Annotated in this window: 47 protein-coding genes, 1 tRNA gene and 2 pseudogenes (1 of these 50 only partly in view); 12 read left to right on the top strand and 38 right to left on the bottom strand. The window is 70.1% G+C overall.

The window, feature by feature from the left end; translation table 11 throughout:
• Together ACZ7M3_RS32420 and ACZ7M3_RS32415 are read right to left on the bottom strand one after the other, a co-directional pair.
• A protein-coding gene (locus tag ACZ7M3_RS32420) for a helix-turn-helix transcriptional regulator (RefSeq protein WP_472067857.1) crosses the window boundary here: on the bottom strand, positions 1-838 show its 5' portion. It extends 20 nt beyond the left edge of the window; 838 of the gene's 858 nt are visible here — the first part of the coding sequence; its start codon is at positions 836-838; its stop codon lies off the left edge, out of view.
• Positions 839-958: 120 nt separating this feature from the next.
• Positions 959-1,834, bottom strand: a pseudogene (locus ACZ7M3_RS32415) (helix-turn-helix transcriptional regulator).
• 298 nt (positions 1,835-2,132) lie between these two features.
• On the opposite strand from ACZ7M3_RS32415, the gene ACZ7M3_RS32410 reads away from it, so the two are divergent.
• Together ACZ7M3_RS32410 and ACZ7M3_RS32405 are read left to right on the top strand one after the other, a co-directional pair.
• Positions 2,133-2,369 carry a hypothetical protein gene (locus tag ACZ7M3_RS32410; protein ID WP_472067855.1) on the top strand — a complete coding sequence of 79 codons (237 nt, stop codon included), beginning with the start codon at positions 2,133-2,135 and terminating at the stop codon, positions 2,367-2,369.
• Between the two features lie 131 nt (positions 2,370-2,500).
• Complete coding sequence (locus tag ACZ7M3_RS32405; protein ID WP_472067854.1) at positions 2,501-2,782, top strand: hypothetical protein; 282 nt, start codon at positions 2,501-2,503, stop codon at positions 2,780-2,782.
• 227 nt (positions 2,783-3,009) lie between these two features.
• Here ACZ7M3_RS32405 and ACZ7M3_RS32400 read toward each other — a convergent pair whose 3' ends face one another.
• Positions 3,010-3,441, bottom strand: coding sequence for an SRPBCC family protein (locus ACZ7M3_RS32400; protein WP_075029850.1), 432 nt, complete (start codon positions 3,439-3,441; stop codon positions 3,010-3,012).
• A gap of 399 nt (positions 3,442-3,840) precedes the next feature.
• On the opposite strand from ACZ7M3_RS32400, the gene ACZ7M3_RS32395 reads away from it, so the two are divergent.
• Positions 3,841-4,059: a hypothetical protein gene (locus tag ACZ7M3_RS32395; protein WP_472067853.1), complete on the top strand. Its 219-nt coding sequence runs from the start codon at positions 3,841-3,843 to the stop codon at positions 4,057-4,059.
• 333 nt (positions 4,060-4,392) lie between these two features.
• On the opposite strand, the gene ACZ7M3_RS32390 is transcribed toward ACZ7M3_RS32395, so the two are convergent.
• The 3 genes from ACZ7M3_RS32390 to ACZ7M3_RS32380 form a co-directional block, all read right to left on the bottom strand.
• Complete coding sequence (locus tag ACZ7M3_RS32390; RefSeq protein WP_472067852.1) at positions 4,393-5,139, bottom strand: PP2C family protein-serine/threonine phosphatase; 747 nt, start codon at positions 5,137-5,139, stop codon at positions 4,393-4,395.
• A gap of 1,108 nt (positions 5,140-6,247) precedes the next feature.
• Complete coding sequence (locus tag ACZ7M3_RS32385; protein ID WP_472068221.1) at positions 6,248-6,853, bottom strand: class I SAM-dependent methyltransferase; 606 nt, start codon at positions 6,851-6,853, stop codon at positions 6,248-6,250.
• A gap of 238 nt (positions 6,854-7,091) precedes the next feature.
• Positions 7,092-9,290, bottom strand: coding sequence for a hypothetical protein (locus ACZ7M3_RS32380; protein WP_472067851.1), 2,199 nt, complete (start codon positions 9,288-9,290; stop codon positions 7,092-7,094).
• A 279-nt stretch (positions 9,291-9,569) separates the two neighbouring features.
• On the opposite strand from ACZ7M3_RS32380, the gene ACZ7M3_RS32375 reads away from it, so the two are divergent.
• Positions 9,570-10,484 carry an RNA repair domain-containing protein gene (locus ACZ7M3_RS32375; RefSeq protein ID WP_472067850.1) on the top strand — a complete coding sequence of 305 codons (915 nt, stop codon included), beginning with the start codon at positions 9,570-9,572 and terminating at the stop codon, positions 10,482-10,484.
• A gap of 127 nt (positions 10,485-10,611) precedes the next feature.
• On the opposite strand, the gene ACZ7M3_RS32370 is transcribed toward ACZ7M3_RS32375, so the two are convergent.
• Genes ACZ7M3_RS32370 through ACZ7M3_RS32360 form a run of 3 tightly spaced genes read right to left on the bottom strand, consistent with a single transcriptional unit; the run spans position 10,612 to position 11,756 of the window.
• On the bottom strand, positions 10,612-10,944 hold the full coding sequence (locus ACZ7M3_RS32370; RefSeq protein WP_472067849.1) for a hypothetical protein: 333 nt from the start codon (positions 10,942-10,944) through the stop codon (positions 10,612-10,614).
• An 8-nt stretch (positions 10,945-10,952) separates the two neighbouring features.
• On the bottom strand, positions 10,953-11,321 hold the full coding sequence (locus tag ACZ7M3_RS32365; protein WP_472067847.1) for a hypothetical protein: 369 nt from the start codon (positions 11,319-11,321) through the stop codon (positions 10,953-10,955).
• A 48-nt stretch (positions 11,322-11,369) separates the two neighbouring features.
• The gene (locus ACZ7M3_RS32360) at positions 11,370-11,756 is read right to left on the bottom strand and encodes an integrase core domain-containing protein (RefSeq protein ID WP_472067845.1); all 387 of its coding nucleotides are present in this window, start codon (positions 11,754-11,756) and stop codon (positions 11,370-11,372) included.
• 480 nt (positions 11,757-12,236) lie between these two features.
• On the opposite strand from ACZ7M3_RS32360, the gene ACZ7M3_RS32355 reads away from it, so the two are divergent.
• Positions 12,237-13,454 (top strand): L,D-transpeptidase, encoded by a 1,218-nt coding sequence (locus tag ACZ7M3_RS32355; RefSeq protein WP_472068219.1) that lies wholly within the window; start codon positions 12,237-12,239, stop codon positions 13,452-13,454.
• Positions 13,455-13,461: 7 nt separating this feature from the next.
• Here the strand turns inward: ACZ7M3_RS32355 and ACZ7M3_RS32350 are convergent, their stop codons facing one another.
• The 4 genes and pseudogenes from ACZ7M3_RS32350 to ACZ7M3_RS32335 all read right to left on the bottom strand — a co-directional run bounded on the left by ACZ7M3_RS32350 (position 13,462) and on the right by ACZ7M3_RS32335 (position 16,562).
• The gene (locus tag ACZ7M3_RS32350; protein ID WP_472067843.1) at positions 13,462-13,764 is read right to left on the bottom strand and encodes a hypothetical protein; all 303 of its coding nucleotides are present in this window, start codon (positions 13,762-13,764) and stop codon (positions 13,462-13,464) included.
• A gap of 349 nt (positions 13,765-14,113) precedes the next feature.
• Positions 14,114-14,410, bottom strand: coding sequence for a hypothetical protein (locus tag ACZ7M3_RS32345; RefSeq protein WP_472068236.1), 297 nt, complete (start codon positions 14,408-14,410; stop codon positions 14,114-14,116).
• Between the two features lie 245 nt (positions 14,411-14,655).
• Positions 14,656-15,291: pseudogene (locus ACZ7M3_RS32340) on the bottom strand (transposase family protein); the annotation flags it as partial.
• Positions 15,292-15,647: 356 nt separating this feature from the next.
• A complete protein-coding gene (locus tag ACZ7M3_RS32335; protein WP_472067841.1) occupies positions 15,648-16,562 on the bottom strand; it encodes a helix-turn-helix domain-containing protein in 915 nt (304 codons plus the stop codon).
• A 96-nt stretch (positions 16,563-16,658) separates the two neighbouring features.
• Between ACZ7M3_RS32335 and ACZ7M3_RS32330 the strand changes: the two genes are divergently transcribed.
• Entirely contained in the window at positions 16,659-18,179 is a 1,521-nt protein-coding gene (locus ACZ7M3_RS32330; RefSeq protein WP_472067839.1) for an alpha/beta fold hydrolase, read from the top strand.
• A 74-nt stretch (positions 18,180-18,253) separates the two neighbouring features.
• Here the strand turns inward: ACZ7M3_RS32330 and ACZ7M3_RS32325 are convergent.
• Positions 18,254-18,338: transfer RNA gene (locus ACZ7M3_RS32325), tRNA-Leu, on the bottom strand.
• 206 nt (positions 18,339-18,544) lie between these two features.
• On the bottom strand, positions 18,545-19,006 hold the full coding sequence (locus tag ACZ7M3_RS32320; RefSeq protein WP_355305436.1) for a MarR family winged helix-turn-helix transcriptional regulator: 462 nt from the start codon (positions 19,004-19,006) through the stop codon (positions 18,545-18,547).
• Between the two features lie 61 nt (positions 19,007-19,067).
• Here ACZ7M3_RS32320 and ACZ7M3_RS32315 point away from each other — a divergent pair, with 61 nt between their 5' ends.
• Complete coding sequence (locus ACZ7M3_RS32315) at positions 19,068-20,003, top strand: LLM class flavin-dependent oxidoreductase (protein WP_472067837.1); 936 nt, start codon at positions 19,068-19,070, stop codon at positions 20,001-20,003.
• Positions 20,004-20,025: 22 nt separating this feature from the next.
• Here the strand turns inward: ACZ7M3_RS32315 and ACZ7M3_RS32310 are convergent, their stop codons facing one another.
• The 3 genes from ACZ7M3_RS32310 to sucC form a co-directional block, all read right to left on the bottom strand.
• Complete coding sequence (locus ACZ7M3_RS32310; RefSeq protein ID WP_472067835.1) at positions 20,026-21,579, bottom strand: aldehyde dehydrogenase family protein; 1,554 nt, start codon at positions 21,577-21,579, stop codon at positions 20,026-20,028.
• A 236-nt stretch (positions 21,580-21,815) separates the two neighbouring features.
• Entirely contained in the window at positions 21,816-22,715 is a 900-nt protein-coding gene (sucD, locus tag ACZ7M3_RS32305; protein ID WP_472067833.1) for a succinate--CoA ligase subunit alpha, read from the bottom strand.
• Positions 22,716-22,729: 14 nt separating this feature from the next.
• Positions 22,730-23,860 carry an ADP-forming succinate--CoA ligase subunit beta gene (gene sucC, locus ACZ7M3_RS32300; RefSeq protein WP_472067831.1) on the bottom strand — a complete coding sequence of 377 codons (1,131 nt, stop codon included), beginning with the start codon at positions 23,858-23,860 and terminating at the stop codon, positions 22,730-22,732.
• Between the two features lie 180 nt (positions 23,861-24,040).
• Between sucC and ACZ7M3_RS32295 the strand changes: the two genes are divergently transcribed.
• The 5 genes from ACZ7M3_RS32295 (at position 24,041) to ACZ7M3_RS32275 (ending at position 32,131) form a co-directional block, all read left to right on the top strand.
• Complete coding sequence (locus tag ACZ7M3_RS32295) at positions 24,041-25,726, top strand: thiamine pyrophosphate-binding protein (protein ID WP_388520718.1); 1,686 nt, start codon at positions 24,041-24,043, stop codon at positions 25,724-25,726.
• Positions 25,727-25,736: 10 nt separating this feature from the next.
• Positions 25,737-26,996, top strand: a complete 1,260-nt coding sequence (frc, locus tag ACZ7M3_RS32290; protein ID WP_472067829.1) for a formyl-CoA transferase — start codon at positions 25,737-25,739, stop codon at positions 26,994-26,996.
• Positions 26,997-26,999: 3 nt separating this feature from the next.
• On the top strand, positions 27,000-29,144 hold the full coding sequence (locus tag ACZ7M3_RS32285; protein ID WP_472067827.1) for an acetate--CoA ligase family protein: 2,145 nt from the start codon (positions 27,000-27,002) through the stop codon (positions 29,142-29,144).
• 193 nt (positions 29,145-29,337) lie between these two features.
• A complete protein-coding gene (locus ACZ7M3_RS32280; protein WP_095851591.1) occupies positions 29,338-30,726 on the top strand; it encodes an OFA family MFS transporter in 1,389 nt (462 codons plus the stop codon).
• Between the two features lies 1 nt (position 30,727).
• Positions 30,728-32,131: an OFA family MFS transporter gene (locus tag ACZ7M3_RS32275; RefSeq protein ID WP_472067825.1), complete on the top strand. Its 1,404-nt coding sequence runs from the start codon at positions 30,728-30,730 to the stop codon at positions 32,129-32,131.
• Positions 32,132-32,251: 120 nt separating this feature from the next.
• Here ACZ7M3_RS32275 and ACZ7M3_RS32270 read toward each other — a convergent pair whose 3' ends face one another.
• From ACZ7M3_RS32270 to ACZ7M3_RS32175, 20 genes are all read right to left on the bottom strand, one after another.
• A complete protein-coding gene (locus ACZ7M3_RS32270; protein WP_261686607.1) occupies positions 32,252-33,412 on the bottom strand; it encodes a sugar phosphate isomerase/epimerase family protein in 1,161 nt (386 codons plus the stop codon).
• 156 nt (positions 33,413-33,568) lie between these two features.
• Positions 33,569-34,969: a nucleotide pyrophosphatase/phosphodiesterase family protein gene (locus ACZ7M3_RS32265; protein WP_472067823.1), complete on the bottom strand. Its 1,401-nt coding sequence runs from the start codon at positions 34,967-34,969 to the stop codon at positions 33,569-33,571.
• Complete coding sequence (gene eboE / locus ACZ7M3_RS32260; RefSeq protein ID WP_351310958.1) at positions 34,966-36,135, bottom strand: metabolite traffic protein EboE; 1,170 nt, start codon at positions 36,133-36,135, stop codon at positions 34,966-34,968. Before eboE ends, ACZ7M3_RS32265 begins: the two co-directional genes overlap by 4 nt.
• A gap of 3 nt (positions 36,136-36,138) precedes the next feature.
• Positions 36,139-36,987 carry a TatD family hydrolase gene (locus tag ACZ7M3_RS32255; RefSeq protein WP_472067821.1) on the bottom strand — a complete coding sequence of 283 codons (849 nt, stop codon included), beginning with the start codon at positions 36,985-36,987 and terminating at the stop codon, positions 36,139-36,141.
• Positions 36,987-37,691 (bottom strand): EboA domain-containing protein, encoded by a 705-nt coding sequence (locus tag ACZ7M3_RS32250; protein WP_472067819.1) that lies wholly within the window; start codon positions 37,689-37,691, stop codon positions 36,987-36,989. The genes ACZ7M3_RS32255 and ACZ7M3_RS32250 overlap by 1 nt, the downstream gene beginning before the upstream one ends.
• On the bottom strand, positions 37,688-38,665 hold the full coding sequence (locus tag ACZ7M3_RS32245; RefSeq protein ID WP_472067817.1) for a sugar phosphate isomerase/epimerase family protein: 978 nt from the start codon (positions 38,663-38,665) through the stop codon (positions 37,688-37,690). The genes ACZ7M3_RS32250 and ACZ7M3_RS32245 overlap by 4 nt, the downstream gene beginning before the upstream one ends.
• Complete coding sequence (locus ACZ7M3_RS32240) at positions 38,662-39,702, bottom strand: SCO3242 family prenyltransferase (protein WP_472067815.1); 1,041 nt, start codon at positions 39,700-39,702, stop codon at positions 38,662-38,664. The genes ACZ7M3_RS32245 and ACZ7M3_RS32240 overlap by 4 nt, the downstream gene beginning before the upstream one ends.
• Positions 39,699-40,832: an inositol-3-phosphate synthase gene (locus ACZ7M3_RS32235; protein WP_472068217.1), complete on the bottom strand. Its 1,134-nt coding sequence runs from the start codon at positions 40,830-40,832 to the stop codon at positions 39,699-39,701. Before ACZ7M3_RS32235 ends, ACZ7M3_RS32240 begins: the two co-directional genes overlap by 4 nt.
• A 118-nt stretch (positions 40,833-40,950) precedes the next feature.
• Positions 40,951-42,294, bottom strand: coding sequence for a ThuA domain-containing protein (locus ACZ7M3_RS32230; RefSeq protein ID WP_472067813.1), 1,344 nt, complete (start codon positions 42,292-42,294; stop codon positions 40,951-40,953).
• A gap of 16 nt (positions 42,295-42,310) precedes the next feature.
• A complete protein-coding gene (locus tag ACZ7M3_RS32225) occupies positions 42,311-44,815 on the bottom strand; it encodes a PQQ-dependent sugar dehydrogenase (protein WP_472067811.1) in 2,505 nt (834 codons plus the stop codon).
• 80 nt (positions 44,816-44,895) lie between these two features.
• Positions 44,896-45,900: a sugar phosphate isomerase/epimerase family protein gene (locus ACZ7M3_RS32220; RefSeq protein WP_351310947.1), complete on the bottom strand. Its 1,005-nt coding sequence runs from the start codon at positions 45,898-45,900 to the stop codon at positions 44,896-44,898.
• Between the two features lie 13 nt (positions 45,901-45,913).
• Entirely contained in the window at positions 45,914-47,188 is a 1,275-nt protein-coding gene (locus tag ACZ7M3_RS32215; protein WP_472067809.1) for a Gfo/Idh/MocA family protein, read from the bottom strand.
• Positions 47,189-47,240: 52 nt separating this feature from the next.
• A complete protein-coding gene (locus ACZ7M3_RS32210) occupies positions 47,241-48,299 on the bottom strand; it encodes a substrate-binding domain-containing protein (RefSeq protein WP_472067807.1) in 1,059 nt (352 codons plus the stop codon).
• 42 nt (positions 48,300-48,341) lie between these two features.
• Positions 48,342-49,364 carry an ABC transporter permease gene (locus tag ACZ7M3_RS32205; protein ID WP_472067805.1) on the bottom strand — a complete coding sequence of 341 codons (1,023 nt, stop codon included), beginning with the start codon at positions 49,362-49,364 and terminating at the stop codon, positions 48,342-48,344.
• Positions 49,361-50,878: a sugar ABC transporter ATP-binding protein gene (locus ACZ7M3_RS32200; protein WP_472067803.1), complete on the bottom strand. Its 1,518-nt coding sequence runs from the start codon at positions 50,876-50,878 to the stop codon at positions 49,361-49,363. Before ACZ7M3_RS32200 ends, ACZ7M3_RS32205 begins: the two co-directional genes overlap by 4 nt.
• A 209-nt stretch (positions 50,879-51,087) precedes the next feature.
• Positions 51,088-52,269 (bottom strand): ROK family transcriptional regulator, encoded by a 1,182-nt coding sequence (locus ACZ7M3_RS32195; protein ID WP_054230091.1) that lies wholly within the window; start codon positions 52,267-52,269, stop codon positions 51,088-51,090.
• 228 nt (positions 52,270-52,497) lie between these two features.
• Positions 52,498-53,172 (bottom strand): GntR family transcriptional regulator, encoded by a 675-nt coding sequence (locus ACZ7M3_RS32190; RefSeq protein ID WP_095851607.1) that lies wholly within the window; start codon positions 53,170-53,172, stop codon positions 52,498-52,500.
• A gap of 162 nt (positions 53,173-53,334) precedes the next feature.
• A complete protein-coding gene (locus tag ACZ7M3_RS32185; protein WP_472067801.1) occupies positions 53,335-54,282 on the bottom strand; it encodes a beta-ketoacyl-ACP synthase III in 948 nt (315 codons plus the stop codon).
• A gap of 180 nt (positions 54,283-54,462) precedes the next feature.
• The gene (locus ACZ7M3_RS32180) at positions 54,463-54,600 is read right to left on the bottom strand and encodes an MFS transporter small subunit (RefSeq protein WP_165853968.1); all 138 of its coding nucleotides are present in this window, start codon (positions 54,598-54,600) and stop codon (positions 54,463-54,465) included.
• Positions 54,566-55,903: an OFA family MFS transporter gene (locus tag ACZ7M3_RS32175; protein WP_472067799.1), complete on the bottom strand. Its 1,338-nt coding sequence runs from the start codon at positions 55,901-55,903 to the stop codon at positions 54,566-54,568. The genes ACZ7M3_RS32180 and ACZ7M3_RS32175 overlap by 35 nt, the downstream gene beginning before the upstream one ends.
• Between the last annotated feature and the right edge of the window lie 467 nt (positions 55,904-56,370).

Here is a 56,370-nt window from a genome sequence, read left to right as displayed (position 1 = left end):
CGTTGTGCCCGGGCGCCGGACGGCCGGCCCGGGAACGGAGGTCCGCGAAGGCAGCCGCGGTGGAAGAGGCGGGCTCGGCCTGGTAGACGACCAGTTGCTGATGCGGAGCACCGTTGACCGTGAAGGCCGAGAACTGGATCTCCAGAGCACCGACCTCGGGATGTGCGAGGTTCTTCGCCTGCTGGGTCTTGCCCTTCACCTCGTGCCGTGCCCACAGCTCGGCGAATTCCGGGCTCTTCGAGCAGAGCGTGTCGACGACCGCGGCGATCCTCGGGGAATCGGGGTCGTATCCGTAGGCCGCACGGATTTCTGCGACGCAGGAGTGCGCGGCCCTCTCCCGGTCCCGGTAGAAGCCGCGCCCGGCCGGGTCGAGGAAGACCATGCGGGCCAGGTTGTCGAACCGCTGGAATCCGCTGTGCAGGGCCGCGGCGAGCGCGTTGTGCGCCAGGACGTCCAGGGCAGGTCCCAGAACGAAGGCGGGGGTGTCGGACCAGTTGTCGAGCAGTTGGAGGAGCTGCGGACTGATCCTGTCGTGACCGACGGAAGTGCTACGGCGCTCCTGCGGTGCCCTGGCTAGTCTGCGCAGGTGGTCGAGTGCCTCGTCGTCGAGGTGGAGGGCGGCGGCGACCGCGTCGACCACCTGCGGCGACGGGCTGGTCTCGCGGCCCTGTTCCAGGCGCATGTAGTAGTCGGAGCTCACACCCGCGAGCATGGCGACCTCCTCGCGGCGCAGCCCCGGTACCCGCCTGCGGCCGTGCTCCGGCAGCCCCACGTCCTGCGGTTTGAGCGCTTCACGCCGTGCTCTGAGGAACTCTCCCAGAGGAGTGCCGTCGCTCATGAACCCCACCTCGTCATGATCCGGGTCATGGCGTCATTCTCCTTCGCGTCCGCCCGGGTGGGGAGTCGTGATCCTGGCCCTGGCACACCCAGGAAACACCGGACCGGCTCCTACGCGGTCTCAGTCGGTGCCCGTCCTGGTGTCCTGCGCGGGCACGGGGACGGCGCTCAGCGAGCCGAGCAGGGCGAGGGCGTCCGCGGACGTGCTGCCCGGTTCGGCCTGGTAGACGATGAGCTGCTGGGTAGGGGCGCTGTTGACGGTGAACGCCTCGTAGTGCAGTTCCAGGTCGCCGACCTGAGCGTGGTGGAAGAGCTTGGCCTCGCGGGTCTTGCCGCGTACGTCGTGGCGGGCCCACAGAACGCGAAAGTCGGCGCTCTTCATGGACAGTTCACCGACGAGCTCCCGCAACCGCGGGTCCTCGGGGTCGATGCCGGCCGCCCGGCGCAGCGTGGCCACACTCGATTCGGCGGCCCGGTCCCAGTCACGGTGGAAGTGGTGCGCGGCCGGGTCCAGGAACGTCATGCGCAGCAGGTTGTCGGAGGGGGTGAAGCCGGCGTACAGGGCGCCTGCGAGCCGGTTGCGGGCCAGGACGTCCAGGGCGTGGCCCAGGACGAAGGCGGGCGTGTCGCTCCAGGTGTCGAGGAGTCGCCGCAGGTGCGGGGCGACGCGTTCGACGCGGGGCGCACGGCGCGTACGGCGGGCGGTCGGGGTGGCCACGCGGTACAGGTGGGCCACCGCTTCGTCGTCCAGTCGCAGGGCTCACGCGACGGCTTCGAGTACCTGCTGGGACGGGTGCCGTTCGCGGCCCTGTTCCAGGCGCATGTAGTAGTCGGTGCTCACACCCGCGAGGGTGGCGACCTCTTCGCGGCGCAGACCGGGCACCCTGCGGCGGCCGGACGTGGGAAGTCCCGTGGCCTCGGGGCGCAGTTGGGCACGCCGTGCGCGGAGGAAACCTCCCAGCGCGTTCTCGGCGGCGGGGTCCTTGTCTGTGCCCATGTGTCGAGGGTCCATATGTCGCGGGTCCATATGTCGAGGCTAGGTCTCCGCGGCGCCTTGTCGCGGGGGTGAAGGGGGGCGCGCTTCACCTGGGAGTCGCGCACCCTGGACAACCGCGACCTGGTTGTTTCTCCGGCGCCTCACCACGGTGGACGCATGACTTCCGCGTCTGCTTCTCGTTCTCGCGAAGTGCACGGTCTGGTCACGGCCAGGGCGCATGCCGACGTCCCCGGCAGGTCGGCCCCCGCTGGTGCCGTGCCCGGCGCAGCGTCCACGCCTGGATCTCTCCGGTGGCGGGGTGACCATGTTCATCGACGACATCTCCGACTTCGCCGCGCTGGACGCGTTCTTCCGGATCATCCGGGAGGGGCCGGCCGGCGTCGTCGACGGTGAGTGCTTCTTCGACCTCCTGGCCGAGGACGTGCTCTTCGAGTACGTGATCTCCGTACCCGGCTACCCTCGCCGGGTTCAGGGACGCCGGGCGTTTGCCGACCTTTACCGCCGGGCCATCGGATGGCCGGCGGAGGATCGCTGAACGAGGAAGAGTTCGATCCTGCCGACAAGCCTGTGGGCCTCCCGCCAGGCTCGAACCGGTGGACGGGGCTGTACGGCCACCCGGCCCGAGGCCGCGGGCGGGTCGGCCGCGCGTCCGCCTACTGTGGAGGCATGGGCGAAATCGTCGTCGTGTATGAGCTCGACAAGCCGATGGCCAGACGCTCCTCCCCGGGGATAGCGGCTGGTGAGGAACGGTCCGTCCGCAAGGTGCACGCCGCGCCCTCCGCGCCGGGGGCGCCCTCCTCGACGGGACCGCGGACCCTCTGCGGCAAGGACACCTTCGCTATGGAGACGGCCCGGTGGAAGCCTTCCGAGCACCCTGGGGCGCCGTGGCACCCCGCGGAGTATGCGTCCGTGGTCTGTTCCGACTGCGATGCCGTAATCGAGACCTGACCGGCGTAGCGGCGCCTGACGTCGCTGCGCTGCCGGAGGAGTCCGCCGCTGTCCCGTATCCACACGCTCGTTTCAACGGCCTCAGGAAACGCTCTTTCGCTCGCCGACTTCGGAGCATGCGGCTGCGGACGGGTCCACTCCGTATCCGTCGGATCCCCCGCCGCGCGGCGGGGGATCGGATCGGAGGCTGCCGTCCTCGATTGTCTGCAGCGCCCGCCTTCTACCGCTCACCGCCCTTGTTCCACGCACTCCTTGAAATGCTCCAGATCACCGCGGACGAGCCGTTCGATCGCGTTCGCCTGGGCGAATCCCTTCAGCCCGCCGAAGGTCTCCCTGATCGTGTCGGGGTCGTACTCGAGCCGTGCCTGGACCCGGGTGCTGTTCTGGTCGATCGGCTGCAGCGAGAAGGAACCCGCCAGTTCGGGGTCGCCCGTGGTGTGCCACTCCATCACGCGTTCCCCCTTGCGGTCGGAGATCTCGGCCTCGAACTCCCGGGCCCGGCCGCCGACCTCGACGTCCACACGCGCTCGGCCCCCCGCCTCCGTACGGACCTCGCGCACTCCTTCCACGAAGCGCGGATAGTTCTCCACCCGGTGGAGGTCGTCCCAAGCCTTGTCGATCGGAACTCCGACGTCGACGCGTTCTTCGAGGGTGCTCATGGCCCACCTCCAAGTTTCGACTCATGACGCATGGCCCTCTGCGTCCAGTGTGCGCCCGACACCGGCCCATCGGCCGACACGTGAGACGGACTGACCACCATGTGACAGGCCAGCGAGGTTGATGCGTTGGGGCCGGTGCGGGAGCGCAGTCCCCGGTGGAGGGCGGTGCCGGGTGGGACGGTCGACATCGGCCGGTCGGCAAGCTGACCGACGCCACGCCCAGGCACCCCGTCCAGGCCCCGTGGTCCCGTCGACCCGACGGGACCACGGGGCCTGGACGGGGCGGAGGCCATCCGGCTGCCGCGGTCCCGCACCCCCGGCGGCGTCCTACGGGTTCCGGACTCGGTGCCCGGAAAACCGGAAGCCCCGGTCCGACCGGTCCCGGCGCATGCTGGTGTTATGGACGTGCGCCCTCCAGTGGTCGTGTTTCCGCCGGAGTCGGACGGGGGCCGGCGGGTGACGATCGCCGGCGAGCCCGTGGGCACCGCGTACAGCCTGTTCGACGTGCTGGACTTCCTGCACCGCGCGGGTCTGCCCGCCGAGGACCGGGCCATCGACGACGCCGAGCTGATCGAGTGGCGTGGCGGCGGACCGTACGACTGGAACAACACGGCGTAACCACCGTCACCCGCTCTGTCCGCCCCACCGCGCATCGCCCCATGCCCATTCCGCAGCCCACTGCGCCTGAACGGCGCGGGCGACGCCCGCCACAGCCCCGCCGGCGATCGCTGCCGCCAGTACGCCCACAAGGTCCGACTGGAGCACGGCCTCCTCATGCGCCACGGGTTTCGAGGTGGCTGCGCCGTGTCGTGACCGGGCCCGCATACAGGTATGTGAGCGCGCCCAGGTACATAGTGGTTGCCTTCGACCACTACGGTGTGCTCCGCCTCCGCGATCACCGTGCCGTTCCAGGTGGCCCTCATCGTGGCCGCCTCCCACCGTCCCCGCCCCTTACTCGTCTCCGATCCGTACGACCGCCAGCGTGATGTTGTCGGGCCCGCCCGCCGTGATGGCGGCCTTCCACAGCTCGAAGGCCGCCCGGCCGTCGTCGTGCTCCCGCATCACCGCGTCGAGCACGTCCGTCGTCACCGGGTCGGTCAGGCCGTCCGTGCAAATGAGGTAGCGGTCGCCGGGGGACAGCGACACCGCCGTCACATGAGGACGGACAGGGCGGTAGCCGGGCGTACCGCCCAGGCACTGGGTGACGACGGACGTGGTGCGCTCCCCAGGTTCGAGCGGCGGGCTGTCGTCGACGCTCACCTGGCGCAGCCCCTCGCGGGAGGCCTCGAAGACCCGGCTGTCACCCACGTTGAACGCCAGCAACGAGCCGGGCTGTACGACGACGCCCGCGACGGTCGTCCCCATGATGGCCAGCTCGCTTCCGGCGCCGCCGGCGGCCAGGTACACGGCGCGGTTGCAGGAGTTCAAGGCGTCGCGGACGGCGTCCTCGCTGCTCAGGGCGGGACCCATCGAGGCGATCCGGCGGGCGGCCAGGGCGCTGGCCACGTCGCCGCCGGGATGTCCGCCGAGCCCGTCGGCGACGGCGACGGTGAGGGGCGTCCCCAACGGGAAGACCAGGGTCTGCGGACTCTCGGTCACGGTGGCGCACAGTGTCCACGGTCCGACGACGAGGCTGTCCTCGTTCCGCTCGCGGAGCAGCCCGGGGTGGCTCAGCGCACTCACTGCGACGTACGACATGGAGCGCCACCGCCTTCCTGCACCGGCACACCGCCGGAGGCCGGGCCCCGGAAGTGCTGACACTCGCACACGAGGTGCTCATGGCCGGAAAAGCCTCAGCCGAGATACGAACCCCATGAGACGTCTTGCCAGAGTCTCTTCAAGAGTTGATGCCCGTCTCTCACACATCGGCCGGCTCCACGCACACACAGAACTCGCGCAGTTCGACCCCGCGGGCGTGCGGCGGGCGAAGGGTACGTCGTCGCCCCGCCGCAGCGAATCCAGGCACACTGCATCGGTCGGTTCCAGCGCGCGCGGAGCCACCCGGCCGAGCCCGCTGACCGTCCTGTCTCAGTGCGGGAAGCCTGCAACTCCGCCGGGAGCGCGGTTGCCTCGCCGACGCAGTACTGGTGCGTCAAACCGACCACCGCCCAACCGGCCAGCAGACCAACAGCACCATTCTCCGCTCCGGCGCGCCCTCCGGCCAGCCTCCACGGACGGCCACAGCGACCTGCCGTGGCTCGAAGGTGCGGCTGTGGCGGTGGCGACGTAACCCGCTCAGGCGGCGCAGCGACGTGCTCGAAGCCTGACTCCTACTCGCCTCCTGTGTCCTGGCGCCGGCCGACGCTCTCCTGGTCGGCCTGGCGACCCAGGGTGTGATCGTTCTGTGTCTCTGCGTGTCCCTGGTCCCGACGGACTGGACAACGGCGCGGGGCAGGGCAGGGCAACAAGGGATCCCGCCAGTTGCACCGTAAGGAGATCCGCAGCGTCGTGGAGGGATTCGGCGACCTGATGACACTCCTGCGCCAAGCCGACACACGATACAAAGCAGACTTCTACCGCCAGCTTGGGCTTCGCCTGACCTACAACCACGAAAAACGGATGGCGCCGACCGAGAGTCGGCCAGCACCATCCGGGTGTGCAAACGTTGTGCCCGAGGGGGGAGTTGACCACCAACGATACGGTCGTGGTCGCGCGAGGGCGGCTCCGGCCGCAAGATCCTCCGGGTGGTCCCACCAACTCCTCGTGAGAACTGGTTGCCACCGCCCGAGTGACTGTTCGCGCACTACTCGGAGAAACCGCCGGCCGCACGGCGGGCACGCGGGTGATCAAGATGTCCCGCAGAACCTCACCGGCGGTGGACGCTGACGGCATAGCCGCCGCCATCGTAAGGGTCAGCGTCCCAGGTGGCGAAGCGGTCGGCCAAGGTGAGGCCGGCCGCGGCACAGCAGTCGTCGTACTCTGGCAGCGTGATGCTGGGCGGCACCGGCAGGTGGGCCTCGTCCAGGCCGAAGCCGGCGACGATCAGACCGCCCGGGCGCAGAGCCGCGGCCAGGCGCTCGACCACCGTGGCCTCGGTGCCGGCAGCGAGCAGCGGGAAAACGTTGCCTGCGGCTACCACGAGATCGAAGTCCGCGGCGATGCCGAGCAGGGCCGGGTCGAACCTGGCCAAATCGACCTGGAACCAAGGCAGTCCCGGCGCCTCCTTCTGCGCCACTGCCAGCATGGACGGATCAAGATCCACCCCGACACAGTCGTACCCTTGCTCCGCAAGCCGGATCATGATCCGTCCGGTACCGCACCCGGCGTCCAGCACCCGCGCTCCGGCAGGCACGAGCGCCGTACAGAACCGCGCCTCACCGTGCATGTCCTTCCCGCTATCGGCCAGGACCGCGAACCGCGCAGCGTAGTCCTGCCCGGACGTCCCCCCGGTCAATTCCGCCCAACGGCTCATGGCGGCAAGCATAGGCCGACCGTGTGCCGCTCGAAGATTCGACTCAGCTCGCGGTGCTGTTCTCCATGCACACGGCCGGGTCACGTCCCCGGCTCGTCGTGCCCACCGACGGGCGGGGGGAGTCAGCCATGCCGGATCCCGAGCCCCACAGGCGGAGTCCCTCAAGGCCGCCGGCATACCTGTCATGCGGTCACGCGGCCGCCGGCGTCGCCCTTGAGCGCCAGGAAGCGCCACGTCCTCAGCGGCGCCGTTTGCCGCCCCGTCTGCCGTTCTCTCGGTGGCCGCGCTGCTGAACAAGGCCGACGTGGGTTTCGCGCTCCCGGGGCACACGCTCGGCGAGGGCCTGAAGCTCCGCGAGGCCCTCCCGGTCCGGGTGACCGGAGGCCAGAGCCGCCCGGAGGGCCTCTTCGGCCTCGCGACCCTGTTGGCGTAGTACCTCCCTCACCCCGTCGGCACCGGTCGCCTCACAGAGCTGCAACAGGCTCTCAGCGACCATGAGCAGGCTTTCCGGCTCCGTGAGGTCCTCGGGGGTGAGAATGTCCCGGCGGGCCAGGAGGCTCAGCGCGGTGGGAGCCAGCGAAGAGTCCGAACGCAGGCTTCGCAGCAGGAGCTCCCCGTCGTCGAGCGATGAGACGAGGACGTCCAGCATGGCCTCGGCCCGGGTACGGAACGGCATGGTCCGCACCGCGTGGACGAGCTGCTCCAGCGCCGCGGACCGGTCGCCGTGGACGGCGATCCACGCGGCGAGCTCCACCCGTGCGGACTCCGGATCGTAGTGATCGGCGAGGACGCCCAGCAAACCGGCCGGCGAGGCCTGGGCAAGCTCGCCGATCAGGGGTGCATCCCGGCCTTCGGCCAGCAGCCGACGGCGCACGGAGTCCGTTCCGAGGTCAGTGAGACGGATCAACTCGACCGGGCCCGAGCTCAGTTCGGACTTCCGTTTCCGGGCCCGCTGGGTGGCCTCGTCATCCAGCAGAGCGCCACTCAACAGGGCGTCATCGGGCGGGGCGCCGTCCACCACGGCGTCACCCGACAGGGTCTCGCCCAGCAGGGCGTCGTCCAGCAGCCCGGCAAGTCCGGTCGGCATCCCTGGCAGTATGCCGGACGGCGTCTCGAGGCCGTCATCGTCCCCGGTCGGTATTCCGGCCCACCCCTCGAGGTCGTTCTCGCTCATCGCCAGATCCGCAAAGACAGGGTCGCCCATCCCCTGGTGGCACTCGATCGCCCCCAGGTCCTCCAAAACACTCAGCACGGTGCGCAGATCGTCATCCGCCTGTCCGAACCCGATGGAGTCCGTGGCGAAGACCTCGAGCAGGGAACTCGAGCGGTAGGCGAGGGCGACGGTGTCCCGCAGCCCGGGCCAGGGCATCGGGTACGGCAGGCTGTAGAGGGTTGCCAGTACGTCGGGCAGGACGACGCCGTACATGTCGTACTCGTCGAACAGCACGGATTCTCCGTACCTGCCGCCGCGCCCGCCCCTCACCGGGCTGGGCAGCTCGCGGAACGCGTCGAACGCGCGCCGCCACAGCGCAAGCGGGTCGTTCAGCACAGGCTCGGCCTTGGCCACCGCGTACAGCCTCCCCTTGACGACTCGTATCAGCCTGGCTGTCTTCGCCCACTCCACAAGGAGGTTGAGGCGCGGCAGGTCCGCGGACGAGCGGACCGAGTCCGTGTCATCTCCGGTGTCCAACCGCTCTACGAGTTCCCGGGCATCCGACAGACGCAGCCTGCCGGAACCGGTGAGCGTTCTGCGGTCGCGCCCCGCCCACTCGGCCAGCTCGCGCAGCTGCCGCAGGACCGGTGACCGGCCGGCCTGCTCCCGCAGGACGTCGTCGCCCGGGAGCGCGACCGGGAGCTGAGGCTCGGACCGTACGGGCCCGGAACTCCGCATGTGCCGCTCGACGATGGTCTGAAGCACCTCCGGGTCGTAGGGCACCTCGCCACCCTGTGCCCGCCCCACGAAGTCCTGCAACGCCTGCTCGTCGTGGACGTCGACGCCCTGCTCCGCGGCGGTAGTGATCCAGAACTTCGCCAGGCCCCAGAGGCTGCGGTCGGCCATCGCCTCCGCGTAGTGGGGCGCCGTCCCGTCGACGGCCTCCAGCACCTCGGGCAGGGACGCCCCTCGGGGATCGGCAAGATGGACGGCGTCCAGATACCGCAGCAGGCACCGCAGAGTGCCCGGCGCATCGGCGGGCTCCTCGTCGGGCAATACGGTCACCGTCCGCGGAACCCAGTCGAGCAGGAACTCCTCGATGTGCCGCTGGTCCCACAGTCCCAGCCTGCCGTCCGGCGTACCGAGATGGCGGTAGTCCAGCGCGGCTTCCACGACGAACGGATCGGCGTGGATCCCGTTCTCCCAGGCCCACTGTTCGAACCGGTGGACAAGAAGACCACAAACCGCCTCGTACTCGTTCTCCTCAGCGGGATTGAAGATCATCCGCATGGTTTCCCGCTCTTGTCTTTCGCAGGGTTTTGTCTCGTTGCCCACGCTACCGGCCGTGACGAACAAGCCGGTGCCAGAACCGACAGGACGCCGAGAAGAGGTGCGGCAGTGCTGCCGCGGGTACACACCGCACAGGCGCACCGGCTCTCCCTGCCGTCCGCCTCAGGCGCAGCGCACCTGAGGCGTCGCGGTGCGAGCGGAACAACCGTCGAAGGCCGGGTGCGCGGCACCCTGGAGGAGAAGAGAAGGTGTGAAGGCGGGAGAGGAGGCGTGATGCGGACCAGCGACGAGATCTATCACCGGGTCCGCTGGGACCCGCGGTTCGACCCGGCCCGGTTCGTGCTGGGGATCAGCCAGCGGCGGGATGCCCTCAAACGCATCCCGCTGTCGTCCTTCGTGCCCGGGGGCGACATCCCGTGGCACCGGGTGATGTTCATCGAGGCGGACGGCGATGTGGTCTGGGACCGGGCCACGGGGGTGGACCGCTTCGACGCGTCGGGCGCCGGCCGAGTGCGGGACCCGCAAGCGGACCTGTGCTTCGACACGAGCTCCGGCAAGGGCGAGCCCGCCGACGTCCTCGACGTGTCCCCGACGGCCCGCACGGCGGTGGCCTGGATCCCGCCTGCGGAGCTGTGGCCTGCGATCCAGGACATCCGCCAGGACTACGATCCGCAGATCCACCGCTGGCCGCCGCACGTCAACGTGCTCTTCGGCTTCGTGCCGGAGACGGACTTCGAGCGGGCGGCCCCGCTGCTCGCCGCGGCGACGGCCGAGACGCCGGTGTTCACCGCCCGGCTGGACGGGGTGCGCACCTTCCGGCACAGGGCGTACTTCACCGTGTGGCTCGACCCGACGGCGGCCGGCAAGGCGACGTGGGCGGACCTGCACCGCCTACTGCGGCAGCGGTTCCCGCGCTGTCGTGGGCCCGCCAAGAACTTCACCCCACATCTGTCCCTGGGCCGGACCCGTGATCCGCGGCAAGTCACCGCCGACTGCGCCACCCGGCTCGACGCAATGACAGCGACAGTCTGGGAACTCGTCCTGCTCTCACGCAGGGGCGACGGGCCGATGCGGCCACGGGCCACGGTCGCCCTGCGCACGGGCGAGGTCCGTCGGCTGCCCGCGCCCGGCCCCGAAGCGCCGGGCCCGGAGGACACGGCCTGGCTCTCCGAGATCACCGACAGGTGAGGCACATAGCCAGGTGAGGCAAAGCGCCGCCCGGGAATCAGGTCGCATGGGCGGAGTGTCCTGACGCCTGCCGGAGATGCGTCAGCGCCTGCCCCACCCAGCAACGCACGGTGGCTCGCTCGGCCGGTCACCGACGCCTCTTGCCTCCCTTGCGAGCCCGCGGCCCTTGTTCTTGGTTCTTGTCGTGCGACCGCTGTGGGACAGCACGGCCGACGCGCGCGCTCGGCCTGCGCAGCGCGTACTCGGCGGCGGTCTTGAGTCCCGCGATGCCCACCCGGTCCGGATGACCGCAGGCCAGGGCGGCGTCGAATGCCTCCTCGGCCTGGGAGCCCTGGTCGCGCAGCATCTCGCTCACCCCGTCGGGACCGGCCGCTTCCAGGAGCTGCAGCAGGCTCTCGGCGACCATGAGGAGCGCCTCCGCCTCGGTCAGGTCCTCCGGGGCGAGCAGGTCCCGGCACACCAGGACGCTCAGTGCGGTGGGAGCCGGAGCCGGATACGCAGGTTTCGCAGCAGGGTCTCGCCGTCGTCGAGCGCGGTGACGAGGACGTCCGGCACGGCCTCGGCTCGGGTACGGAACGGCATGGCGCGTATCGCATCCGTGAGCTGCTCAACGGCTGCCTGCGGCTCACCCACTGCGTGTGGCTCACCCGCGGCCCGCGGATCATCCGCTGCGCGCAGATCGCCGTGGACCGCCGTCCACGCGGCGAGCTCGGCGCAGGCGGAGTCCGGATCGTAGTGATCCGCGAGGACTCCCAGCAGGCCGGCCGCGGGGGCCTGCGCGAGTTCGTCGATGAGCGGGGCGTCCCGGCCTTCGGCCAGCAGCCTGCAGGGTTCCAAAAGGCCCGCATACTCACTGACCTGCGTGTGCGCCCGCTGCTGTTGATCCTATTTCAGGCCGTGTTGCGGTACTCGTGGATGAGTCCGTCGAGAACGTCGTGGCGCTGGATCCGCCGGCCGGGAATCGCGATGGCGTCGGGGGCGTCTGCAGGAGCGCGAAGTTGCAGCGCGCGGCGCGGCCTCGCGGAGTTGTAGCGGCCTTGCGGAGTTGTAGTGGTGGGCGTACTCGGCGACGTTCCGCAGGTGCTGCTCGTTGTAGATCAGCAGGCGATCGATGCATTCGGCTCGCGTAGTACGTACGAACCTCTTCGCGTGAGCGTTCATCCGAGGCGTCTGTGGGGTGCTCTTGAGGATGTGGATGCCGTCGGCGGCGAAGACTGCTAAGCAACAACTATCGCCGGACAGCACTGCACCACCCGCCCCGGCCACCCTCATCGACGTCCAAGCGCATCGGATCCGACGACGGCCCGTCCTCGGCGGACTGATCAATGAGTACCGACACGCTGCCTGACCGAATGGCATCGCCGCAGCGCACAGCATCGAATCGCATTTTCGAGTGGTACGCCCCCGAGGCTCAGGACCAGCCCGCTGTCGGGCACGCCCCCACCCGCAAAGGCTCCTACGCACCCGCGTCCTCGGCGGAGTCATCAACGAGTACAGATATGCCGCTTGAGCTGAAGCGATGACTTTCCGAGCCCCACAGCATCGACTACGCGCCATCCGGCAGTCGAGCAGGGCCTCGGCGACGCGCTCGACGGCGCGTGGCCTTCACCACAGTTTGCTCATTTAAGGGCTGATGAACCTATATAAGTAGTTTTATAGCTAGCTGCACTCCCTCGGCATCCAGCTCCAGGGATTCAACGACCAGTGACACGGGAGAAGCGCTTGATCACGGCACGTAAAGGACGCACCCGACTGGTGGCTGCGGTCGGTGTACTCGGCGGTGTGCTCTCACTCACGGCCCTCGGCGGTACCAGCAACGCTGCTACCAGCGGTAACGACGCCGGGAATCACCCGAAACCCCAGGCACAGGCGCGGGCGGATCAGGCGGCCACCCAGGAGGCTTCCGACGCCCGAATAATGATCACGCCCAAGCAAGGTGCCTACCACGTCGGGATCAACGACTCCGTCAAGGTCACCGTCAGCAACGGCAAGCTCACCAAGGTGACCATGACCGCCATCGCGACCGGTGCCGAGGTTCCAGGCACCCTGTCCGCCGACGGCACGTCCTGGAAGCCGAACGGCCGACTGGAGCGGGCCACCAAGTATCAGATCGCCGCGGAGGCCAAGGACGCCAAGGGCCGCTCCGTCACCGGGAACGCCACGATCACCACGGTCTCCCCGGCGAACAACTTCATCGGGCACCTCTCCCCCGAGGACGGCTCGACCGTCGGCGTGGGCATGCCGGTGACGGTCAACTTCGACAAGGCGATCAACAACAAGGCCGCCGTGGAGTCGAAGATCCAGGTCAGCTCCAGCAGCGGCCAGCGGGTCGTCGGCCACTGGTTCAACGACGACCGCCTGGACTTCCGCCCCAAGAACTACTGGAAGCCCGGCTCCACCGTCACCGTCACGCTCAAGCTCCACGGCATCCAGAAGACGGTCACGTTCAAGATCGGCCGGAGCCAGATCAGCACGGTCGACGCCAAGACGAAGCAGATGACCGTCGTACGGGACGGCAAGACGATCAAGACCATCCCGATCTCGTCCGGCAGCACCGAGCACCCGACGTACAACGGTCAGATGGTCATCTCCGAGAAGTTCACTCAGACCCGCATGAACGGTGCGACCGTCGGCCTCACGAAGAAGGACGGCAAGCCCTCCTACGACATCGAGGCCGTACCGCACGCCATGCGCCTGACCGACTCGGGCACCTTCATCCACGGCAACTACTGGGGTGCCAACTCGGTCTTCGGCAAGGTCAACACCAGCCACGGCTGCGTGGGCCTGAAGGACGTCAAGGGCGGCGGCGACGGCAAGCAGCCCGCCGCGTGGTTCTTCGACAACTCGATGATCGGTGACGTCGTGATCGTCAAGAACTCCGAAGACAAGACCATGTTGGCCCCCGCCAACGGCCTCAGCGACTGGAACATGCCGTGGAGCGAGTGGGTCGCGGGCAGCGCGACCGGCTGACGCCACGTCACTCCCCAAGCATCTGAATCTGAATCCCTTCCGCCAGGCGGCGGGCGACACCGCGTCGCCCGCCGCCTGCGGCGTCCGGGTGCTCGAGCAGCCCTCGCCGCGTGTGGGACCGCGGTTGCGTCACGTCGCCCAACAGACGACCGATGTCGGCGGACCGGTGGGCCGTTCGACACCAGTACTGTGCGCCCATCGCCCGCCAGTCCCGCTTGGTACTGGGATGGAAGAAGCTGATCGCGAGCAGCGCGAACAGCGCGGTGTTCAAGATCCCCCGAGGCCACAGGTCGTACGCGGCGTCGTCCATCACGCCCTCCCTCCACGGCGCATCCTGCGGTCCGTCCGACAGGCGGCAAGGGCCTTCCCGGCTGCCCCCTTCAGGATCGTGGCGGGGGGACGGCGAAGAACCGGCCGACATGGCGAACCAGCCTGTGGGGCTCGCAGAGTCATCGCCGCAGGTGGGAGCCTGCGTACCGAGCCATCGACAGCGGCCGGGATGCTGCACGGGTGATCACCTCGCTGCTGTACCGGGCCACCCGTGCGCTGCTGTCCGTGCCAGCGGTACTGCTGCGCCGGGAGACCGCCATGGATGCCGAACTGCTGGTGCTGCGGCACGAGAACGCGGTACTGCGACGGCAATTCACCAGTCCGGTCCGCTACGAGCCCGCCGACCAGTTCTGGCCGGCCGCGCTGCGGCGGACGCACTGGATGTCTCCGGAGAAACCGCGTGCGCGCAGTTCGCGGTGCGCCTGCGGGATGTCGTGGTAGCCCTCGCGCCAGCGTTGGTGCAGGTAGAGCTTGTGTCCGTCCAGGATCGATGTCCGGTTGGTGGCCTTGACCAGCAGTTCGCCGAGACTCCGGGCGCGAACGAAGCGCCGTACGGTCGAGTGGTCCAGCCGCAACTGGCGGCCGATCGCGGCCAGGGACACACCCTCGGACAACAGTTGCTGCACCGCCGTGTACCGCTCGGTGGTGCGGGCCCCAGCCGCCTTGGGCGCCCGAGGACATCTCGGGTGCCGTCCGGTGGCACGAACGGCACCGCTTCCGGGGGTGACTCCGCCGTCCTCCTGGGTGCCGTGTCGGACTCCGTGACGGCCGAGGTCGTCATGAACGCCTTGATGCACGGGTGATGGGCGCCGACCGTCTTCTCCACGGCTTCGGCGAGGTTGCACAGCAGGTGGCAGGCGTCTGCCACCTGCCGGGCCTGCGGAGCCCCGCTCCGGGCACCTTCGGCGTAGGCGCCGGCCCGGTCACGGCAGATGACTTCGATTTCCGGATGGCCGCGCAGCCAGGCGGCCAACGGCTCGGCGTCTCGGCCCGGCAGCACATCGACCGGGCGCCGTCCTTCCAGGTCCACCAGGATCGTGGCGTACCAGTCACCCTTGCGCGGCGCGAAGTCGTCGACCCCCAGGACACGCACGCTGACTTGCGGTAACTCCGGTAGCCCGCAAAGGAGTTCAAGGAGCTTGTCCTTGGCGACGCGGATGCTCAGCGCGGCCGCGAGCCGCGCACCCGGCCGGCCCGCCAGACTCGCGGCGATGGACGTGAGCAGCATGCGCAGCAGTGGTGTGTACCGGGCATGCGGGCTGGTCAGCCCTTCGATCTGCTCGGCGAACGTCACGGCCGGACACTGCGGATTGAGGCACTTGAACCGGCGCACCATGAGTTCGACCACGGCCGGGGCTCTGCCGACGGGAGCGTCAGCGAGCCGGCGCGCGTACCGACCGTGCACACGCCACGACACCACCCCGCATCTTGGGCACCTCGCCGTCGGTACTGCGGAGTGGGCGCGAAACGTGACCGTTCCAGCCGCACGCTCGATCGACTCGACCACCACACCAGCTAAATGCGGCAGCAACCGCCCCAAACCCCCTGAACCGCACGCTTGGTAGATACGCAGGTCGGACCGGTGACGTCACAAGATCCCCGACAGAGCCCAAATTCCACCAGCCTCACGGTAGTTCGTTTCCCGACGGGAAGGACCAGCACCCGCAGCACCGTGGCGCTTACCGGCTTCCAGAGCCACCAACGTGGCGCCGAGTGGTGCCTGATGGTCGGTCAGAAGCCGTTTCTGCAACCGGCGGGCCATGTCGTGGTCCTGCGGGTGCGGACGCGGACGCGGATCTGGGCGGACCAGGAAGTCGGAGATCGCGAAGACGCGGCCGAACCGGGCGAGTTGCTCAACCCGGTTCAGTCCGCCGGCCCGGCGGTCTGGGTGTCCAGCGCGGCGCAGAGCCAGTCGTGCGCGGCGCCGGCGGTCGGTTCCGACGGACTGGACAGCTCGGCGGTGAGTTCCCAGTAGCGGTCGATACGGGGATCCGCGGCCAGCAGCCGACTGAGTCCTCGGCGGAAGACGGGAGTGTCCCGCGTGCCGCGTGAGCGGGCATAGGCGGAGACGAAGCAGTCGAGTGCCTCACCCTCGTGCGGTGGCCGCTGTGCCCGCAGTCGCGGTGATGCCAGCGCATACGCCTCGACGAGACCGTCGTAGAGCACGGCCGGGCGGCCCCCGTCGGGCCCGTGTGCCGCGGGCTGGCCGTGACCGGTGCCGGGGCAGGGGGCGGACACGAGGGCGTGCAGCCGGGTGAAGGCCAGCACCTGGGCCGGCGTCGGGCCCTCGGGGAGCTGTGGCACTGCGTGTTCGACGATGGCGGAGACCAGCCGGGCCGGGAGCCGTGGCGGCAGCCAGCGCCGCCAGAAGCGTGCCAGTGCGGCCGTGCTGGGCGGGACGGACACGGCGCCGATCAGCCGCAGCCGCTCGGCGCGTTCCTCGGGGGCACACTCCTGGAGCAGTTGCAGGGCTGCCTCCTGCCAGCGCAGGGCAGCCAGCCGCGAGCCGATCTGCCGCAGCTGCCCCGCGACGACGTCCTCCAGGGTGTCCTCCTGGTCGAGGATCCGGCCTACTTCGGGGACCGGCAGGTCGAGGGTGCGCAGGGAACGGATCAGGTGGAGCCGGTCGAGCGCCTCGGGCCCGTACCTGCGGTGGCCGCCAGCGCTGCGGGCGGCTTCGGGCAGCAGACCGCGGTCCGAGTAGAAGCGGACGGTCTTGACGGTGACGCCCGCGTGCCCGGCGAGCTCTCCGATGCTCCATGTGCTTTCAGGGCGCACGACTTGAACCTCCCTCAGGGGGAGTTCCTACCGTACCCACGAGCGCGGACGGCTGGTACGGAAGGCCCTGCGACCACAGTGTGCGAGGAGACATCGATGACGGCATTCATCCTGGTGGCGGGCGCCCACACCGGCGGCTGGATATGGCAGGCGGTGGCCGATCGGCTGCGGGAGTCGGGGGCACAGGCGTATCCGGTGACGCTCACCGGCATGGGTGACCGCGGCCATGCGGCGGGACCTGACACGGACCTGGAGACGCACATCCACGATCTGCTGCGGGTGATCGACCGGACGGACGCGGCAGAGGTGGTGCTGGTCGGTCACTGCTACGGCATCCACCCGGTGCTCGGCGCGGCCGACCGGCGCCCGGAACGGATCGCCCGGATCGTCCACCTGGATGCGGGTATGCCCCAGCACGGCGATCAGGCCCTCACCCTGGTGCCCGACCAGGCGGTCCGCGACCGGTTGCTGCACCGGTCCGGGCCGGCCGATGACGACTGGCGGATTCCCCCGCCGACACTTGAGGAGTGGCAGCGCTGGGGCAGCGTCGCCGGCCTCTCGCCCACCGTACTGGCTCGGCTGGCGGGAGACGCCGTACCGCATCCGGCCGGCACGCTCACCCAGCCGCTCCGCCTGTCGAAAGCGGTCTCCAAGGTGCCGAAGACCGGCGTCCTGTGCACCGCCAACGGTTCGAGTATCGCCATGGTCGAGGCCCTGGTGGGACTGGGGGACCCGCGCTTCCAGGTGCTCACCGACCCGCGGGTGAGCTTCTTCGAACTCGACACCGGGCACTGGCCGATGCTCTCCTGCCCCGAGGAGGTGGCCGAGACACTGGTGCGGGCCGCCGAGGGAGAGGGGCACAGGGTGGCCGCGGCGGTGAACGAACAGCCGGCGCATCTTCGCCCTTTCCTGATGGATGTGCCGGAGCGGCCTCGCGAGCGAGTGGGACGGGTCGATCTATACCTCCCCGACGACCTCGCTGAAGCCGACCGCCCGCGGCCGACGGTGGTGTTCGTCCACGGTGGCCCGGTCCACCCCGATGTGCGGCCGACTCCCCGGGACTGGCCGGGCTTCGTCGGCTACGGCCGGTACGTGGCGGGTTTGGGGGCCATCGCCGTCACGCTGGACCATCGGCTGCACGATCTCGCCGACTACGGTCGGGCCGCCGAGGACATAGCCGAAGCGCTCGACCTCGTACGGGCCGATCCGCGCGTCGACGGGGACCGCGTGGCGCTGTGGCACTTCTCCAGTGGCGGGCTGTTGGCGGCGGACTGGCTCGCGGCGCCCCCGCCGTGGTTGCGGTGCGTCGCGGCGAGCTATCCGATACTCGCACCGCTGCCGAACTGGGGGCTTGTCGATGCCCGGTTCCGTCCGGCGGACGCGGTGCGTACCGCGGGGCGGTTGCCGATCGTGTTGACCCGGGTGGAGCTGGAGCGCGCGGAGATCGCGGTGACGGTCGAGGAATTCCTGGCCGTCGCCGAGAAGTGTGACGCCGATGTCGAGGTGATCGACGTACCGCTCGGCCACCATGGTTTCGAGACCATCGACCACACCGAGCAGGCGCGCGACGCCGTGGAGCGAGCGGTGCGCTCCGTACTGGGGCACCTGCGGCGCTGAGACATCCCCCGAGCACGAAACACGGATGGTGCCGACCGAGAGTCGGCCAGCACCATCCGTGTGTGTAAACGTTGTGTCCGAGGGGGGACTTGAACCCCCACGCCCGATAAAGGGCACTAGCACCTCAAGCTAGCGCGTCTGCCATTCCGCCACCCGGACAAGGTGTCTGCCGCCTGGCCGGGGGTGTTCCCCGCGGCGACATGGACAACAATACCAAGGTTTCGGAGTGCCTTTCACCTGCATATCCGGGTGCTGGGAGTGGCTGTACGGGGCCGAAGGAGGGGGCGCCCGGCCGATTACCAAAGGTGACACACAGGTCACCTAGGGTCCACGCAGGGGAGCCGAGGAGCCCCGGACTCGCACCCTCACTCCGCGTTCCGACGCTCCTCCGCCACCAGGATCCGCAGGGCTCGCACGAGCGCGGCCGCCGCCTCCTCGTCCAGCGGGTCGAGGAAGCGCCGCTCCATCGCGAGGCGCGCACGCTCGGCCCGGTCGAGGCAGTCCCGGCCCGCGGGCGTCAGCTCGACGATGTTCTTGCGTCGGTCCTGAGGACTGCGGCGCCGCTCGACCAGTCCCTGGTCTTCCAGGCCGTCGACGAGCGCGACCATCGTGGTGCGGTCGACGCCGAGCCGTCCGGCCACCTCGACCTGCGACAACGGGTACTCGGCGGCGAGCACCGCCAGCACCGCGAGCTCGTGGCCGTCGATCCCGAGGGGCGCCAGCGCCTCCGCGGACGCTCGCGCCAGCCGCTGCTGGGCGTGCTTGAGCAGATAGCCGAGCCTGGACTCAAGGGGCACGGGAGGTACGGGAGGGCGCTCACCGGTCATGCCAGGAACTGTACCCAAGACTGATTGTCAGCTCAGCTGATGATTGTCTAGGCTGAGTAATATGAGCTATCAACGCGTGCGCTTCGGTATCAAGACCACCTCCATGCACGTCTCCTACGACGACATCCGCCGTGTCTGGCAGGAGGCCGACGCCCTGCCCGAGATCGAGGACGCCTGGCTCTGGGATCATCTGCTTCCGCTTCGCGGCCCCAAGGACGGCCAGGTCCATGAGGGTTGGACGCTGCTCAGCGCCCTGGCCGCGCAGACCGAGCGGCTGCGGCTCGGCCTCCTCGTCACCAGCAACCGCATCCGCCCGCCCGCCGTCCTCGGGAAGATGGCCTCGACCGTGGACGTGGTCTCCGGCGGCCGGCTGGTCATGGGCATCGGTGTCGGCGGCACCCACCAGCCGCCCGACGCGGGCGGGATCGCCGGCGAGAATCCGGCCATCGCCGAGTACGAGGCGTACGGGCTCTCCCTCGTCCCGCCCGGCGAGGGGGTCGCCCGGCTCGGCGAGACCGTCGAGATCCTGCGCCGGATGTGGACGCAGGACGACCCCTTCGACTTCGAGGGGCGTTATTACCGGCTGCGGGGCACGCGGAACGAGCCCAAGCCGGTGCAGCGGCCCGGGCCGCCCCTGCTGATCGGCGGCTGGGGGACTCGACTGCTGCGGCTCGTCGCCGAGCAGGCCGACATCTGGAACATCCCCGGACCGCCGCACAACAACGTCGAATTCGTCGCCGAGCGCGGTCGGGTGCTGGACGCGCACTGCGCGGACATCGGACGGGATCCGCGCGAGATCACCCGTTCCGTACAGGTCGTCGTCTCGTACGACGATCCCGCCGCCACCCGCGCCACCGTCGCCGACCTCATCGGCATCGGCGTGAACCATGTCGTGCTCAGTCTCCCCCAGCCCTACCCACCGGGCGTCGCCCGCTGGCTGGTGGACGAGATCATCGCAGGAGTCCGCAGGGGTCCGAGAGGGCAGGCGGCGCCCTGAAGCGGGTACCGCCCGCCCCATCTCACGGAACGAGCTGGTACTCGGGGAAGTTGCCCGGCAGCCGCTCCCCCGCCGGCCCCTGCGTGACGGCGCGCACGAGCAGCTCGCCGCCGACGAAGGCGCCGCGCCAGGACGCGCCGAGGCCGCCGAAGAGCTCGTCGCGGTCGCCGCGGGAGCGGGGCTTGCCGCGGCCGACCTTGAACGCGCGGATCTGCGGGGCCAGTCGGGCGTACGTCGCCTCGTCGTCCGTGGACAGCGTGGCGACGAGCGCGCCGTTCGACGCGTTCATCGCGGCGAGCAGCTCCGCCTCGGTGTCGACCAGGACGATGGTGTCGACCGGGCCGAAGGGCTCCGCGTGGTGCAGCGGTGAGGACGGCGGCGGGTTCAGGAGCGTGACCGGTTGGACGTACGCCGCCGTGTCCTGGCCGGGCAGGAAGCGTGCGTCGGTGAGCTTGCCGCGGTGCAGCGGAACGGCGCCGCGGTCGATGGCCTCCGCGACCTGGTCGTGCAGCTCCTTCGCCTTGGCGGCGTTGATGACGGGCCCGAAGTCCAGCGCGGGGTAGGGGTCTTCGGGGTGCTCGACGGCCAGCGGGTGACCGACCCGCAGGGTGCGGACGGCGGGGAGATAGGCGGCGAGGAACTCGTCGAACAGCGTGCGCTGGACGACGAAGCGCGGGTAGGCGGTGCAGCGCTGCTTGCCGTAGTCGAAGAGCTTGGGGATGACGGCTGTCAGTGCGTCCCAGTCCGTGTGGTTCCAGATGCCCCAGGTGTTGAGTCCCTCCTGTTCGAGTACATGCCGCTTGCCGAGGTCGGCGACGGCGGTGGCCACCGCGGCGCCCGTGTCACGGCCGCCGACGAAGGAGACGCAGCCGATCTCGGGCGCGCGGACCAGCGCCTCCGACAGCTCGCCTCCGCTGCCGCTGACGAGGGTGACGGGGACCCCTTCGCGTGCGGCGAGCGCGCCGGCCAGGGTGAGGCAGGCGACGCCGCCGTCGGTCGGGGTCTTGGCGATGACCGCGTTCCCTGCCAATGCCTGTACCAGCATTGCGTGAACGAGCACGCTCATCGGGTAGTTCCAGCTCGCGATGTTGGACACGGGCCCCTCGAGCGGAGCCCGGCCGTCCACCATGGGCTCGATGCCGTCGACGTACCAGCGCACGCCGTCGATCGCCCGGTCCACGTCGGCCTGCGCGAGTCGCCATGGCTTGCCGATCTCCCAGACGAGGAGGAGGGCGAGCAGCTCGCGGTGCTCGGTCAGGGCGTCGAGGGTGGCCGCGACGCGCGCCCGTCGTTCGGCGAGCGGGACGTGGCGCCAGGCCCGGTGCTGGTCGAGCGAGGCCCGTACGGCCTGGTGGGCCGTTGCGGCGTTCAGGCGGGGCGGGCCCGCGATGGGGCTTCCGTCGACCGGACTGGTGGCGGGCAGTGCCCGGCCGTCCGCCCGCCAGGAGGCGTCCCAGAGATTGAGGACGCGGTCCTCCTGAAACGCCTCGGGGGCGACGGCGAGGCAGCGCTGCCAGGCGTCGGCCCAGGACGTACCGGACTTCAGGACGAGGGGGGTGTTGAGGGTGGATGCCATTCGGATGTCTCCGCTCTCGGTGCACAGTCGGGGGCGGGAGGTGCCTGGCTCCTGCCGAGCTGCATGGTGCACGGGCCCGGACGAGGAGTGGTCGCATCCGTGCGGAGGAGGACGGTGGTCGCGTCCGCACGGAGGGAAGGGTTCGTACGCGGGAGGGTGGTCGCGTACGGAGGAAGGTACTGAGGAGGCTCCGCTCGTGACAGTCACCTCACATCAACTATGAGTGACGTCTCATCTCACCCCTGTGCGGCGACACGCTCCGATTCCCATCGGGTCAGCACCAGCCGGGCCGTCTCGGTCGGTGTGCCGCCCACCCGTACTCCGGCCGCCTCGAGGGCCTCCTTCTTGGCCTGTGCGGTGCCCGACGAGCCGGAGACGATCGCGCCCGCGTGGCCCATCGTCCTGCCTTCGGGCGCGGTGAAACCGGCGATGTAGGCGACGACGGGTTTGGTGACGTGGTCGCGGATGTACGCGGCGGCCCGTTCCTCGGCGTCGCCGCCGATCTCGCCGATGAGGACGACGAGTTCGGTGTCGGGGTCGTCCTGGAAGGCGGCCAGGCAGTCGATGTGGGTGGTGCCGACGACGGGGTCCCCGCCGATGCCCACGCACGTCGAGAAGCCGATGTCGCGGAGTTCGTACATGAGTTGGTACGTCAGTGTGCCCGACTTGGACACCAGGCCGATGCGCCCCGGCTTGGTGATGTCGGCGGGGATGATGCCCGCGTTCGACTGCCCCGGAGTGATCAGGCCCGGGCAGTTGGGGCCGATGACGCGGGTGCCCTTCGTGGCGGCGTACGCGTGGAAGGCGACGGAGTCGTGAACGGGGATGCCCTCGGTGATGACGACGGCGAGCCCGATGCCCGCGTCGGCGGCCTCGATCACCGCGGCCTTGGCGAACGCGGGCGGAACGAACACGACGGTGACATCGGCTCCGGTCGCCGCCATCCCCTCGCGCACCGAGCCGAAGACGGGCACCACCCGGTCGTCGAAGTCGACGGCCTGTCCCGCCTTGCGCGGATTGACCCCGCCGACGACGTCCGTGCCGGCGGCGAGCATCCGCCGGGTGTGCTTCATGCCCTCGCCGCCGGTCATGCCCTGGACGAGAACCTTGCTCTCCTTGGTGAGAAAGATGGCCATGTCCTGTTCCTCCTTCAGCCGGCGGTGGCGAGCCGGGCCGCGCGGTGTGCGGCGTCGTCCATGGTGGTGGCCTGCTGGACCAGGGGGTGCGCGCGGCCGTCGAGGATGGCGCGGCCGCGGACGGCGTTGTTGCCGTCGAGGCGGACCACGAGGGGCTTGGTCAACCGCACGGTCTCCAGCGCCCGCACGATGCCGTCGGCGACCGCGTCGCAGGCCGTGATGCCGCCGAAGACGTTGACGAAGACCGATTTCACGGCCGGGTCGGAGAGGATCACGGAGAGGCCGTCGGCCATGGTCTGGGCGGAGGCCCCGCCGCCGATGTCGAGGAAGTTCGCGGGGCGAGCGCCGCAGCCCGCGACCACGTCGAGCGTCGACATGACGAGGCCCGCGCCGTTGCCGATGATGCCGACCTCGCCGTCCAGTTTGACGTAGTTGAGGCCCTTGGCCGCGGCCGCCGCCTCCAGGGGGTCGTCGTGCGCGATCTCCTGCTCACCCCAACGCTCCTGGCGGAAGCGGGCGTTGTCGTCGAGGGTGACCTTGCCGTCCAGGGCGAGGATCTGTCCCCGGGCGGTCCGTACGAGGGGGTTCACCTCGACGAGCACGGCGTCCTCGCGGGTCAGCACCCCCCAGAGGCGTACGAGAACGTCGACTGTCTCCGGGGGCAGCCCCGCGGCCTCGGCGATCTCGGTCGCCTTCGCCGAGGTGACGCCCACGGCCGGGTCGACGGGAACACGCGCCACCGCCTCCGGGCGGCTCGCGGCCACCTCCTCGATGTCCATGCCGCCCTCGGCCGACGCGATCGCGAGGAAGCGTCCGGCGGCGCGGTCGAGGACGTAGCCGACGTAGAACTCGCTCTCGATGTCGACCGGTTGGGCCAGCATCACCTTGCCGACCGTGTGGCCCTTGATGTCCATGCCGAGAATCTGACGTGCCGTGAGCTCGGCGGCGGCCGGGTCGGCGGCGAGTCTGACGCCGCCCGCCTTGCCGCGTCCACCGGTCTTCACCTGGGCTTTCACGACGACTCGGCCGCCGAGTCGGCGGGCGATCGCACGCGCTTCCTTGGGCGAGTCCGTGACCTCGGCCCTCGGCACCAAGATGCCGTGTTCCTCGAAGAGTTCCCTTGCCTGGTGCTCGTACAGGTCCATCACCGGCTCCTGACTGCTGTGTCTGTCTGGGGAGCGACCCCCAGACCCCCGGAAAATGCCGCACGCCCCCTGGACACCACCCACCGGATGCGGGATAACAAGCTTCATACAGTATTCGTCGACTGTATGCAATGTACCGCGAGAGCGTTCCAACCCCCTACGAAGGGACAGGACTTCGCCATGCCCGACGACATCAGCCAGGACTTCATCTCCGGTGGGCATCTGGTCGCCAAGGCACTCAAAGCAGAAGGTGTGGAGGTCATCTACACCCTGTGCGGCGGCCACATCATCGACATCTACGACGGCTGCGTCGACGAAGGCATAGAGGTCGTCGACGTCCGTCACGAGCAGGTCGCCGCCCACGCCGCCGACGGCTACGCACGCATCACCGGCAAGCCCGGATGCGCCGTCGTCACGGCGGGTCCCGGTACGACCGACGCCGTGACCGGCGTCGCCAACGCCTTCCGCGCCGAGTCCCCGATGCTGCTCATCGGCGGCCAGGGGGCGCACACCCAGCACAAGATGGGGTCCCTGCAGGACCTGCCGCACGTCGACATGATGACGCCGATCACCAAGTTCGCCGCTACGGTGCCGGACACGGCGCGCGCCGCCGACATGGTGTCGATGGCGTTCCGGGAGTGCTTCCACGGCGCGCCCGGCCCCTCCTTCCTGGAGATCCCGCGCGATGTCCTGGACGCCAAGGTGCCGGTGGAGAAAGCCCGGATCCCGGCCGCCGGCCACTACCGGGCCTCGACCCGCTCGGCCGGTGACCCCGAGGCGATCGAGAAGCTCGCCGACCTCCTCGTGCACGCCGAGAAGCCGGCGATCCTGCTGGGCAGCCAGGTATGGACGACGCGCGGGACCGCGTCCGCCATCGAGCTCGTCCGCACCCTCAACATCCCGGCGTACATGAACGGCGCGGGACGCGGCACGCTGCCGCCCGGGGACCCGCACCACTTCCAGCTCTCGCGCCGGTACGCCTTCTCCAACGCCGATGTCATCGTCATCGTGGGTACGCCCTTCGACTTCCGCATGGGCTACGGCAAGCGGCTCTCCCCGGACGCGACCGTCGTGCAGATCGACCTCGACTACCGGACCGTCGGCAAGAACCGGGACATCGACCTCGGCATCGTCGGCGACGCGGGTCTGGTCCTGAAGTCGGTCACCGAGGCGGCCTCCGGGCGCCTCAACGGCGGCGCGTCGAAGCGCAAGGAATGGCTGGACGAGTTGCGGGCCGCCGAGCAGACGGCCATCGAGAAGCGGCTGCCCAGCCTGAAGTCGGACGCCTCGCCGATCCACCCGTACCGCCTGGTCAGCGAGATCAACGACTTCCTCACCGAGGACTCGATCTACATCGGGGACGGCGGCGACATCGTCACCTTCTCCGGGCAGGTCGTCCAGCCCAAGTCACCCGGGCACTGGATGGACCCGGGCCCGCTCGGCACGCTCGGCGTCGGCGTCCCGTTCGTGCTCGCGGCCAAGCAGGCACGGCCCGACAAAGAGGTCGTCGCCCTCTTCGGGGACGGCGCCTTCTCCCTCACCGGCTGGGACTTCGAGACCCTCGTCCGCTACAACCTCCCCTTCGTCGGCATCGTCGGCAACAACTCCTCCATGAACCAGATCCGTTACGGCCAGGCCCAGAAGTACGGCCTGGAGCGCGAGCGGGTCGGCAACACCCTCGGCGACGTCCACTACGACAAGTTCGCGCAGATGCTGGGCGGCTACGGCGAGGAGGTCCGCGACCCCGCCGACATCGGCCCGGCGCTCCAGCGTGCCCGGGAGTCGGGCAAGCCGTCGCTGATCAACGTCTGGGTCGACCCGGACGCGTACGCCCCCGGAACCATGAACCAGACGATGTACAAGTGAGGTGCCCCCGATGACCCCGATCACCCCGATCACTGGAACGTCGACCAAGGCTCTCGAAGGCGTCCGTGTCCTCGACATGACGCACGTCCAGTCGGGTCCGTCCGCCACGCAACTGCTGGCCTGGCTCGGCGCGGACGTCGTCAAGCTGGAGGCGCCGACCGGTGACATCACCCGCAAGCAACTGCGCGACCTCCCCGACGTCGACTCCCTCTACTTCACGATGCTCAACTGCAACAAGCGGAGCATCACCCTCAATACCAAGACCGAGCGCGGCAAGGAGATCCTCACCGAACTGATCCGGCGCTCCGACGTCATGGTCGAGAACTTCGGACCGGGTGCGGTCGACCGCATGGGCTTCACCTGGGACCGCATCCAGGAGATCAATCCGCGGATCGTCTATGCCTCCATCAAGGGGTTCGGGGACGGCCCGTACACCAACTTCAAGGCGTACGAGGTCGTCGCGCAGGCCATGGGCGGGTCGATGTCGACCACCGGTTTCGAGGACGGGCCGCCGCTGGCGACGGGGGCCCAGATCGGTGACTCGGGCACGGGCGTGCACGCCGTGGCGGGGATTCTCGCGGCGCTGTACCAGCGGGAGAACACCGGGCGCGGGCAGCGGGTCAACGTGGCCATGCAGCATGCCGTGCTCAACCTCTGCCGGGTGAAGTTGCGCGATCAGCAGCGACTGACTCATGGCCCGCTCGCTGAATATCCCAACGACGACTTCGGCGTCGAGGTTCCCCGCTCCGGCAACGCGTCCGGCGGCGGCCAGCCGGGCTGGGCGGTCAAGTGCGCTCCGGGCGGCCCCAACGACTACGTGTACGTCATCGTGCAGCCCGTCGGCTGGAAGCCGATCACCGAGCTCATCGGACGGCCGGAGCTGGCGGACGACCCCGAGTGGGCGACCCCGGAGGCCCGGCTGCCACAGCTCACCAAGATGTTCCAGCTCATCGAGGAGTGGTCGGCCACGCTCCCCAAGTGGGAGGTGCTGGAGAAGCTCAACGCCCACAACATCCCGTGCGGCCCGATCCTGTCCACCAAGGAGATCATGGAGGACGAGTCGCTGGTCGCCAACGAGATGGTCGTGTCGGTGCCGCACCCCGAGCGGGGCGAGTTCGTGACCGTGGGCAGCCCACTGAAGCTCTCCGACTCCCCCGTGGACGTGACCAGTTCGCCGCTGCTCGGCGAGCACAACGAAGAGGTCTACATCGGCGAGCTCGGCCTCGGCGACGAGGAACTTCGCCTGCTCAAGTCGAACGGGGTGATCTGAGTGATGGCCGAAGACCGGATGCTCAGGGTGCGCACGCTCCTCGACGCCGTGCGGGCCGAGGGGCGGACCGCGCTCACCGCGCCCGAGGGAAAGGTGATCGCCGACGCGTACGCGATCGCCGTCCCCGGCGAGGAGCTGGCGACGGACGTCGACGAGGCGGTGGCGTACGCGGCACGCTTCGGCGGGCCCGTCGTGATGAAGATCGTCTCGCCGGACATCCTCCACAAGACCGACGCCGGCGGCGTGATAGTCGGCGTGGAGGGCGCGGCGGACGTACGCGCCGCCTTCCACGAGATCGTCAAGAACGCGCGGGCCTACGCCCCGCGGGCCCGCATCGAGGGCGTCCAGGTCCAGGAACTGCTCCCCCAGGGGCAGGAGGTCATCGTCGGGGCGGTGACCGACCCGACCTTCGGGAAGGTCGTCGCCTTCGGGCTCGGTGGGGTGCTGGTGGAGGTCCTGAAGGACGTCACCTTCCGGCTCGCCCCCGTGGACGCCGACGAGGCGCTGTCGATGCTGGACTCGATCAGGGCGGCCGAGATCCTGCGCGGGGTGCGTGGCGCGCCGCCGGTGGACCGGTGGGCGATCGCCGAGCAGATCCGACGGGTCTCCGAACTCGTCGCGGACTTCCCCGAGATCGCCGAGGTGGACCTCAACCCGGTGATCGCCACTCCGGAGGGCGCGATCGCCGCGGACATCCGCGTGATCCTCGCGGACTCGGTCCCCAAGGAGCGGCGCAAGTACACGCGCGAGGAGATCCTCACGTCGATGCGGCGGCTGATGGAGCCCTCGTCCGTGGCCGTGATCGGCGCCTCCAACGAGCACGGCAAGATCGGCAATTCGGTCATGCGCAACCTCGTCGACGGGGGCTTCGCCGGCGAGATCCACCCGGTGAACCCCAAGGCCGATGACATTCAGGGCCGCAAGGCGTACAAGAGTGTCACCGACGTTCCCGGTGAGGTGGATGTGGCGGTTTTCGCGATCCCCGCCAAGTTCGTGGCCTCGGCCCTGGAGGAGGTGGGACGCAAGGGGATCCCCAACGCCGTACTGATCCCCTCCGGGTTCGCGGAGACCGGCGAGCACGAGCTCCAGGACGAGATCGTGGCCATCGCCGAGCGGCACGGGATCCGGCTGCTCGGGCCGAACATCTACGGCTACTACTCGACGTGGCAGGACCTGTGTGCCACGTTCTGCACCCCGTACGACGTGAAGGGCGGCGTCGCGCTCACCTCGCAGTCCGGTGGCATAGGGATGGCCATCCTGGGCTTCGCGCGCACTACGAAGACGGGTGTTTCCGCGATCGTCGGGCTCGGCAACAAGTCGGACCTGGACGAGGACGACCTGCTCACCTGGTTCGGCGAGGACCCGCACACCGAGTGCATCGCGATGCACCTGGAGGACCTGAAGGACGGCCGCGCCTTCGTGGCGGCGGCGCGTGCGACGGTCCCGAAGAAGCCGGTCGTCGTCCTAAAGGCGGGGCGCACGGCCGCCGGGGCGAAGGCCGCCGGCTCGCACACCGGCGCACTCGCGGGCGACGACGCCGTGTACGAGGACATCCTGAAGCAGGCCGGCGTCATCCGGGCTCCCGGACTGAACGAAATGCTGGAGTACGCGCGCGCGTTGCCCGTACTGCCCACCCCCAAGGGCGACAACATCGTCATCATCACGGGTGCGGGCGGCAGCGGTGTGCTCCTGTCCGACGCGGTGACGGACAACGGCCTGTCCCTGATGGAGATCCCGCCGGACCTGGACGCGTCCTTCAGGGCGTTCATCCCGCCCTTCGGGGCCGCGGGCAACCCGGTGGACATCACCGGGGGCGAGCCGCCGTCGACGTACGAGGCGACGATCCGCCTGGGCCTGGAGGACCCGCGCATCCACGCGCTCGTCCTCGGCTACTGGCACACCATCGTGACCCCTCCCATGGTCTTCGCCGAGCTCACCGCGCGTGTGGTGGCCGAATTCCGTGAGCGCGGCATCGAGAAGCCCGTGGTGGCGTCGCTCGCGGGTGACGTCGAGGTCGAGGAGGCCTGCCAGTACCTGTACGAGCGGGGGGTCGTGGCGTACCCGTACACGACGGAGAAGCCGGTGGCCGTACTCGGCGCGAAGTATCGCTGGGCGCGGGCGGCGGGCCTCTTGGGGGGCGGTTCATGAGGTGAACCACGGCGGAGGCGGCCGACGGTGCGCGTCGGCCGCCCCTAGGCCCTGTCGTCACATTCCCGTCTGCCCCGCGACCCGGGCGGACGACGGGAATGTGACGACAGGACCCAGGACCCGTGCGCACACGAAAGGCATTTGGACAGGGGGCGCTGGCCAGATCTTTCGACGCAAGGGGTGCTGAACCGACATGACAACCACCGACGTATCGACATCCGTCCCCTACAGGGAGGTGACGGATCGCAACGGCCGCCTTTACCGCATCGGTGAGACCGATCGGGACATCATGGGGCGACCACGCTGGACCATGGTGCTCTTCCCCTGGATGGGGATGCTGGGCATCAGCTCCTCGGAGTACGCGTTCACCTCCGCCGAGGACACCCTCCACGACGCCCATCTCTGGGGCAGTGGGCACATCTTCTGGCTGATGGGCGTCTGGATATTCTTCCAGGCCGCCGTCGCCTTCCCGGCCGGCCAACTGCGTGAGAGCGGACGGCTGCCCGCGCGGTACGCCATGATGCTCGGCGCGCTGGGCACGGTCCTGGGGTACCTCTCGCTCGCGTTCGCGCCGCATGTGACCGTCGCGTACATCGGCTTCGGCATGTTCAGCGGCATCGGCGCCGGCCTGGTCTACGCGACCTGCGTGAACATGGTCGGCAAGTGGTATCCGGAGCGCAAGGGCGGCAAGACGGGCCTGGTCAACGGCGGTTTCGCCTATGGCTCGGTGCCCTTCGTCTTCCTGTTCACCTCGTACATGGACCTCGGCAACTACCAGGGCGTCCTGGTGACGGTGGGCCTGGTCTGCTGTGCCGTGGTCGCCTTCGCGGGCTGGTTCTTCAAGGACCCGCCCAAGGGCTGGTGGCCCCCGCACGTGGACCCGCTGAAGGTGTCCGACGACCCGAGGATCCGCCGGGCGCTGGAGAAGAACCCACCGGCGGTGAAGCAGTACACCCCCAAGGAGGCCGCCCGTACGCCCGTTCTCTGGATGATGTGGTTCTGTCTGCTGTGCACCGCCGGGATCAACATCTTCGGCATCGCCTTCCAGGTGCCGTTCGGCAAGGACATGGGGTTCGCGGGCGGGATCGTGGCCACCGCGATGTCCCTGAAGGCCATCGTCAACGGCACGGGGCGCGGCGTGATCGGCTGGATCTCCGACCGGTTCGGACGCCGCAACACACTGATCATCGTCTGTCTGGTGCTGGGCTCCGCCCAGTTCGGGGTGCTGGTCTCCGGCCAGATGGGCAGCATGCCGTTCTTCCTGTTCTGCTCCATGGTCTCCGGATTCGGCGGCGGGGCGATCTTCCCGCTGTTCGCGGCCATGACGGCGGACTACTTCGGCGAGAACAACAACGCGTCCAACTACGGCATGGTCTACAGCTCGAAGCTGATCTCGGGCCTCGTGGGCTCGGGCATGGGCGCGGTCGTCGTCGGCGCGTGGGACTACCACGGGGCCTTCGTGCTCGCGGGCTCCATCGGCCTCGCCTCCGCCGTGCTGGCGCTGTTCCTCAAATCACCGGACCGGCCGAAGGCCCAAAGGATCGTCCCCAACCCGCAACCGCTCGGCGAGGAGATGGCGTGACATGACGACAGAACCCATCGCCCCCCAGGGCGCTTCGGCCACCGCCGGCGCCTCGAACCGCTCGTACCGCGAAGTCACCGACGCCCGGGGCCGTGTCTACCGGATCGGTGAGACGGACCGCGACGTCCTCGGCCACTCCCGCAAGTTCATGGTGTATCTGCCGTGGATCGCCATGATGGCCATCAGCGTCTTCGAATACGCGTACGGCTCGGCTGAGGACACCCTGTCCCACGCCCACGGCTGGACGCAGAGCAACACCTTCTGGATATTGAGCGTCTGGGTCTTCTTCCAGGCCGGCATAGCCTTCCCGGCGGGCTGGCTGCGGGAGCGGGGCATCCTCACCGCCCGCAGGGCCATGTACATCGGCGCGGTCATGTGTGTGATCGGCTTCCTGGCCCTCTCGCACCTGAGCAACGTACTGCTGGCCATCCTGGGCTTCGGCGTCATCGGCGGCCTCGGCTCCGGCCTGGTGTACGCGACCTGCATCAACATGGTCGGCAAGTGGTTCCCCGAGCGCCGGGGCGCGCGAACCGGATTCGTCAACGGCGGATTCGCCTACGGCTCCCTGCCGTTCATCTTCATCTTCAACTACGCGTTCGACACCGGGAACTACCACCGTGTCCTGGACCTCATCGGCTGTTACGTGATGATCGTCGTGCTGTCCTGCGCGTTCTTCTTCAAGGACCCGCCGAAGAACTGGTGGCCCGCGGACATCGACCCGCTGACGTACGGCGGCAACAGCAAGACCTCCGCCGCCCTCGCCAAGAACCCTCCCGCGGTGAAGCAGTACACGCCCAAGGAGGCCATCAGGACAGGTGTGCTGCCCCTGATGTGGATCACGCTGGTCATGACCGCGGGCGTGTCGATCTTCGGGATCTCCTTCCAGGTCGACTTCGCCAAGGAGGTGGGCTTCGGCCCGCTGGTGGCCGCCTCCTCCATGGGCATCATGGCCGTCATCAACGGCATCGGCCGGGCCGTGGTGGGCTGGCTGTCCGACACCTGGGGCCGCAAGCTGACCCTGGTGTTCGTCATCGTCGTGCTGGGGCTCGCGCAGTTCGGGGTGATCTGGGCCGGTGACATCAAGAGCGAGTGGCTGTTCCTGTTCTTCGCCTTCCTCTCCGGGTTCGGCGGCGGCGCGTTCTACCCGATGTTCGCGGCCCTGACCCCGGACTACTTCGGCGAGAACTACAACGCCACCAACTACGGCCTGGTGTACAGCGGCAAACTGATCAGCGGCCTGTTCGGCGGCGGTCTCGGCTCGATGGTGGTCGCGGCCTGGGGCTACAACGGCGCCTACGCACTGGCCGGCGGTATCTCGATGCTGGCGGCGGCGATCGCGTTGCTGCTGAAGCAGCCGGGGCGCGCCAGCGAGGTGCGCACTCCTCAGCCGCAGCCCGCGAGCTGAGAGGTCTCCTGGCCAACAGGCTGAAAGGTCTCCTGCTGACACAGAGCGCAGAGCCCCGATCGGGCGGCCCTCCCCACGTGGCGCGCTGTGGGGAGGGCCGCCCGGTGCACCGCCGCGAAGCTAGTGACGCCGCTTGCGGAGGGCCGCGAGGTTGTCATAGCCGATCTTCGCGTGCGTGAGTGACTGCCCGGCGTCCGTGGCGCTCGGGGCGTTGTCCTGCTCGACCATCGGGTTGTGGTAGTTCCGGTCACCGACGCGCGAGAAGAACGTGGTGTAGTCGATGACGCCGGTGCCGAACGGCACCATGTCGTAGCCCATGCCGTTCGTCGTGTTGACGACGCCGTCCTTGGCGTGGAAGAGCGGGTAGCGCTTGTTGTTGCGGACGACGAGCCCGGCGGGATCGAACACCTTCTCCCGGGTGGAGCCGTCGTGGGCCGTGTACGTGTGGAACTTGTACTGGGCCACGTGCGCCCAGAAGATGTCCATCTCCAGCCAGACCACCTTCGGGTCGGTGATCTTCAAGAAGTACTCCAGCTTGCGGATGCCGGAGCTGCGGGTCGGGTTGCCCTGGGCGTCCAGCGGGCCCCCGTCGAGCAGGAATCCGTACGCCGCGTCGTGGTTGTGGGTGTACAGCTTGAGGCCCTCGCGGCGGGCGATCTGGCCGAGCGCGTTCCACTTGTCGGCGGCCACGTCCCAGTCGGCGCGGTAGGCGCTGCCGGTGGGGTCGCCACCGGTGCCCATGTGCGCCATGCCGAGGATGTTGGCGATCTCCAGGTGCTTCTTGAAGGTGTCCAGGTCGGCCGTGGTGAGGGGCCAGGACGGGGGTATGAAGCCGTGGTTGCCCTGCGCCCGCAGCCCGTACTCGTCGAGCCAGGAACGCAGCAGCTTGGCGCCCTGCACGGACTCCAGGCTCGCGCCGCCGGGAGCGTTGGCGTGCTGGCCGTATCCGGCGAACTCCACCTGCCGGTAGCCGAAGCGCGAGAGCTGCTTGAAGACCTCGCGAAATCCGGAGGGCAGGTCGGTCGCGAGCGGGTCGCGGCCCGTGGCGTCCCGGACGGTGTAGAGGATGATGCCGCGCTTGTTCGCGGGGACGAGGACATCACCGCCATGGTCGTGGCCTCTGCCTCGGTCCTGGGCCAGGGCGGGCGAGGCACCGAGGACGGGTGCCGCGATCGCGGCGGTCGCGGCGGCGGTGCAGGTGCTCAGAAAGCGGCGGCGGTTGAGGCCGAGAGCGCGGCGCAGGGCCTCGCCGGTCGCGGGTTCGTCGTTGAAGGCAGTCACGGTTTCTCTCTTTCGGATCGGTGTACGGCTTTGACGGGTGCCGTTGGGTCTGCCGCTCGTGCGCAGGTCAGAGGCGTGCGAAGCGCTCGCCGGACGCGTTGTCAGTGGCGCGTGCTTCACTTTCCGTAGTTGCTCGTCACGCCTTGTCAGGTCTCGTCAGATGAGGCCGGCCAGGTCGAGCAGCAGGGATTTCACATCGGTGGCCGCGATGCGGCCGGGAGCGGTGCGGGGGGTGGAGCAGATGAGGAGCGGACCTTCGTCGTCGCTCGTGGGAAGGCGGCCGTGGCTGCCGCGAATAGGTGAGGGGTCCAGCGGCACGACCGCCATGCGGTAGCGCAGGCCGAGCTTCTTGCGCGCCAGTGCCGTGGCCGCCTTCACCTTGACGTAGGGGTCGAGGGGATCCATGAAGAGTTCGACCGGGTCGTAGCCGGGTTTGCGGTGGATCTCGACGAGCTGCGCGAAGTCGGGCGCGCGGGCGTCGTCGAGCCAGTAGTAGTACGTGAACCAGGCGTCCGGCTCCGCGACGGCGACGAGTTCGCCGGAGCGCGGATGGTCGAGGTGGTGGGTCTTCTTGCCCTCGTCGTCGAGGAGTCGCTCGACGCCGGGCAGGTCGGCGAGGGCTGCCTTGGTGGCCTCCAGGTCCTCGGGGCGGTGCACGTAGACATGGGCGATCTGGTGATCGGCGACCGCGAAGGCTCGCGAGGCCATCGGATCGAGGTACTCCATGCCGTCCTGCGTGTGCACTTCGAGGAGTCCGGCGCGGCGCAGGGCGCGGTTGATGTCGACGGGGCGGTCCGCGCGGGTGATGCCGTACTCGGAGAGCGCGACGACGGTGCGGCCTTCCGCCTTCGCGTCGTCGAGGAGGGGAGCCATGGCCGCGTCGAGGTCCGCGGCCGCCTGGAGGGAGCGCGGGTCGTCGGGGCCGAAGCGCTGGAGGTCGTAGTCGAGGTGAGGGAGGTAGCAGAGGGTCAGGTCCGGCCGGCGGGTGCGGTTGATGTGGCGGGTCGCGTCGATGATCCAGCGGCTGGAGACGAGGTCGGCGCCGGGACCCCAGAAGTGGAACAGGGGGAACGTGCCGAACTTCTGGGTGAGTTCGTCGTGCAGGGCCGGGGGCCGGGTGTAGCAGTCGGGTTCCTTGCGGCCGTCGGCGTAGTAGACGGGACGGGGAGTGACGGTGATGTCGGTGTCGGCGCCCATGGCGTACCACCAGCAGATATTGGCGACCGTGTAGCCGGGATGCGCGCGGCGGGCGGCGTCCCACAGCTTGTCGCCGGACACCAGGCCGTTGTGCTGCCGCCACAGCAGTACGTCGCCGAGCTCGCGGAAGTACCAGCCGTTGCCGACGATGCCGTGCTCGGAAGGGTGGGTGCCGGTGAGGAAGGTGGACTGGGCGGCGCAGGTGACCGCGGGCAGGACGGTGCCGAGCGGGGCGCGGAAGCCGGACTGGCCGAGGGCTTTGAGGTGGGGCATGTGGTCGAGGAGACGGGGGGTGAGGCCGACGACGTCCAGGACGAGGAGAGGAGTGGGGCCGGCCGGCTCCTGTGATGGTGGGGTCACGGCAGCTCCTTGAGGCCGAGGTCCGTCAACAGGTCTCGGGCGAGGGTGAGTTCGGCGGCGATGCCGTCGGCGAGCTGGGCGCGGGCGCGGGGGCGCAGCTCCGGCGGGAGTGCCTGCCAGGTGTAGGTCTCGACCTCCAGGTGGTGGGTGAGGGGGTGCGGGCCGCCGACGAGACGGGTCAGTGCGGCCCGCAGGACGGGGAGTGTGGAGGTGAGGGGTGCGGCGGGGGCCGCGTGCAATGGGACGTGGAAGTGGGCGCGCCACGGGGAGGCGTCGGGCAGGGCGTCACCGGCGAGGGCCTCGCCGAGGTCGTCGGTGCCGCGCAGGCCCGCGGCGGTGAGGGTGCGGGTCTGGTGCAGGAAGCGGGGTTCGTCGAAGGCGGCGAGGGCCGCGCGGACTTCGGGGAGATGGGGGTGTTCGGCGTGCAGGGCGGCTGAGAGCTGGGATTTGACGATGGGGACGCGGGCCTGTGCGAGCGCGTCCAGAGCGGTGTGCGGGTCTTCGAAGGAGGTGGCGAGATGGCAGGTGTCGACGCAGATGCCGATGCGGTCGTGACCGATCGCGGTGAGCGGGGCGAGGGCGTCACGGGTGGTCTCGACGGTGCAGCCGGGTTCCGGTTCCAGGCCGATGCGCAGGGAGCGGCCGGTGAGCTCGTGGAGGGCGTCGAGGCGTTCGGCGAGCGTGGTCAGCGCGGTGTGCGCTGCCGTCGCCCGCTCCTGGTCGTATGCGGTGCGCCAGGCGAGGGGCAGGGTGGAGATGCTGCCTTCGGTGACGTCGTCGGGCAGGAGCTGGGCGAGGACTCGGGCCAGGTCGGTGGTGTGGGCGAGGCGTTCGGGGTCGGCCCAGTCCGGCTGGTAGACGCGGTACTTGACCTCTTCGGCGCCGAAGCCTTCGTAGGGGAAGCCGTTGAGGGTGACGACTTCGAGGCCGCGGTGTTCGAGTTCGGTGCGCAGGCCGCGCAGCGCGGAGGGGTCGGTGACGAGGGCGTGGGCGGCGTCCCTGGCCAGCCACAAGCCGATGCCGAGGCGGTCGCGGCCGAGGCGGCGGCGGACGGGTTCGCAGTGGTCGCGGAGTTGGGCGAGGACGCCGTCGAGGGTTTCGGCCGGGTGGACGTTGGTGCAGTACGCGAGGTGGACGGTGGAGCCGTCGGGGTGGCGGAAGCGCATCGCTCACTCCCCGCCGCGCAGGATGGAGTTGCCTTCGTGGGTGACGTCGGGGGTGGTGACGTCGAGGCTCAGTCGGCCGCTGAGGCCGTAGAAGGCGACGGGGTTGCGCCACAGCACCCGGTCGACGTCGTCCTCGGTGAACCCGGCGGCCAGCAGGGCGTCGGCGACGCGGCGGGTCTTGAGGGGGTCGCTTCTGCCCCAGTCCGCGGCCGAGTTGACGAGCACCCGCTCCGGCCCGTACTCCGCCAGGACGGCGACCATGCGTTCCTCGTCCATCTTGGTGTCGGGATAGACGGAGAAGCCCAGCCAGCAGCCGCTGTCCTTGGCCTCCTTGACGGTGTTCTCGTTGAGGTGGTCGACCAGGACGCGGTCCGGGGACAGGGCGGACTCCCGGACGACGTCGAGGGCGCGGCGCAGGCCGGCCTGCTTGTCGCGGTGCGGGGTGTGGACGAGCGCGGGGAGCTCGTGGTCGGCGGCGAGTTGCAGCTGGGCAGCGAGGGCGGTGTCCTCGGCGGGGGTCATCGAGTCGTAGCCGATCTCGCCCACGGCCACGACCTGGTCCTTGACGAGATAGCGGGGCAGTTCGTCGAGGAGGGGGACGCAGCGGGGGTCGTTCGCCTCCTTGGGGTTGAGGGCGAGCGCGCAGTGGTGGGCGATGCCGTACTGGGCGGCGCGGAAGGGTTCCCAGCCGAGGAGGGAGTCGAAGTAGTCGAGGAAGGAGGCGACCGAGGTGCGGGGCTGGCCGAGCCAGAAGGAGGGCTCGACGAGGGCGCGGACACCCGCGGTGTGCATGGCCTCGTAGTCGTCGGTGGTCCGTGACGTCATGTGGATGTGGGGGTCGAAGATGCGCATCAGGACTCCTTGCCGGATGTGCGGGAGGTGCCGCACGGGCCTGCGGGGGCGGCGGTGGGCTCGGTCAGGGCCAGGACGCGGTGCAGGTCCTCGGGGACGGGACGGTCCGCGGCGGTGCGTTCCCGCGCGTAGTCGCCGAGCATCCGGGCGAGTTCGGCGTCCGCGTGGGCGCGCGGCGCCAGGTCGGCCACGACGTCCACGGGTACGCCGGTGAACAGGCACTTGAGGACGGCGTGCCGCCAGGTGTGGGCGTCCAGGTGGCGGGCGGCGTACGGGCCGAGGGCGGCGGCGACGAGCCGGGTGTCGTTGGTGCGCAGGGCGTCCTCGACGAGGGGCAGCGCGTCGGGACCGGGCACGAGGTGGGGCAGGGCGTGCAGGACGGCCCAGCGTTCGGCGGCCGTGCCCTGCCGGTAGACGCGGGCGAGTGCGTCCGGGTCGGCGCGGGCGGCGTGCAGGAGGAGCACGCGGGCGGCGTCGGCGTGCTCCGGGCCGCAGCGACGGCCCGCCTCCGCGATGCGCAACTCCCAGACGGAGATGGGTCCGTGGGTGCCGGGATGGTCGGCGGCCTCGTCGAGGGCCTGGTCCAGCCAGGCGCGGGCGGGCGGAGCGAGGGAGGTGTTCAGGCGGGCGTGCAGGGCGGCGAGGGCGGGTTCGGCCGCGTGGTTCGCCGTGCTGCCGTGGGGTGCGTGCGGGTGGTGGTTCACGGGGTGCTCCCTTCGGCGCCTGCGGGGATCGCCCGGGCCGCGCGGTGGAGGAACGGGAGGGACTGTGCGGCGAAGTGAGGGCCCGCGTGGGAGTGGCGGGGCAGTTCGACGACGGTCAGCGCCTGGTAGCCGGTGGCGGCCAGGGCTTCGAGTACGGGCGGGAAGTCGATCTCCCCGTCCCCGAACGGGAGGTGTTCGTGGTGGCCGCGGCGCATGTCCTCGATCTGGACGTGCCGCAGCCAGGGGGCGGCGGCGCGGACGCAGTCGGCGGGTGGCAGGGCTTCCAGGCACTGGCAGTGGCCGATGTCGAGGGTGAGGCCGAGGGCGGGCGGGTCCCCGAGGATGCGGCGCAGGTGGTGGAAGTCGGCGAGGGTGGCGAGGAGATGGCCGGGTTCGGGTTCGACGGCGAGCGGGACGCCGGCGTGGGTGGCCGCGTCCAGCACGGGGGTGAGTGCCTCGGCGAGGCGCTTCCAGGCGGTGTCCTCGGCCGGGTTGGCCGTCGCGACGGGATGGGCTTGGTCGCCTGGGTTGGCCAGGTGGGTCGGGTCGGCCTGGAGTACGCCGCTGAAGCAGTGGACGGCGTGGGCGCCGAGGTCGGCGGCGATGCGGACGGCGCGGATGAGGAGGTCGACGCGGCGGGCCCGGTCGGCCGGATCCGGGTCGAGGAGAGAGGGGCCGTGCTTGCGGCGCGGGTCGAGCACATAGCGGGCGCCGGTCTCTACGGTGACGCCGAGTCCGAGGGTGTCCAGCCTGCGGGCCACCTTCCGGGTGCGGACGGCGACGTCCGGGGCCAGCGGGTCCAGGTGCATGTGGTCGAGGGTCAGGCCGACGCCGTCGTAGCCGAGGTCCGCTAGGAGGCCGAGGGCGTCGTCGAGGCGGAGGTCGGCGAGACCGTTGGTGCCGTAGCCGAAGCGGAGGGGGTTTGCGTTCGTGGCGTGGGACCGAGGGTTCTCGCGGTGGGGTGTCGGGGTCATGTGACGCTCACCTTCCTCGCGAATCTGCGAGCCGCCGGGGCGAGAGCGGCCGTGAGAAGGGCGGAGGCGAGGGCGCCGGAGCGGGCAGCGAGGGCGGCCTGGAGGGGGATCATCGCGCGGATGCCACCACCGACGGCTCGCTGGGTGAGCGGCGGTGAGGGGTTGAGGGCGGCGTGGAGAAGGGGGCGGCCCGAAGTGGTGACGAAGGCGGCGGCGAGGACGGTGCGCAGGGAAGAGGTCGCGGCGGGGTGCCGGGAGAAGACTGGGGCGGGGTGCCGGGAAGGGGCCGTGCCCGGGGCTCCCGGGGGTCTCGTCAGCGTCCAGGCGAGCGTGCCCGTCGTGGCGAGCGCGGCCAGCGGTGCGAGCGGCGAACCGCCCCGGGTCTCGCCGCGGGACACCGTGGTCACCGCGAGGGTGTGGGTGGCCAGGGTCAGAGCGGCGGGCAGGGCGGGGCGGGCGCTGCCGCCGGTGGCCGTCGCGCCGAGGAGCAGGTCCAGACCCCGCGCGGTGGCCATCGCCGCCGGCCCGGCGGGGGTTCGCTTGAGCGCGAGGTCGTATGCCCAGACGGTGGCCGCGAGGGGGGCCGCGACAGCGAGGGCCGGGCGTCCGGCGCGCGCTGCCAGGGCCAGGCCCGCCGCCGTGAGGGCGCCTGCGGCGCCGAGGGCCGCGGACGGATGGATGCGTCCGGAGGGCAGGGGGCGGTGTGGGCGTTCGAGGGCGTCCTCGGTCTGGTCGGCCCAGTCGTTGAGGGCCATGCCCGCCTCGTAAAGACAGAGGGAGGAGGCGATGGCGAGCAGGGTGCGGGGGTTGGGGCGGTTGCCGGTGGTGGCGGCGCCGGCGAGGGCGTCGCCCGGGACGGTGAACAGGGCGGGGAGCCGGAGGAGTTCGGCCCAAGCCCTGGCTCCTGCTCCTGCTCCTGCTCCTGCTCCTGCCCCGGATGTTGTACCCGCCCGCGGGCTCCGGCTCTGGCGCGGAATCGGGCTCTGCGGTGGGCTCGTCGTGGTCGGTCGGTCCGGCCTGGGCGAGCGCGGCGTCATCGGGTCTCCCCGGGGAGTGCGCGGAGCCGTCGCGCGAGCCCCGCCAGGGCCGCGTACTGCTCACCCAGCGCCGCGGGCCCGTCGCCCACCGGGTCCTTGAAGTAGAAGCCGAGTTCGCTCAGCGGGCCCGAGAGACCGGCCTCGTGCGCGCGGGACACCAGGCGCGCGAGGTCGAGGACCAGGGGCGCCGCCAGTGCGGAGTCGCAGCCCTGCCAGGTGGTCTGCAGGATCATCCGGGTGCCGAGGAAGCCGTCGAAGGCTATGTGGTCCCAGGCGGTCTTCCACTCGCCGAGGGCCGGTACGTCGTCGATGTGGACCTCGCCCTGCGGGGCCGCGCCCAGGGTGTCCGCGAGGACCCGTTCCTTGCCGGCGTTCTTGGCCGCTGCGGCGGCCGGGTCGGCGAGGGAGGCGCCGTCGCCGCCGCCGAGCAGGTTGGTGCCGGACCAGGCGCGGACCGCCAGGGCGCGCTGCGCGAACATCGGGCCGAGCACCGACCGCAGCAGGGTCTGGCCCGTCTTGCCGTCGCGGCCGGCGTACGGGAGGCGGCCGGCGCGTGCCGCCGAGGCCAGCGCCGGGTGGTGCAGGCCGGTGGACGGGGTGAAGTTCACGTAGGGGCAGCCGGCCGCCAGCGATGCCGCCGCGTACAGCGAGCTCGGGGGCAGGGCGGAGCCCACGGGTGCGGGTTCGGTGGAGGCCACGTTCAGCACGACCGCACGGGTCAGGCCCCGTCGTCGTACGAAGTCGCGCAGATCGGCCGCGAAGGCGTCCACGAGCTCGGAGTCGTCCCGTGTGTCGCCGGGGGCGGGGCCGCCGGGGCGGATCTCCGCGTCGGCGGCCTCCAGTTCGGCCGCGATCGCCGAGGGGAGGCCGGGTGGAAGCACACCACCGGCGGCCAGGGCCTCGGCCCGTTTCGGCAGTGGGCAGTCCACGGTGTCGTGGCCGCCGAAGACGAGGGAGGACAGGGTGGGCAGGCCGCACTCGGCGAAGAGGGATGTCTCGGTGACCATGCCCGTCGGGCGATGCAGGCCGGCGGTGAGGGCCGCGCAGCCCGCGATGACGGTGGTGGCGACGGAGCCGCGGGCTCCGATCAGCCACACCCCCACCCGAGGTTCGGAAAGGGACGCGGGCATGGGGGACATGGGCAGCCTCCTTGTCGTACGTCAGCCACACAGGGGAGAGGAGAGAGGAGAAAGAAGAGAGGTGGGCGAGACGGCGGGCGGGGGTCCGGCGTCCCCCGCCCGCCGCCGGTCAGTCGCCCTTCGTGGGCAGTTCCTTGATCCGGACGTCACGGAAGGACGCCTGGTCGTCGGCTCCGTGGTTCTGGAGGCCGATGTGTCCGTCGCGCAGGCTTCGTACCGGATCGGTGTTGGTGAAATCGTTGATCTTCACACCGTTGAGCCAGACGCGGAGGTGCTCGCCCTCCACGCGGATCTCGTACGTGTTCCACTCCCCCGGCGGGTTCAGCGCGCGGTCGCGCTTCTTCAGATCGGCGGACTGGAAGCTGTACACGGCCCCGGTGGTGCGGTCGGGGGCGTCGGTCGCGTCGATCTGGATCTCATAGCCGTTGTTGACGGCCGACCAGGGGTCGTCGGATTCCGGAAAACCGACGAACACCCCGGAGTTGTCGTCCCCGCCCACCCGCCAGTCCAGCTTCAGCGAGTACGAGCCGAACCCGGAACCGGCGTACCAGAGCATCCCCAGGCCGTCGTGGGACGTCAGCGTGCCGTCGTCGCTCAGCGAGAAGGAGCCCGGGCCCGCCTGTTTCCACGCCGACAGCGACCCGGCCGTGCCGTCGAAGAGCGGCCGGTAGCCGTTCTCCGGGCGGCAGTCGGCCTGGGCGGCGCCGATGGCGTACCGGATGCCGCCCAGCAGGTGCTGCCGGAAGGCGGGTTCGGCGTACGACTCCTTGGTGTGGCCGCCCCCGGTGTAGAAGGCGCGGCCGCCCCGGTACTCCTGACACCAGGCGATCGGATGGTCGCCGCTCATCGTGCCGCCGGTGTACGAGGACTCGTCGAGCGAGGCGAGGACGTGGGCCCGGTCGCGCGGACTCGAGCGGTAGTTGTACCACTCGTCCGTGCGCTCCCAGGATCTCGGGAGTCCCGAGGTCGCCGGGTGGGAGCGGTCCTCGACGGTGACCGTCGCGGGCTGGATCGCGGGGTGCGACTGGAAGTACGCGCCCGCGAGGCCGCCGTAGAAGGCCCAGTCGTACTCGGTGTCGGCGGCCGCGTGGATGCCCACATAGCCGCCGCCCCGCTTGATGTACCGCTCGAAGGCGGCCTGTTGGGTGGTGTCGAGGACGTCACCGGTCGTCGAGAGGAAGACGACGGCGTCGTACCGCGCCAGGTTGCGTGGTGTGAAGGCGCCCGCGTCCTCCGTGGCGTCGACCGCGAAGCCGCCCGTGGTCCCGAGCTCCCGCACGGCGGCGATCCCCTCGGGGATCGAGTCGTGCCGGAAGCCCGCGGTCTTCGAGAAGACCAGCACCCGGCTCCTGTCGGGTCCGTCCGCGCCCTTCGACGCCGCCGGTCCCGACACACACCCGAGGAGCAGGGCGGCAGCGGCACCCACGGTCAGCATGCGTAGCGATGTGCGCATGACCGTCACCCCCCCGTCAGCTCGTCGTGAAGGTGAAGTCGTCCACGTCGTAGAGCGCTCCGGTGGCGCTCCCCTTGAAGACGAGGTAGAGCGTGGTGGTGCCGCGCGGGGCGTGTGCGAGATCGGCGCTCACGTCCTGGAAGGTGTCCCAGCCGCCCGTCACCGGTACGGTCGCCCGGCCCAGCACCCGGCCGGTCGGGGAGCCCGCGCGGATCTCGAGGGTGCCGCCCGCGCCGGCGGAGGAGACGCGTGCCGTGATCTTCTGGGCGTCGCTCAGGGAGTAGGGGGTGAAGGAGATCCAGTCGCCGTTGTCGATGTCGCCGACGGTCTTGCCGCCGTGCGCGGTGGCCTTGGACTGGACGGTGATGCCGGAGGACTTGCCGTAGTGCTCGGCCTGGCGGTGCTTGGGCTGGAGCACGTTCTGGTCGTGGGTGGTCAGCGGGGCCTGGCCGCCGCCTCCGCCGTCGGTGTACTCGGCGTCGAGGACTCCGAAGATGTTGGCGTCCTCGTCGTGGCCGCCGTCGGCGCTGGTCTGGAGGGTGCCGGAGCAGCCGTTCGCCGAGGTGAGCGGGTGGCCGTGGCTGTCGTGACCGAGGATGAAGGTGACCTTCACCTTGGCGCAGTCGATCGCTCGGCCGTCCTCGGGGTCGGTGACCTTCACCTTGAACGGCACGGGGTCGCCGAAGCTGAACAGCTGGCCGTCACGCGGTTGTTCGATCACGACCTTGGGTGCGGTGTTGCCGACCACGATCTGCACGCTCGCGCTGCCGGTGCGGCCGGTCGTGTCCTTGGCGGTCACCGTCGCCGTGTAGGTGCCGTTCGCCTTGTACTTGTGGGAGGGGTTCGCCGCCGTCGACGTACCGCCGTCGCCGAAGTCCCAGCTGTAGGTGAGGGCGTCGCCGTCCGCGTCGGACGAACCGGCCGAGGAGAAGCTCACCTTGAGAGCGGCCTGTCCCGAGGTGCGGTCGGCCGCGGCCTGCGCGACGGGCGAGTGGCCGTCGGTGGCGTTCTCGATGCGGTAGAGGCCCGAGTTCTCGTCGCCGCCGAACCATGCGGTGCCGTAGTCGAGGACGTACAGGGCGCCGTCCGGTCCGAACGCCATGTCCATCACCTGCGTGCCGGTCCACGGGACGGAGTTGATGGACTGCACCGTGCCGGCGGAATCACTCGCGATCCGCTTGATCCAGCGGCGGCCGAACTCTCCGGCGAAGAAGTTCCCGTCGTACGCCTGCGGGAACTTCACGGGCGAGTCGAGCGAGGCGTCGTAGTGGTAGACCGGGCCGCCCATCGGGGACTCCGAGCCGCTGCCGAACTCCGGGACGGAAGCGCCGTCGTAGGGAATCCAGGCGGGCTGGGCCGGGGGCAGGTCCGTCAGTCCCGTGTTGTGCGGGGAGGTGTTCTTCGGGGCGTTGCAGTCGAAGGCGGCGCCGGAGGTCTTCGTCGCGAAGTCGTAGTCCACGTAGGCGTCGTTCTTGCCCGTGCAGTACGGCCAGCCGAAGTTGCCGGGGCCGGTGACGCGGGCGAACTCGACCTGGCCGCCGGGGCCGCGCGCCGGGTCGGCCGCTCCCGCGTCGGGGCCGTAGTCACCGACGTAGACGATGCCCGTCGCCTTGTCGACGCTGAATCGGAACGGGTTGCGGAAGCCCATCGCGTAGATCTCGGGCCGTGTCTTGTCCGTGCCGGGCGTGAACAGGTTGCCGTCGGGGATGGAGTACGAGCCGTCGGCATTGACCTTGATGCGCAGGATCTTGCCGCGCAGGTCGTTGGTGTTGCCGGCCGAGCGCTGGGCGTCGAAGACCGGGTTGCGGTCGGGGCGCTCGTCGATGGGCGTGAAGCCGTCGGACTGGAAGGGGTTGGAGTCGTCCCCGGTCGACAGGTACAGGTTCCCCGCCGCGTCGAAGTCGATGTCGCCGCCGACGTGGCAGCAGATGCCGCGGGTGGCCTGGACGTCGAGGATCTTCTTCTCGCTGGCGGTGTCGAGGGTGCCGTCCGTCTTGAGGACGAAGCGGGAGAGACGGTTGACGCCGTCGAAGGGCGCGAAGTCGGCCGCCGTGCCCGTCTCGGGGGCATCGCCCGCCGGGGTGTTCAGGGGCGGCGCGTAGTAGAGGTAGATGAAGCGGTTGTCGGCGAAGCCCGGGTCTATGCCGACGCCTTGCAGGCCTTCCTCGTCGTGCGTGTAGACGTCGAGTTTGCCCGCGATCCTGGTGTTCCCGGCCGCGTCGGTGAGGCGGAGTTCGCCGTCGCGCGAGGTGTGCAGGACCGAGCGGTCGGGGAGCACGGCGAGCGACATGGGCTCGCCGACCTCGGGCTCGCCCTTGGCGAGGGTGACCTGCTGGAAGTCCTCCGCCGCTGCCGTGTTCCCCGGGTCGGCGACGGCTGCGCCGGCCGGGGGTGCGGTGAGGGTGAGCGAGGCGGCCGCGAGCAACGCGCCGCTCAGCAGGGCGAGCGCTCGGCGGAATGCGGGGCGTCCTCTGTGGGTCTCGGTTCTGTCGGTGCGGGTGGCGCGGTCTTTCCCGTGCACGAATGCCTCCAGAAAGGGGCTGGTTGTACGAGCGAGTGCTTGCGCCGGGGTGCGCCGTCACCCCGGAGACACAGGAGAAGTCAGTCGTTGCCGCCGAACGCCGCGTCGAAGGATGCCGACGGCGGCTCGAAGTCGTACGCCTTGAGACGGGTCAGGGCCTCGGGTGCGCCCTGGAGCCGGTCCATGCCGGCGTCCTCCCACTCGACCGAGATGGGGCCCGTGTAGTCGATGGAACGGAGCATGCGGAAGACGTCCTCCCAGGGGACGTCGCCGTGCCCGGCCGACACGAAGTCCCAGCCGCGACGGGGGTCGCCCCAGGGCAGGTGCGAGCCGAGGCGGCCGTTGCGTCCGTCGAGCCGCTTGCGGGCTTCCTTGCAGTCGACGTGGTAGATGCGGTCGCGGAAGTCGTAGAGGAAGCCGACCGGGTCCAGGTCCTGCCAGACGAAGTGCGAGGGGTCGAAGTTCAGTCCGAACGCCGGTCGGTGGTCGACCGCCTTGAGCGCGAGCTGTGTTGTCCAGTAGTCGTAGGCGATCTCGCTCGGGTGGACCTCGTGCGCGAACCGCACGCCCTGCTCGTCGAAGACGTCCAGGATGGGGTTCCAGCGCGTCGCGAAGTCCTCGTAGCCGCGCTGGATCATCGACTCGGGGGCGGGCGGGAACATCGCGACCAGGTGCCAGATCGCCGAGCCGGTGAAGCCGACGACCGTGTCGACGCCGAAGGCCGCCGCGGCGCGCGCGGTGTCGGCGATCTCGGCGGCGGCCCGCTGCCGTACGCCCTCGGGTTCGCCGTCGCCCCAGATCCGGGCGGGCAGGATCGCCCGGTGCCGCTCGTCGATGATGGCGTCACAGACGGCCTGGCCGACCAGATGGTTGGAGATCGCCCAGCACTTGAGGCCGTACTTGTCGAGGAGCGCGTGCCGGGAGTCGATGTACGAGGGGTCCGCGAGTGCCTTGTCGACCTCGAAGTGGTCACCCCAGCAGGCGAGTTCGAGGCCGTCGTAGCCGAAGTCACGGGCGAGGCGGCAGACCTCTTCGAGGGGCAGGTCGGCCCACTGGCCGGTGAAGAGTGTGAAGGTGCGCGGCATGTCCGGGGCCTCCTCAGACCGCGATGGGTGTGTAGACGGAGTTCTTCTGGGCGCTCTCCTCCACCGCCGAGAGGACGCGCTGTACCCGCAGCCCGTCGGCGAAGGACGGTTCGGGGCGCCTGCCGGCTGCGATGGCCCGCACCAGGTCACGGGCCTGGTGGGTGAAGGTGTGCTCGTAGCCGAGGCCGTGGCCCGGCGGCCACCAGGCTTCCAGGTAGGGGTGGTCGGGCTCGGTGACGAGGATCCGGCGGAAGCCCGCGTGCGTGCCGGGTTCGGTGTGGTCGTGATAGGAGAGCTCGTTGAGCCGTTCCAGGTCGAAGGCGAGCGAGCCGCGCTCGCCGTTGAGTTCGATGCGCAGGGAGTTCTTGCGCCCGGTCGCGAAGCGGGACGCCTCGAAGGAGGCGAGGGCGCCGGAGGCGAAGCGGCCGGTGAACAGGGCGGCGTCGTCGACGGTGACGGTGCCGACACCCCCGGCCCGCGGGCTCGTCTCCGATACGGCGGTCAGTCCGCTCGACGCTGCGGCGGGCAGCGGGCGCTCCCGTACGAACGTCTCGGTGAGCGCGGAGACCCCGACGACCGGCTCGCCCGCCAGGTACTGGGCGAGGTCGACGATGTGGGCCCCGAGGTCGCCGAGCGCGCCCGATCCCGCGAGTTCCTTGCGCAGCCGCCAGGTGAGCGGGAACTCCGGGTCCACCAGCCAGTCCTGAAGGTACGTCACCCGAACGTGCCGCAGGGCTCCGAGCCGCCCCTCGGCGACCATTCTCCGGGCGAGTGAAGTCGCGGGCAGTCGGCGGTAGTTGAAGCCGACCATGGACATCTGACCGCGGGCGAAGGCTGCCTCGGCGGCCTCCGTCATCGCCTCGGCCTCCTCGACCGTGTTCGCGAGAGGCTTCTCGCACAGTACGTGTTTGCCGGCGGCCAGGGCGGCGAGGGCGATCTCGGCATGGCTGTCGCCGGGGGTGCAGATGTCGACGAGGTCGACGTCGTCCCGGGTGATCAGGGCCCGCCAGTCGGTCTCGGCCGCCGCCCAGCCGTGCCGCTCGGCCATGGCCCGCACCGCGCTCGCGTCCCGGCCGCAGACGGCGGCGAGGACCGGGCTGCGCGGCAGGTCGAAGACGCGGCCCACGGTGCGCCAGCCCTGGGAGTGGGCGGCACCCATGAAGGCGTAACCGACCATGCCCACCCCGAGCGTCGGCCTGCCCGCCTTCACCCCGGCCGACTCGGCCCCGGGCCCGGAAGCGAGCCCCGCCTCCACCCCGGCTGCCTCGCCCTGGTGCGGCTGTCCCATACGGATGTCCTCCTCGTCGTCGTGACGCTGTGGGGGGTGTGAGCGGGGCGGATCACCTGAAGCCGGTGGCCATGTACTGGCCGACGTTGTCCTTGTCGACGACGGCCGAGTAGAGCGTGAGCGAGACCGGGATCTCGAACTCGGCGAGCCCGCCGATGCCCTTGCCCTGGCCGAGTGCGCGAGCGAGGTCGATCGCGGAGGCCGCCATGGTCGGCGGGTAGAGGACGGTGGCCTTCAGGACGCTGTTGTCGGCCTGGATGGCCTGGAAGGCGGAGAGCGCGCCCGCGCCGCCGACCATCAGGAAGTCCTCGCGCCCGGCCTGCTTGATGGCGCGCAGCGCGCCCACGCCCTGGTCGTCGTCGTGGTTCCACAGCGCGTCAAACTTCGTCTGGGCCTGGAGGAGTTGGGCCATCTTGGCCTGTCCGGACTCGACGGTGAAGTCGGCGGCCTGGCGGGCGACCTTCTTGATGTTGGGGTAGTTCTTCAGGGCCGCGTCGAAGCCCTGGGTGCGCTGCTTGGTGAGTTCCAGGTTGTCGAGCCCGGCGAGTTCGATGACCTTGGCGTCCTGCTTGTCCTTCAGCTTCTCGCCGATGTAGTGGCCGGCGCTGAGGCCCATGCCGTAGTTGTCGCCGCCGATCCAACAGCGGTACGCCTGCGGGGTGTTGAAGATCCGGTCGAGGTTGACGACCGGGATGCCCGCGCGCATCGCCTTCAGGCCGACCTGGGTGAGCGCCTTGCCGTCGGCGGGCAGCACCACCAGGACGTCGACCTTCTTGTTGATCAGTGTCTCGATCTGGCCGATCTGCGCGGCCGTGTCGTTGGAGCCCTCGGTGATCTCCAGCGTCACGTCCGAGTACTTCTTGGCCCGGCTCTTGGCGTTGTCGTTGATCGCGTTGAGCCAGCCGTGGTCGGCCTGTGGACCCGCGAAGCCGATGGTGATGTGCTTGCCGGGCTTGTCGTCGGCGGCCGGTTGGCTGTTCGCTGCCGTCTTCTCGCTCTTGGTGTCGTTGCTGGTGCAGCCGACCAGGAGGGCGCCGGCCGAGGCTGCGGCGGTCCCGAAGAGGAGTCCTCTGCGGCTCGTGAAGCTGGTGGAGCTCGTGGATTCTGGCATGGCGGTGGGCCCTTCCCGTGTCAGGTGCTGCTTGCTCCCGTGTCAGGTGCTGCTTGCTGCCGTACGCCGCTGGACCAGGACCGCGGCGACGATGATCGCTCCCTTGGCGATCTGCTGGACGTCGCTCTGCAGGTTGTTCAGCGCGAAGATGTTGGTGATCGTGGTGAAGATCAGGACACCGAGGACCGAACCGGTGATGGTGCCGCGGCCCCCGCTGAGCAGGGTCCCGCCGATGATCGCGGCGGCGATGGCGTCGAGTTCGTACAGGTTGCCGTTGGTGTTCTGGCCGGAGCCGGACAGGATGATCAGCAGGAAGGCGGCGATGCCGCAGCACAGTCCGGAGAGCAGGTAGAGGTACAGCCGCTGGCGCCGCACGTCGATGCCGGCCAGCCGGGCCGCCTCCGCGTTGCCGCCGACGGCGACCGTGCGGCGGCCGAAGGTGGTGCGGTTGAGAATCAGCCAGCCGATGATCGTGACGACGGCGAAGACCAGGACCAGCGGTGGGATGCCGAGGATGTACGAGTCGCGTTCGCCGAGCTTCAGGATCCCGTCGATGGTGACGATCTGGGTCCTGCCGTCGGTGATCTGGAGGGCGAGGCCGCGGGCCGAGGCGAGCATGGCGAGCGTCGCGATGAACGGGACCATCCCGCCGTACGCGATGAGCAGGCCGTTGACCAGGCCACAGCCCACGCCGACGAGCACCGCGGTGAAGAGGATGCCCGCGAAGCCGTACTCCTGGGTGGCAACCGTCGTGGCCCACACCGAGGACAGCGCGACGATCGCGCCGACGGACAGGTCGATGCCACCGGAGGTGATGACGAAGGTCATGCCGACGGTGACGACGCCGATCACCGAGGCCTGGGTGAGGACGAGTTGGAGGTTTCGGGTGTCGAGGAACTCGTCGGGCTTGGTGATACCGCCGATGACGATCAGGGCGACGAGCACGCCGAGCAGCGAGAGGGTGCGGACGTCGGCGCGGGCCACGAGGGAGCGCCACGCGGGGAGTTCGCTCATCGGCGGCACTTTGTCGGTGCTGCCCCGGGGCGGGGACACGGGCTGCGTCATGACGCCGGGCTTCCTTCCATGACAAGGTCGAGTACGCGGTGTTCGTCGAGCTCCTGGGCGGGCGCCGTGTGCACGACGCGGCCCTCCCTGAGCACCAGCACGCGGTCGGCGAGTCCCAGCACCTCGGGCACCTCGCTCGACACGAGCAGAACGGCGAGGCCTTCGTCGGCGAGGCGCCGGATGACCGCGTACAGCTCGGCGCGGGCGCCCACGTCGACACCGCGGGTGGGTTCGTCGAGCAGCAGGACGCGGCAGCCGCGCAGCAGCCAGCGGGCCAGGACGGCCTTCTGCTGGTTGCCGCCGGAGAGTGTCCGGATCGGGACGGACGGGTTGTCGGGACGCAGCGACAGCTCGCGTGTCGCGGCGCGGGCGGCGCCTCGCTCGGCGCCCCGGTCGATCCAACCCCCGCGTGAGAAGCGGGACATGGAGGACACGGACACATTGCGGGTGACGGACTCCAGCATGAGCAGGGCCTGCGCCTTGCGCTCCTCGGGGGCGAGTCCGAGTCCGGCGCGGACGGCGGCACGTACGCTGCCGGTGCGCAACGCCCGGCCGTCCACGCTGACTTGACCGGCCGTCGGCTTGCGGGCCCCGTAGATCGTCTCCAGGATCTCGGAGCGCCCGGAGCCGACGAGCCCGGCCAGGCCGACGATCTCGCCGGGGCGCAGTTCGAGGTCGAGGGGCTCGAACTCGCCCGCGCGTGCCAGCCCTTGGACCCTGAGCACCGGCTCGGACGAGGGGCCTCGCGTGGGCCGTTGTGGGAAGACGTACTCGACGTTGCGGCCCGTCATCAGCGCCACCACCTCGCGCGTGGGAGTGGACTTCGCGGGCAGTCCGCCCGCCACCGCGCGGCCGTCCTTCAGTACGGTCACCCGGTCGCCGATGCGACGGATCTCCTCCAGCCGGTGCGAGATGTAGACGACGGCGACGCCGTCCGCGGTGAGGTCGCCGACGATACGGAAGAGGTTGTCGACCTCGTCGGGGTCGAGGGCGGCGGACGGTTCGTCCATGACGATGAGGCGTACGTCGTGGGAGAGTGCCCGCGCCATGGAGACGATCTGCTGCTGGGCGGCCGACAGCTCACCGACGAGGCGGGCCGGATCGATCTCCGGATGGCCGAGTCGGCGTAGCAGCTGCGCCGTTGACGCCTTGGCCGCCTTTCCCCGTACGACGAAACCGGCGGCGGTGGGTTCATGGCCAAGGTGGACGTTCTCGGCCACCGACAGGCCCTCCACCAGGTCCAGTTCCTGGTAGATGGTGGCGATGCCGAGGCGCATGGCGGCGATCGGGGAGCGGAGCGTGACGGGTTCGCCGCGCCAGCCGATGGTGCCGCCGTCGGGCTGGTGGGCCCCGGCCAGGACCTTGATGAGAGTGGACTTTCCGGCCCCGTTCTGGCCGAGCAGACAGTGGACCTCGCCGGCCTGGACGTCGAGGTCGACGCCGTCGAGGGCCCGGACTCCGGGGAACGACTTGGTGATGCCGGACATGGTGAGCAGCGGTGGTTCTGGTGCCATGACGGTTCCCCTTGGCGGGCGTGCGGGCCGGTTTCAGGGCGGTGCGTCCGCGGAGCGGGCGTTTTCGGGCAGGGCAGGGCAGGGCGCTGTACAGGTGGGGTGCTTGGGTGAGATGACCTTTGGTGCGGCTCTGGAAGGATTGCTTCGTGCGGCTCTGGCAGAAGTGTTCGTGCGCTCTGGCACGAGTGCTTCGTGCGGCTCTGGCAGGGTTACGCGGGCGAGAACAGGTGGTCGCTGATGAGCCGGGCCGCGCCGATGACCCCGGCGGTCGGCCCCAACTCCCCGAGCACGATGGGTAGGTTGCCGGTCGCCAGCGGAAGCGACTGGCGGTACACCTGGGTGCGGATCGCGGCGAGCAACGTGTGGCCGAGGCCGGTGACGCCGCCGCCGATCACCACCAGGCCGGGGTTGAAGAACGAGACGAGGCCGGCGATGACCTGCCCGGTGCGGTTGCCGCCCTCGCGGATCAGCCCGAGGGCGGTGGCGTCGCCCGCGGCGGCCGCGGCGGCGACATCGACGGCGCTCAGCGTGCCCGCCGCCTCCAGCCGCGCGGCGAGCTCCGCCGAAAGTCCCTGCTGGGCGGCCTCCGTGGCGTCCCGTGCGAGCGCGGCCCCGCTGAAGTGGGCCTCCAGGCAGCCCCGGTTGCCGCAGGCGCACGGACGCCCGTCGGGTACGGCCTGGATGTGCCCGATGTCGCCGGCGCTGCCCGTCGTACCGCGGTAGACCTCACCGCCGACGACGATGCCACAGCCGATGCCGGTGCCGATCTTGACGCAGAGGAAGTCGCCCACGGAGCGTGCGACGCCCGCGTGCTGTTCCCCCATCGCCATCAGGTTCACGTCGTTGTCGACCATGACGGGGCAGCCCAGGTCCTGGCTGAGCGCCTCGCGGACCGGGAAGCCGTCCCAGCCGGGCATGATCGGCGGTGCGACCGGAACGCCCTCGGGGAAGCGGACCGGACCCGGGACGCCGATCCCGGCGCCGTCGAATTCCTCCGCGAGCCCCGACGACCTCAACTTGGCGGCCATGGACAGGACTTGCTCGAAGACGGCGACCGGTCCCTCGCGGACGTCCATGGGCTGGTTGATGTGCCCCAGGACCTCCAGTTCCGCGTTGGTGACGGCCACGTCGATCGAGGTGGCCCCGATGTCGACGCCGAGGAAGCGCAACGCCGGGGCGAGCCGGATGTTGTGCGAGCGGCGGCCGCCGCGGGATGCGGCGAGGCCGTCGGCGACCACGAGCCCGGTCTCCAGGAGCCGTTCCACCTCGACGGCCAGTTTCGACCGGGAGAGGTCGATCTGGTCGCCGAGCTGGGCCCGGGAGTTGGGCCCACCGTCGCGCAGCAGTCGCAGCAGTCGCGCCTGGTGCGCGTTCGCGGGTCGTGCCGTCATGCGTCTCACGAGCCCCTCCCCGCCTCAATCGGCCAGTGTCCAACAAGTTTTGGCCACATCACCGTGGCTTGCTTTCGATGGGAACGTAGCAGCGACTGCCGGGGGTGGGAAGAAGTTGCGCAGACATTGCCGTCAACTTTCTCCACTGAATGGACAAAGAGAGACCCGGACGCGGTCGGTCCGGGTCTCAGGGGGGCGCCCGAACGAGGTGGGCTACTTCTCGATGGGCTACTTCTCGCGCTCGTGGTACGTCTTGCGCGTGTGCTCCGTGTGGGCGCGCATGACCTGGGTGGCGCGGGGTTCGTCGCGGGCGGCGATGGCCGCGATGAGGTCGCGGTGCTCGATCCAGGACTGGTGGCCGCGCTGCCGGGCGACCGGGGTGTAGTACCAGCGGACCCGGCGGTCGACCTGCGCGGCCAACTCGGCGAGGACCGTGTTGCCCGCGAGCTCCATGACCTTCGCGTGGAAGCGGGCGTTCATCGCGACCGCGCCGTCCACGTCGTCGGCGGCGACCGCGCGCTCACCCTCGGCGCACAGCTCCTCGAGCGCGGTGATGCCGGCGGTGCCCGCGTTGGCGGCGGCGAGCCGGGCGGCCTCGGCCTCCAGCAGCGTACGGACCGTGAGGAGCTGGTCGGCCTCCTCCTCGGTCGGCTCGTGCACGAAGGCGCCCTGGGCGGGCCGAAGATCGACCCACCCCTCGGTGTTCAACCGCTGAAGCGCCTCGCGGACCGGCTGCCGGGAGACGCCGAGATGCCCGGCGAGCTCGCTCTCGACCAGGTGCTGGCCCGGTTGGAGCGCGCGGGTCGTGATGAGTTCGAGCAGCGCCTCGTAGACGCGGTCGCGCAGCGGGCCTGGCCGTTCGAGCTTGGGCACCGCCCCCGGCGGCAGTCCTGTCGACAACATCGGGGTCCCCTCCTGCCGAGCCATCCCGTCACCGTCACCGTCGCCGTCACCGGAAAGCACGAGTCAAAAGACAGTATCGATTGTCTTTCGTCTACAGTCTACGGCGCACCATGGCCAGGCCCGGGGAGAGTCGGACACGTCACACCCCGTTGTCCGCGCACGTCAGGGGCAGCGGACGACCTGTCCCGCGTACGAGAGGTTGCCGCCGAAGCCGAACAGGAGCACCGGGTCGCCGGTGCTGATCTCGCCGCGTTCGACGAGCTTGGAGAAGGCGAGCGGGATGCTGGCGGCGGAGGTGTTCCCGGAGTCGACGACATCGCGCGCGACGACGGCGTTCACGGCGCCGATCTTCGCGGCGAGGGGTTCGATGATGCGCAGGTTCGCCTGGTGCAGGACGACCGCGGCGAGGTCCTCGGACGCGAGCCCGGCCCGCTCGCAGGCCTGCCGGGCGATCGTCGGGAGCCGTGTCGTCGCCCAGCGGTAGACGCTCTGCCCCTCCTGCGCGAAGCGCGGGGGCGTGCCCTCGATGCGCACGGCGTGCCCCATCTCGGGCACCGATCCCCACAGCACCGGCCCGATGCCGGGCTCGGTGCCGGGAGCGGCGGCCTCGACCACCGCGGCCCCCGCCCCGTCCCCGACCAGGACACAGGTCGTACGGTCGCTCCAGTCCGTGACCTCGGACATCTTGTCCGCGCCGATGACGAGGGCGCGGGTCGCCGCCCCCGCGCGCACGGCGTGGTCGGCGGTGGCGAGCGCGTGCGTGAAGCCCGCGCAGACCACGTTGACGTCCATCGCGGCCGGGGAGGGCACGCCGAGACGGGCGGCGACCCGGGCGGCCATGTTCGGGGAGCGGTCGATCGCCGTGGAGGTGGCGACAAGGACCAGGTCGATGTCGCCCGAGGTCAGACCGGCCGCCGCGAGCGCCTTGGCCGCGGCGTGCGCGGCCAGCTCGTCGACGGGCTCGTCGGGACCGGCGATGTGGCGTGTGCGGATGCCCACCCGGCTCGTGATCCACTCGTCACTGGTGTCGACCAGGCCTGCCAGGTCCTCGTTGGTGAGTACCTTGGCGGGCTGGTAGTGGCCGACGGCCGCGATGCGTGAGCCGTTCATTGGGGGGTCTCCCTCGTTGCCTTGGGTAGGGGGATCCTCCAGTCTGATCAGTGACTCACGGGTACGACGGCAGGTGTTGCCACAGGAAAGCGGCGTCAGGCTTGTCGGCTTCTGTCAGACCTTCGGACACCCTGCCAGCGTCCGCACACACGCCCGGCGCCGCGGTCCGTACGCCGGGCGTTACCCGGTGAACAGCTGTTTGGCCTTCAGGACGAGCTCGTACAGGCCGTAGCAGAGCGGCGCCCCCACCCACAGCCAGGCGAAGGCGATCAGCGGACGGCGGTCAGGCGGACTGCTGGGGCTGGACGGAGTCGTCATCGGCGGCCTCCCTCGGGGCGGGGATGTGGTGGCGGGCGTGGACGGGGCGCACCAGCTCATTGGCGACGAACCCGACGACCAACAGCCCGATCATGATCAGGAACGAGGTGTCGTAGAGCTGCGCACCGTGCTTGCCCGCCTCCTTCTGGCGGTCGGCGATCCAGTTGACGATCAGCGGCCCGAGGACGCCGGCCGTGGACCAGGCGGTGAGCAGTCGGCCGTGGATGGCGCCGACCTGGTAGGTGCCGAAGAGGTCCTTCAGGTAGGCGGGAATCGTCGCGAAGCCGCCGCCGTAGAAGGAGAGGATCACCAGGGCGCAGATGATGAACAGGGGCTTGGAGGAGTTCCCGAACTGCGAGATCAGCAGATACATGATCGCGCCCACGCCGAGATAGACGCGGTAGATGTTCTTGCGGCCGATCAGGTCGGACGTGGAGGACCAGCCGATCCGGCCCGCCATGTTCGCGGCCGAGAGCAGCGCCACGAAGCCCGCGGCGGCGGAGACCGACACCGGGGTGGAGGTGTCCGCGAAGAAGTCCGTGATCATCGGGGCGGCCTTCTCCAGGATGCCGATGCCCGCGGTCACGTTCATGCAGAGCACGACCCACAGGCACCAGAACTGCGGGGTGCGCACGGCACTGCTCGCGGACACCTGCACCCCGTCGAGCGGCGCGGGTCCGGCCTTGACCGGCGGTTTGTCGCCGCGCGGCACCCGCACCAGCAGGACGCCGAGCGTCATGAAGACGGCGTACGACAGCCCGTGCACGAGGAAGGCGAGCGCGATGCCGGAGGAGTCGGACCCGAAGGACTTCAGCATCTGCGCGGACCACGGCGAGGCGATGAGCGCACCGCCGCCGAAGCCCATGATCGCGATGCCGGTGGCCATGCCGGGCCGGTCCGGGAACCACTTGATCAGGGTCGATACGGGTGAGATGTAGCCGATGCCGAGGCCGATCCCGCCGACGAAGCCGTAGCCGAACACGATCAGCCAGTACTGCTCGGTGGCGGCGCCGAGCGAGGCGATCAGGAAGCCGGTGGAGAAGCAGATCAGGGCGACGGTCATCGCCCAGCGCGGTCCGTTGCGCTCGACGAGGGTACCGCCGAACGCGGCGGACAGTCCGAGCATGACGATGCCGAGCTGGAAGGGCAGCGCGCTCTGGGTCCCGCTGAGGCCGAGCGCGGATTCGAGCGGCGGTTTGAAGACGCTCCAGGCGTACGCCTGGCCGATGGAGAGGTGGACGGACAGTGCGGCGGGCGGGACGAGCCAGCGGCTCCAGCCGGGTGGCGCGACAGGGGGACTCATGATCCCGGACGATAGGAAGCGGTTGCCCGGTTGTGAAGCCGTTCGACACCAACTCGTCGACGGTATGCGGTGAGCGGTATCCATCGCGCGACGAACGGTCGGCCGGCCTGCACGGTGGCCCACGGTGGTGTGACCGCGAGCGGTAGTCGGCGAGCCAAGCGTTGATGGGTCCGGGTCCTGGCGCCGCGCCGATTCCTTGTTGGCGAGTTCGCCGATTGGTAGTTGGCGAGCGGGGAGGTGATGCGGGGCTCGGGTGGGTGACGGGCCCTGGTGTCCGCTTTGTTGCCCGTTGGTGCGGTGCCCACGGCGCGCGTGTTCGACTGGGCCCGCGTCGAGTCTTCTCACCAACAAGATCCACTTTCGAAAACGCGCCCTAGGTGTATTGCCCCGGGAGGTTGTGGACGGGTGAGCCAGGTCTCGGCTGAGGGATCTTGAACAGGTGAGGGCCTTCCGGTTCGGTGTGGATT

The sequence above is a fragment of the Streptomyces sp. NPDC111656 genome, from assembly GCF_055656965.1.
This window is presented reverse-complemented; position numbering and strand designations above follow the sequence as displayed.

What these genes read in the sequence shown, in the direction of transcription:
- ACZ7M3_RS32405 (WP_472067854.1), top strand. Translation starts at nt 2,501, where the DNA reads ATGGGCGAAATCGTCGTCGTGTATGAGCTCGACAAGCCGATGGCCAGA.
- ACZ7M3_RS32400 (WP_075029850.1), bottom strand. Translation starts at nt 3,441, where the DNA reads ATGAGCACCCTCGAAGAACGCGTCGACGTCGGAGTTCCGATCGACAAG.
- ACZ7M3_RS32395 (WP_472067853.1), top strand. Translation starts at nt 3,841, where the DNA reads ATGGACGTGCGCCCTCCAGTGGTCGTGTTTCCGCCGGAGTCGGACGGG.
- ACZ7M3_RS32390 (WP_472067852.1), bottom strand. Translation starts at nt 5,139, where the DNA reads ATGTCGTACGTCGCAGTGAGTGCGCTGAGCCACCCCGGGCTGCTCCGC.
- ACZ7M3_RS32385 (WP_472068221.1), bottom strand. Translation starts at nt 6,853, where the DNA reads ATGAGCCGTTGGGCGGAATTGACCGGGGGGACGTCCGGGCAGGACTAC.
- ACZ7M3_RS32380 (WP_472067851.1), bottom strand. Translation starts at nt 9,290, where the DNA reads ATGATCTTCAATCCCGCTGAGGAGAACGAGTACGAGGCGGTTTGTGGT.
- ACZ7M3_RS32375 (WP_472067850.1), top strand. Translation starts at nt 9,570, where the DNA reads ATGCGGACCAGCGACGAGATCTATCACCGGGTCCGCTGGGACCCGCGG.
- ACZ7M3_RS32360 (WP_472067845.1), bottom strand. Translation starts at nt 11,756, where the DNA reads ATGAGGGTGGCCGGGGCGGGTGGTGCAGTGCTGTCCGGCGATAGTTGT.
- ACZ7M3_RS32350 (WP_472067843.1), bottom strand. Translation starts at nt 13,764, where the DNA reads ATGGACGACGCCGCGTACGACCTGTGGCCTCGGGGGATCTTGAACACC.
- ACZ7M3_RS32330 (WP_472067839.1), top strand. Translation starts at nt 16,659, where the DNA reads ATGACGGCATTCATCCTGGTGGCGGGCGCCCACACCGGCGGCTGGATA.
- ACZ7M3_RS32320 (WP_355305436.1), bottom strand. Translation starts at nt 19,006, where the DNA reads ATGACCGGTGAGCGCCCTCCCGTACCTCCCGTGCCCCTTGAGTCCAGG.
- ACZ7M3_RS32315 (WP_472067837.1), top strand. Translation starts at nt 19,068, where the DNA reads ATGAGCTATCAACGCGTGCGCTTCGGTATCAAGACCACCTCCATGCAC.
- ACZ7M3_RS32310 (WP_472067835.1), bottom strand. Translation starts at nt 21,579, where the DNA reads ATGGCATCCACCCTCAACACCCCCCTCGTCCTGAAGTCCGGTACGTCC.
- sucD (WP_472067833.1), bottom strand. Translation starts at nt 22,715, where the DNA reads ATGGCCATCTTTCTCACCAAGGAGAGCAAGGTTCTCGTCCAGGGCATG.
- sucC (WP_472067831.1), bottom strand. Translation starts at nt 23,860, where the DNA reads ATGGACCTGTACGAGCACCAGGCAAGGGAACTCTTCGAGGAACACGGC.
- ACZ7M3_RS32295 (WP_388520718.1), top strand. Translation starts at nt 24,041, where the DNA reads ATGCCCGACGACATCAGCCAGGACTTCATCTCCGGTGGGCATCTGGTC.
- frc (WP_472067829.1), top strand. Translation starts at nt 25,737, where the DNA reads ATGACCCCGATCACCCCGATCACTGGAACGTCGACCAAGGCTCTCGAA.
- ACZ7M3_RS32285 (WP_472067827.1), top strand. Translation starts at nt 27,000, where the DNA reads ATGGCCGAAGACCGGATGCTCAGGGTGCGCACGCTCCTCGACGCCGTG.
- ACZ7M3_RS32280 (WP_095851591.1), top strand. Translation starts at nt 29,338, where the DNA reads ATGACAACCACCGACGTATCGACATCCGTCCCCTACAGGGAGGTGACG.
- ACZ7M3_RS32275 (WP_472067825.1), top strand. Translation starts at nt 30,728, where the DNA reads ATGACGACAGAACCCATCGCCCCCCAGGGCGCTTCGGCCACCGCCGGC.
- eboE (WP_351310958.1), bottom strand. Translation starts at nt 36,135, where the DNA reads ATGCGCTTCCGCCACCCCGACGGCTCCACCGTCCACCTCGCGTACTGC.
- ACZ7M3_RS32255 (WP_472067821.1), bottom strand. Translation starts at nt 36,987, where the DNA reads ATGCGCATCTTCGACCCCCACATCCACATGACGTCACGGACCACCGAC.
- ACZ7M3_RS32245 (WP_472067817.1), bottom strand. Translation starts at nt 38,665, where the DNA reads ATGACCCCGACACCCCACCGCGAGAACCCTCGGTCCCACGCCACGAAC.
- ACZ7M3_RS32240 (WP_472067815.1), bottom strand. Translation starts at nt 39,702, where the DNA reads ATGACGCCGCGCTCGCCCAGGCCGGACCGACCGACCACGACGAGCCCA.
- ACZ7M3_RS32235 (WP_472068217.1), bottom strand. Translation starts at nt 40,832, where the DNA reads ATGCCCGCGTCCCTTTCCGAACCTCGGGTGGGGGTGTGGCTGATCGGA.
- ACZ7M3_RS32230 (WP_472067813.1), bottom strand. Translation starts at nt 42,294, where the DNA reads ATGCGCACATCGCTACGCATGCTGACCGTGGGTGCCGCTGCCGCCCTG.
- ACZ7M3_RS32220 (WP_351310947.1), bottom strand. Translation starts at nt 45,900, where the DNA reads ATGCCGCGCACCTTCACACTCTTCACCGGCCAGTGGGCCGACCTGCCC.
- ACZ7M3_RS32215 (WP_472067809.1), bottom strand. Translation starts at nt 47,188, where the DNA reads ATGGGACAGCCGCACCAGGGCGAGGCAGCCGGGGTGGAGGCGGGGCTC.
- ACZ7M3_RS32210 (WP_472067807.1), bottom strand. Translation starts at nt 48,299, where the DNA reads ATGCCAGAATCCACGAGCTCCACCAGCTTCACGAGCCGCAGAGGACTC.
- ACZ7M3_RS32205 (WP_472067805.1), bottom strand. Translation starts at nt 49,364, where the DNA reads ATGACGCAGCCCGTGTCCCCGCCCCGGGGCAGCACCGACAAAGTGCCG.
- ACZ7M3_RS32200 (WP_472067803.1), bottom strand. Translation starts at nt 50,878, where the DNA reads ATGGCACCAGAACCACCGCTGCTCACCATGTCCGGCATCACCAAGTCG.
- ACZ7M3_RS32195 (WP_054230091.1), bottom strand. Translation starts at nt 52,269, where the DNA reads ATGACGGCACGACCCGCGAACGCGCACCAGGCGCGACTGCTGCGACTG.
- ACZ7M3_RS32190 (WP_095851607.1), bottom strand. Translation starts at nt 53,172, where the DNA reads ATGTTGTCGACAGGACTGCCGCCGGGGGCGGTGCCCAAGCTCGAACGG.
- ACZ7M3_RS32185 (WP_472067801.1), bottom strand. Translation starts at nt 54,282, where the DNA reads ATGAACGGCTCACGCATCGCGGCCGTCGGCCACTACCAGCCCGCCAAG.
- ACZ7M3_RS32180 (WP_165853968.1), bottom strand. Translation starts at nt 54,600, where the DNA reads ATGACGACTCCGTCCAGCCCCAGCAGTCCGCCTGACCGCCGTCCGCTG.
- ACZ7M3_RS32175 (WP_472067799.1), bottom strand. Translation starts at nt 55,903, where the DNA reads ATGAGTCCCCCTGTCGCGCCACCCGGCTGGAGCCGCTGGCTCGTCCCG.